Here is a 57671-nt window from a genome sequence, read left to right on the forward strand (position 1 = left end):
GAACGATCCAGCCTCAGTCGCGGCCCGCTGCCGCCGCTTCCGCGGTCCCATCTGGCCGACCAGGGTGGCGCCGAAGGCGATCGCCATGCCGGCCAGCTGCACCGGACCGAGCGCCTGGCCGAGGGCGGCCCAGCCGATGACGGCGGCGCTGATCGGCGAGAGCGGACCGAGGAGGGTGACGGAGGAGGCGCTCAGCCGCTCGATGCCGCGGAACCAGAGGAAGTAGGAGACCGCGGTGTTGCCGAAGGCGAGGTAGGCGTACCCGGCCAGCGAGGTGCCGTCGAGCGCGGGCGGGGCGCCCTCGACCAGGAAGGCGATAGGCAGGATGACCAGGCCGCCCGCGGTGAGCTGCCAGCCGGTCAGGGCCAGCGCGCCGACCCCCTCGGGACGGCCCCAGCGCTTGGTGAGCACGGTGCCGGCGGACATCGACAGGGCGGACAGCAGTCCGGCGCCCACGCCGACCGCGTCCAGGGCCGCGCCCGCCTTGAGGACCACCAGACTGACGCCGAAGGCCGCCGCGACGGCGGCGAGCAGGGACTTCACCGTGGGCCGGTCGCCGAGGAAGAGGGCGGCGAGGCCGACGACGAAGAGCGGGCCGACCGAGCCGACGACCGCGGCCACCCCGCCGGGCAGCCGGTACGCGGCGAGGAACAGCAGCGGGAAGAAGGCGCCGATGTTCAGCGAGCCGAGCACCGCGGCCTTGCCCCACCAGGCCCCGGTGGGCAGCTTCCGGGTGAGGGCGAGCAGCATCAGCCCGGCGGGCAGGGCCCGCATCAGACCGGTGAACAGCGGCCGGTCGGGCGGCAGGAACTCGGTGGTGACGTAGTAGGTGGAGCCCCAGGAGACCGGGGCGAGGGCGGTCAGGGCGACGACTGCGGCCTTGCGGGACATGACGGATCCCCCCTGCGGAACTACGGAAGTGGCTTGGCAGTAATTAACTTAGCACTAAGCTACTTTTTCGCAAGCAGCTTTCTTGTCAGTGATTCGCCGGGGAAGGAACACTGGGCCCATGAACGAGAAGAACCCCGAGCGCAGCCCCGGACCGGGCCCCGCCCACGACGCCGTCGACGCCATCGCCGACCAGTGGGCGGCTGTACGCCCCGATCTGGAGACGCTCCCGATGGCGGTCTTCGGGCGGATCTACCGGCTCTCGCTCGCCATGCGCGGCCGCGTCGACCAGGCGTACGCGCCCTACGGGATGGGGCTCGGGGAGTTCGACGTGCTCGCCACGCTGCGCCGCTCCGGAGCGCCGTACACGCTCTCGCCGCGGGAGCTCTCGGCCACGCTCATGATCACCACGGGCGGGATGACCGGCCGGCTCGACCGCCTGGAGAAGGCCGGGCTGCTCAGCCGCAGTCCCGACCCGAACGACCGGCGCGCGCTGCGGGTGACGCTCAGCGAACGCGGCCGGGAGCTGGTGGACCAGGCCGTGGGGGCCGGTCTCGAACGGCAGCGGGAAGCCCTGGAGTCGGCACTCACCGAGGGGGAGGCGGAGCAGCTGGCCGGGCTGCTGCGCAAGCTGCTCGCGACGACGGCGTGAACGCACGCACGGCGTGAACGACCGCGTGAACGCACGCGAGGGCGCCGTACGGTCCGTCATGGACCGTACGGCGCCCTCGGAGGACTCAGCGGGCCGTCAGGCCTTCTTGGACTTGTCGAGCACCATCACGAGACCGCAGATCACCAGGAACAGCACGATCGGCGCGGCCACGAACAGGCCGAGGGTCTCCGCGACACTCATCTTGGGAGCCGGGTCGTCGCCGTCGTCGCTCGCGTTGGCGAGCGCGGGGGACGACATGAGCAGCATCATCAGCGTCGTACCGGCCGTCACGGCGCCGGCGCGCAGGGCGTTCTTCTTGTCCACGGTGCAAAAGTAGCGAACGCCCGGACGGGGCGCGCGCCCGGGGGTGCCGTACGGGCAACGCGCCCTGCTCGGGGCCGCCGCTACCCCTCCCGGTCCCCGCCCCCGGCCCCCTCCCGGAAGAGCGCGAACAGCCGGTGCAGCCGCGGCGAGGCGGCCAGCTCCTCCAGCGTCAGCGGGCGGCCCGACGGGTCCGCCACCGGCAGCCGCCAGTTCGGGTACTGGTCCCAGGTGCCCGGCAGGTTCTGCGGCCGCCGGTCCCCCACCGCGTCCGGCAGCCACACCCCGACCATCCGGGCCGGGGTGCGCAGCAGGAACCGGTGCACCGCCCGCACCTCCGCCTCCTCCTCGCCGACGCCCTCCGGCAGCAGCCCGAGCCCGTCCAGGCGCCCCAGCCACTCGGCGACCTCCGCGCGGTCGGCGGCCCGCGCCCGCTCCAGGTCCCCGGTGAGCAGCCCGAGCCGGTGCCGCAGCAGCACGTGCTGGCCCGTCAGCCGGGCGGCGGTGGACGGCAGGTCGTGGGTGGTGGCGGTGGCCACGCAGCCGGCGCGCCAGCGTTCCGGGGCCAGTGGGCGGCCGTCGCCGTCCCAGTCCCGCTCGAACCAGAGCACGGAGGTGCCGAGCACCCCGCGCCGCTCCAGGGCCTCGCGCACCCCCGGCTCGACCGTGCCGAGGTCCTCGCCGACGACCACCGCGCCCGCCCGGTGCGCCTCCAGGACGAGGACGGCGAGCATCGCCTCGGCGTCGTACCGGACGTACGCGCCCTCCGTGGGCTCCCCGCCCTCCGGCACCCACCAGAGCCGGAACAGGCCCATCACGTGGTCGATCCGCAGCGCCCCGGCATGGCGCAGCATGTCCCGCAGCAGCCCGCGGTACGGGGCGTGGCCGGAGGCCGCCAGGGCGTCCGGCCGCCACGGCGGCAGGCCCCAGTCCTGGCCGCGGGCGTTGAACGCGTCCGGCGGCGCGCCCACCGACATGCCGGCCGCGAACACGTCCTGCTGCGCCCATGCGTCCGCGCCGTCCGGGTGCACGCCGACCGCGAGGTCGTGCACCAGGCCCACCGCCATCCCGGCCTCCCGCGCGGCCCGGGAGGCGGCGGCGAGCTGCCGGTCCGTCAGCCAGGCCAGCCGGCAGTGGAAGTCGACCAGGGCGGGCAGCTCGTCGTCGTCCCGGACCGCCGCCGCTGCGGCGGCCGGGTCGCGCAGCTCCGCGGGCCAGTCGCGCCAGTGGTGGCCGTGGCGTTCGGCGAGCGCGCAGTACGTGGCGTGGTCCTCCAGGGCGCGGCCGTGCTCGGCGAGGAAGTCGCAGTAGTCGGCGCGCCTGCCCGGCCCGAGCGGCACGGTCGCCACCAGTTCCAGGGCCCGCCGCTTCGCCGCCCACACCGCGTCCCGGTCGATCAACGCCCCCTTGTTCAGGACCCGTTCGCGCAGCTCGGCGGCCTCGTGGAGGACCGCGTCGAGCTCGGCGCGGTACTCGGACCCGACGTACCCGAACTCGGGGATCTCCTCGATCCGCAGATGGACCGGATCGGGGAAGCGGCGCGAGGACGGCCGGTACGGGGAGGGGTCGACGGGCGCTCCGGGGACCGCCGCGTGCAGCGGGTTGACCTGGACGAAGCCCGCCCCGTGGGTACGGCCCGCCCAGGCGGCGAGTTCCCGCAGGTCCCCGAGGTCGCCCATGCCCCAGGAGCGCGTGGAGAGCACCGAGTAGAGCTGGACGAGCAGCCCGTGGACCCGCTCCGGGGGCTGCGGCAGCCGCTCGGGCGCGACGACCAGGGCGGCGCGGGAGCGGCGGCCGTCGGGGGCGTGCGCCTCGATCCGGTGCACGCCCAGGGGAAGGCCCGCCCCGGCGTCCCACTCCGGGGCGTCCCCTTCCAGGGCGGCCCACTTCACGGCGTCCCACTCCAGGGCGTCACCGCCCTCGGTGGTGACCAGCAGCCGGGTGTCCGGCGGGAGTTCGGCGAGGGCCGGGGGCGGCGGACCGCCCCGCCAGAGCACCACCGTGGCGGGGAGCAGCCGCTCCCGGGCGTCCCGTTCGGCCCGGGCGAGGGCCTCGGCGACGGCCTGCGGCGTCGAGGCGTCGACGCCGAGGGCGCGCAGGACGGCCACCACGGTGGCGTCCGGGACGTGGACCGTGACGCCCGCGGAGGGCGCGTACGCGGTGGCGACACCGTGGAGTTCGGCGAGGCGGGCCAGGGTCACTTCGGCACTCCCGGGGGCTCGGGTCGGACACGTGGACACAGCGGCTGCGGCGGCGTGTGACGCCGGTCACCCTCCGTTGTACCCGCGGAACGCGGCGTACGGTCGCCACCCCGCCGGGCAAAAACGACAGATCGGTTGGCTGCATTGACACCTTCGGCCGGGGGGTGGTGGGCTCGTGATCTGCTCGTGATGTACGGGCGGGGTACAGGAGAGGGGAGAGGGGCGTGCACCTGCGGCGCGGCAGGCGGACGGCGACGGCGGTCGCGGCCGCCGTGATCGGTGGGCTCCTCGGCGGCGGCGGCGCCGTCCCGGCGTACGCGGCCCCGGTCTCGCCGGTGGCCACCACCGACGTTCCCGACGGGCAGAGCCCCGGCGTTCCCGCCGTCTGGCCCCGCCCCCAGTCCGTGACCGCCTCCGGCGCTCCGGTGCCCCTCGGCGCGGAGGCCACGCTGCTCGCGGACGCCGACGCCGACCCGTACGCGGTGGCGGCGCTGCGGGAGGTGCTGCGGGTGGCCGGGGTGAACACCGTGTACACGACCGCCCCGGGCCGCGGTCCGGTGTTCCGCCTGGGCGGAACTGCCGGTGGCGGAACTGCCGGTGGCGGACCTGCCGGTGGCGGGGCCTCGGGAGCGGCCGAGGCACTGCGCGCGCTGCGCGCCCCCGAGCGCGCCGATCTGCCCCGCGGCGGCTACCGCCTGGCGGTCGGCCGCGTCGGGGGCCGGGACACCGTGGCCCTCGACGGCGTCGGCCCGGACGGCCTGTTCCACGCCGTGCAGACGGTCCGCCAGCTCGTGACGGAGCGGACCGGCGGCGGGCGGGAGCTCGCCGGCGTCCAGGTGCGGGACTGGCCGGGCTCGGCCGTCCGCGGCATGACCGAGGGCTTCTACGGCCGACCCTGGACCCGTGAACAGCGCCTCGCCCAGGTCGACTTCCTCGGCCGCACCAAGCAGAACCGCTATCTGTACGCCCCCGGCGACGACCCCTACCGGCAGGTCCTGTGGCGCGAGCCGTACCCGGCCGCCGAGCGCACCGCGTTCCGCGAACTGGCCGAGCGGGCCCGCGCCAACCACGTCACCCTCGCCTGGGCGGTCGCGCCCGCGCAGTCGATGTGCCTCGCCTCCGACGACGACGTACGGGCGCTGAACCGCAAGATCGACGCCATGTGGGCGCTCGGGGTGCGCGCCTTCCAGCTGCAGTTCCAGGACGTCAGCTACAGCGAGTGGCACTGCGACCGGGACTCCGACGCCTTCGGCCGGGGCCCCGAGGCCGCCGCGGCCGCGCACGCCCGGGTCGCCGGCAAGGTCGCCCGGCACCTCGCCGAACGGCACCCGGACGCCGAGCCGTTGACGCTGATGCCGACCGAGTACTACCAGGACGGCGCCACCGCGTACCGCAAGGCGCTCGCCGCCCGGCTCGACCCGCGGGTGCAGGTGGCCTGGACGGGCGTCGGGGTGGTGCCCCGCACCATCACCGGCCGCGAACTGGCAGGCGCCCGCGACACGTTCCGGCATCCGCTGGTCACCATGGACAACTACCCGGTCAACGACTACGCGCAGGACCGGCTCTTCCTCGGCCCGCACACCGGCCGCGAGCCGGCCGTCGCCGCCGGTTCCGCCGCCTTCCTGGCCAACGCCATGGAACAGCCGGCCGCCTCCCGGATCCCGCTGTTCACCGCCGCCGACTACGCGTGGAACCCCAAGGGCTACCGCGCCGAGGAGTCCTGGCGGGCCGCCGTCGACGACCTCGCGGGCGCCGACCCGAAGGCCCGCGAGGCGCTGCGCGCGCTGGCCGGCAACGGAGCCTCCTCGCTGCTCGACCCGGGCGCCGAGTCCGCGTACCTCAAGCCGCTGATGGCGGCGTTCTGGCGGGACCGCGCCGCCGCCGACCCGGCCGTACGGGATCGGGCCGCGCGCGAACTGCGGGCCGCGTTCACCGTGATGCGCGAGGCGCCCGAACGGCTGAGCGGCACGGCGGGCGGACTGCTCGACGACGAGGTGCGGCCGTGGCTGGAGCAGCTGTCGCGGTACGGGCGCGCCGGGGAGACCGCGGTGGACATGCTGCAGGCGCAGGCCCTCGGCGACGGCGCGGGCGCCTGGCAGGCGCAGCTGCGTCTGGAGCCGCTGCGGTCGGCGGTGACGAAGACCCGGGCCACGGTCGGCCGGGGCGTCCTCGACCCGTTCCTGGCCCGGTCGGTGAAGGAGGCCGCGGCCTGGACCGGCGCGGACCGGGCGCGCACGGCCGCGCCGCCGGAGACCGACGCGTACACGGTGAAGCTGGACCGGCCCCGGCCGCTTCAGTCGCTGACCCTGATGACCGCGCCGGGCACCGGCGACACCGCCCGCCTGGAGGCGTTGGTGCCGGGGCAGGGCTGGCGGGTGCTCGGCCCGGTGTCGCCGAGCGGCTACACGCAGACCGACGGGAAGGGCCTGCGCGCCGAGGCGGTGCGCGTGGCGTGGACGGGGGGACGCGCCCCCGACGTGCGCTCGCTGGTGCCGTGGTTCGCGGACGAGCCCAAGGCCGAACTGGAACTGGCCCGCACGGAGACCGACGCCGAGATCGGCGGCCCGGCGCAGCGGCTGCAGGTGCGGCTGGTGGCGCAGCGCCCGGACGAGGTGCGCGGCGCGCTGACGGCGCGGCCGCCCAAGGGCGTGACGGTGCGGCTGCCGCAGCAGATCCGGGTGCCGCGCGGTGCGGGGACCACGGTGCCGCTGGAGGTCTCGGTGGCCCCTGACGCGCCCTCGGGCACGTACCTGGTGCCGGTGTCCTTCGCGGGCGAGGAACGGGTGCTGACCGTACGGGCGTACCCGCGCACCGCGGGCCCGGACCTGGCGCTGCTGGGCACAGCGTCGTCGTCGGGCGACGAGACGGCCGACTTCCCCGCCGGGTACGCCCTGGACGGCGACCCGGCGACCCGCTGGTCCTCCCCCGCGGAGGACGGCGCGTGGTGGCAGGTGGAGCTGGCGCAGCCGGCCCGCATAGGCAGGGTCGTACTGCACTGGCAGGACGCCCACGCGAGCCGCTACCGCGTCCAGGTCTCCGCGGACGGCCGCACGTGGCGCACCGCGGCGACGGTCCGCGACGGCCGGGGCGGCCGCGAGTCGGTCCGGATGGACGCGGCGGACACACGGTTCCTGCGGGTGCAGGGGGACGCGCGGGCGACCGAGTACGGGTACTCGCTGTGGTCGGTGGAGACGTACGCCGTGGCGGACGACCCGACGCAGGAGCCGACGCCCCCGGAGGCACCGGCCACGGGCACGGAAGAGGACGACCCCGCCGCCAGGGGCACCGCGGAAGGCAGTCGCCGCCCCTGACGTGGGGTCCGGGCCCTGCCGCGGCATCGGCCGCGGCTACGTCAATGGCCCGGAGCCGAGACCGTGGCCGCCCCCTCACGGGGTGGGGACACGGAGTCGATCCGGGCCATTGCGTCGTCCGCGCCGTACGGCTTGAGGTACGGCAACCAGCGCGGGTCCCTGTGGCCCGTGCCGATGATGCGCCAGGCCAGTCCGGACGGCGGAGCGGGTTGGTGGCGCAGCCGCCAGCCCAGCTCCCGCAGATGCCGGTCGGCCTTGACGTGGTTGCAGCGGCGGCAGGCGGCCACCACGTTGTCCCAGGCGTGCGTCCCGCCGCGGCTGCGCGGAATGACGTGGTCGACGCTGGTTGCGACGCCGCCGCAGTACATGCAACGCCCGCCGTCGCGGGCGAAGAGGGCTCTGCGGGTCAAGGGAACGGGCCCCCGGTAGGGGACCCGCACGAACCGCTTCAGTCTGACCACACTCGGTGCGGGGATGACGCGGGTCTCGCTGTGCAGGAAGGCGCCGGTCTCCTCAAGGCACAGTGCCTTGTTCTCGAGGACGAGGACGAGCGCGCGGCGGAGCGGTACGACGCCGAGCGGCTCGTACGACGCGTTGAGGACCAGGACATGTGGCACGGACGGCCTCCTCGTACGCCGGCGGCGCGTGGCTCGCGCCGGGACGATCTGCTCCCAGTCTCTCCTCATGGCTGGTCGGAGCGCCACCACGTGGTGGTAACGGGCTGAGGGTGTTCTCGACCACACGGCGGCCGCCGCGGAGTGAGGTCGCTCTCTCCCATGCCGAGAAGGGCGGGTTCGGCGTGACCGTTTCGTTAGTGTGGATGGTCTGAACACGATGCATGGAGGTCTTCACGTGTCAGACGCGACGCCCGGCACGGCCACCCTCGACGAGGCGGCCCAGAAGGCGAGCAACGCGGCCGGCTGGGTCGAGGAGAACTGGGCCGAGTGGCTGAACACGGGCCTGCGGATCCTGCTGATCCTGGTCGTGGCGATGCTGCTGCGGATGGCGGTGCGCAGAGCCCTCACCAAGCTGATAGAGCGGATGAACCGCTCGGCGCAGGCGGTGCAGGGCACCGCCCTCGGCGGACTGCTCGTGAACGCGGAACGGCGGCGGCAGCGGTCCGAGGCGATCGGCTCGGTCCTGAAGTCGGTGGCGTCGTTCCTGATCCTGGGCACGGCCGGACTGATGATCCTGGGCGCCTTCGACATCGACCTGGCGCCGCTGCTCGCGTCGGCCGGTGTGGCGGGCGTGGCGATCGGTTTCGGCGCGCGGAACCTGGTGACGGACTTCCTGTCCGGCGTGTTCATGATCCTGGAGGACCAGTACGGCGTCGGCGACTCGATCGACGCGGGCGTGGCGTCCGGCGAGGTCGTCGAGGTGGGCCTGCGGGTCACGAAGCTGCGCGGCGACGACGGCGAGATCTGGTACGTCCGCAACGGCGAGATCAAGCGGATCGGCAACCTGAGCCAGGGCTGGGCCACGGCCGCCGTGGACGTGACGGTCCGCCCGACGGAGGACCTGGACCGGATCAACGGCATCGTGACCGAGGTCGGCGCCGGCATGGCGAAGGACGAGCCGTGGAACGAGCGCCTGTGGGGCCCGGTCGAGACCCTGGGCCTGACGGAGGTCCTCCTCGACTCCATGACGGTCCGGGTCTCGGCGAAGACGATGCCCGGCAAGAAGCTCGGCGTCGAACGCGAACTCCGCTGGCGCATCAAGCGCGCCCTGGACGACGCCGGCATCCGCATCGTCGGCGGCATCCCGCCGCAGGCCGAGGAGTCCACCCCGGACCCCAGCGCCGGCATGGCCGCCCCCTCGGCCTTCGCCAACACCACGTCCCCCCAGTCGGCCGCGGCCACCCCCCTCCCGGGCACCTCACAGCCGAACCTGACGAAGTAACCCCTGCACCTACGCGGAAGCGCCCCGCCCGGACGATCCGGGCGGGGCGCTTTCGCGTGCAGCGGACGTTCCGAATGCACACGCCGAGCGAACCATCCCCGGGTGATCCCCGGTAAACCCCTTGCCTGAGCGCAACATGACGCCATAACCTTGCGTTCGCTTTAGCGAATCAAGTGACGCTGTGGAGCATCGGGGGCAGGGGTGGCGTTGATGATGGCGGCTGCGGCCGTCTGGGGTGTCCTTCAGTTGTTCGCACTGTCGTGGCCGACGCGCACGGTGCGGTTGTCGACGGTGCTGCTGGCGGTCGTCGTCGGGGTGTACGGGTGCGGCGCGGCGACGGCGTTGATCCAGCTCGCCTACACGCGCCTCTACGCGAACGCCTCCGGGCAGTCGCTGATGCAGGTGGCGGAGACGACCAGCTACACCGTGGGGCCCTGGGTCGAGGAACTCGTCAAAGCCTCTCCCCTGCTGCTGGCAGGGTTGGCCCTCAAGGTCCGACGACAGTGGGCGCTGTCCGACTTCGTGGTGCTGGGCGGCGCACTGGGCGCAGGGTTCGGGTTGCTGGAGTCCCTGCTGCGGTACGGCCTGGACGCCGACCGGGCCCTCGTACACGACGCGGGGGGCTGGGTCGTCCCGGACAGCCTGTTCCCGCCGTACGTACCCGGCCCGAGCCAGGTGCTCACGGCATGGTTCCCCGCGCCGTCCGAACAGATCGATTTCATCGGCGAGACGGCGGCCGGGACTTTCTCCCACCTGGTGTGGACGGCCGTCGCCGGCCTGGGCGTCGGGCTGCTGTGGCGGGCTCGGGGCTGGGTGCGCCTGCTGGGGACGCTGCCGATCGCGGCCGCCTCCGTGCACCATGCGGTGGGCAACTACGCCGCGCAGAACCCGGGCGAGCCGGCGTCGAGCTGGAGGGAGACGCTGGACGCCCACGCCTGGGCCGCGCCGCTCGCATGCCTGGCCATCGCCATGGTCGTCGACCTTCGCCGGCTGCACCGAGGCAAGCGTGCCGTGCCGGACGCACTGCTCGCTTCGGAGCGAACGGACGGGGACACCTTGGCCGCCCTCGTGCGCTATGCAGCATGGTGCTTACCGTGGAGCCTGCTCATCGCCCTGCGCTACGTCCGGCTGCGTCGCTCGCTGCTGTATGCGGTCGCCGCGGGGAAGCCCGGCGAGAACGAGCAACTGCACCGAGCCGTCGAGGACATCACGGCTCTGATCGAAGCCTCCGACCACGAACACGCGTGGCAGCGGGGACAGATACGAGCACGGCTGAAGGCGGCCCGAGCCGGGGCGACCCGGCGGAAGTGGCTGCCGATCGTTCCCTGCCTCCTCATGCTCCCTTCTCTGCTGTTCCTCGGGGTGGGCTCGTTCACCTCCACCGCCGCCCTCCAGGAGTACTTCCGCACCGGCGCGGGCCCGAAGATCCTGATGGGCTTCGGCATCGCGGCCCTCGCGTGGATCGCATGGCAACTGACGGCCCTGCTCCGCACCTGGCGAACGACCGCGGCCCAGCCCCTGGCCGAGCCGCTGGCCGTACACCGCTTCCGTCTCGGCACAGCCCTGGGGGCAGCGGCGACCGGCGCGTTCCTCCTCCACCGCGGCCTGGGTGAAGCCGGCCCGGGCGGCGCGGCACTCTCCACGAACCACCTGCTCGACGCCCTCGACACCTTCCTCGTGTACCTCGGCTTCGCCCTTCTCCTGTTATCCCTCGTCGCCCTGTTCCCGCCAGGACTGGCCCTGGCCGGCGTCGGCACGGTCGGCGCGGCGATCACCGCCGAAGCGGCCCTCAACGCCGCCCTGCTCGGCACTGCCGGGATCGTCCTCATGGCCGCCGGGGGAAGCGGAAAAGGCGAATTGCCGCCCGAAGTACTCGCCAACTTCATCAGAGGCAACAATTTCAACAAGCAGAACCGGCCCCGCTATCCCCACAACGAGATCTATCTGGAGAACGGGAAGTACCTGGACTCATACCGTCCAGGACTGGAGATCGTGTCACGCAAGCACACGCAGATAGCGGAGGTCCAGGAAGCCAGCTTCAAGAAGGTGCTGAGTGAAATACACCTGAAGTACAAGAGGGGGACGATCATCCCGGACACGGCGAAATCGCGCAGGGAGTATCCGAAGCTCATCGGCGAGCCTTTGGAAGGGAAGTACATTCTGGAAGTCCCCGTCCAGACCAATCCCGTCCCAGAGTGGGCGCTCAAGGCGGCGGCGGAGCGCGGAGTGACCATCAGAGACGTGACCGGCTTCGTCCACCGCCTCCCGAAGGGATAGCCTGATCTGTCATGACCTGGACCTACTGCGAAGAGTGGAACGAACTCCTCGAAAGCCCCATGGACCCGCTGACGGTCGAGGAGACCCGCTCCCGTCACGACCGCGGGAAGCTGTACACCGCCCTCCTGCAGCCCGACGAGAAGCAGTCGCCGGAACTCCGCGTGGAGATCCGCTGGGAGACCGAATATGCGTCGGTCGTCTTCATGGACGACCACGGCCGCGACGAATTGCGCTACACGTTCACCGTCGTCGACGACAAAATGTTCCTCAAGACGATCATGCTTCTCGAGTACGGAGACACTGAAGAGCGCGGCGGGTACGCGAACCCCGAGCGTACGGAGAGGTTCTCCTACACCCCTGACGGCATCTGCGACCGAACGGTCGACGCGGACGGCGACGTCACCGAGGAGAGCCGGTGGGGCGTCGACGTCTCCCGCCACTGGGAGCCGATCCCCGAGTTCGGGACGTACGCGTCTCTGATCCGGCGGGAGCGCTGGCGGCCATGAGGGGTTCTGGGGGTTGACTCGGTTCGGGGGTGGCCCTAAGTTCCCCGCAGGCTGATAGGAAGGTTTCCTAACAGAGCGGGGAGGGCGCATGAGTGGGAGCGGTGCGGGGGTGCCGGGGACTCCTCGGGTGTTGCGGGCGATGAACGATCGGGCGGCGCTCGATCTGTTGCTGGAGCACGGGACGCTGTCGCGGACGCGGATCGGGAAGCTGACCGGGCTGTCCAAGCCGACTGCTTCGCAGCTCCTTGCTCGCCTTGAGGCTGCTGGGCTCGTTGTCGTGACCGGGACCACCGAGGGGCGGCCGGGGCCCGGTGCGCAGTTGTACTCGCTCAACGCGCGTGCGGCCTACGCCGCCGGGCTCGACGTCAACCCGGAGCGGATCCTCGCCGCGGTCGCCGACATCACCGGAGCCGTCGTCGGGGAGTACGAGCTGCCGACCCCGGGGCGCGACCGGCAGGATGTCGCCGGGCAGGTGCGGGCCGCGCTCGACGGGGCCGTCAAGGATGCCCATGTCGATATGAGCGACGTGCGGCGGCTGGTCATCGGGACGCCCGGGGCCTTCGATCCCGCCACCGGGCGGCTGCGGTACGCCTCCCATCTGCCGGGGTGGCATTCGCCTTCCCTGCTGGACGAGTTGGCCGCCGCGCTGCCGATGCCGGTCGAGTACGAGAACGACGTCAACCTCGTCGCCGTCGCCGAGCAGCGGCTCGGCGTGGCGCGGGGGCACGGCGACTTCGTGCTGCTGTGGAACCAGGAGGGACTCGGCGCCGCCCTCGTCCTCGGCAACCGCCTGCACCGCGGCTTCACCGGGGGCGCCGGGGAGGTCGGGTTCCTGCCCGTGCCCGGCACCCCGCTCGTCCGCGGGGTCACCAAGGCCAACAGCGGCGGCTTCCAGGAGCTCGCCGGCGCCCAGGCCGTACCCGGGATCGCCCGCGACGCCGGGATCGACACCCCCGACCGGCCGTACGTCACCACCGCCGCCGCGCTGCTCGCCACCGCCGCCGAACGGCACGGCTCCGACGCCCGGTACGCCGAGCTGCTCGACCGGTACGCCGTGCGGCTCGCCACCGGACTCGCCTCCCTCGTCGCCGTCCTCGACCCCGAGCTCGTCGTCCTGTCCGGCGAGGCCGTCGTCCCCGGCGGCGAGCCGCTGCGCGCCCGCGTCCAGGCCGAGCTGACCGAGCTGGCCGCCGCGCGGCCCACCCTCGTCCTGGCCGCAGTACCCCGGCGGCCCGTCCTGCGCGGCGCCCTGGAGAGCGCTCTGGCCACCACCCGCGACGAGGTCTTCGACACCTCCCGATGAGTACGCGGGGCCCGCCCCGCCTCCTGTCCCCTCACCCCCGTCCAGGGAGTCTTCGTCATGCCCGAATTCCCGTACCGCGCACGACGCACCGCCCTCCTCCTCGCCGCGGCCACCGCCACCGCCCTGCTCTCCTCGGCCTGCACCGGGCAGTCCTCCGGCGGGGCCGGCGACGACCCGAAGGCGAAGACCACGATCACCTTCTGGCACGGCTGGTCGGCGCAGTCCGAGGTGAAGGCCGTCCGCGACAACGTCGCGCGGTTCGAGAAGGACCACCCGAACATCACCGTCAAGGTCGTCCCCAACATCACCGACGACAAGATCCAGCAGGCGCTGCGCGCCGGCGGCTCCAACTCCCCCGACGTCGTCTCCTCGTTCACCACCGACAACGTCGGCAAGTTCTGTTCCTCCGGGGCGTTCGCCGACCTCGAGCCGTTCCTCGAGAAGTCCCGCGTCGATCTCGACAGGACCTTCGCCGCGTCCCGGCTCGACTACACGCAGTTCGAGGGGAAGCGGTGCAGCCTGCCCCTCCTTGGGGATGCCTACGGGCTCTACTACAACAAGGACGCCTTCGCCGCCGCCGGGATCGGCCGGCCGCCGCGTACCTGGAGCGAGTTCGACGCCGCCGCCGTCAAGCTGACCAAGACGAAGGGCGACTCGTACGAGCGGCTCGGCTTCATGCCCGTCTTCCACGGCTACGAGTCCACCCCCGGCCATCTCGTCGCCCAGTGGAGCCCCACGTACTTCGACGCGGACGGCAAGTCGAACATTGCCAAGGACCCCGCCTTCGCGAACATGTTCACCTGGCAGAAGAACCTCGTCGCCAAGCTCGGCGGCTTCGCCAAGCTGGAGAGGTACCGCAACACGTTCGGCGACGAGTGGGGCGCCACGCACCCCTTCCACACCGGCCAGGTCGCCATGCAGCTCGACGGCGAGTGGCGGCTCGGCATGGCGACGGACTCCAAGCTGCCGTTCGAGATCGGCGTCGCCCCGCTGCCCGTCCCCGACGAGCAGGCCGCCGACTACGGCAAGGGCTACCTCTCCGGCACGATCGTCGGCATCGCCGCCACCAGCAAGAAGCAGAACGCCGCCTGGGAGCTGGTGAAGTACATGACCACCGACACCGATGCGGTGGTGAACTTCGCCAACGAGCTGCGCAATGTGCCCTCCACCCACGAGGCCCTCGTGTCGCCGAAGCTGAAGCTGGACCCGCGGTTCAAGACCTTCCTCGACATCGCGCGGCACCCGAAGTCCAACACGACCCCGGCGTCCGTCAACGGCGGCGTGTACCAGGTGACGCTGCAGGAGTTCGGCTATCTGTACGAGGCCGGCAAGGAAACCGATCTGCGGGGTGGTTTGGAACGCACGGCCAAGCAGATCGACACGGACATCGAGAAGGCCAAGTAGGCCCGGTATGAGTGCCGTTCACACCTTGCGTACGAAGCGCCGGCGTTCGGCGCTCCGTACTGCGGCCTTTCTCTCGCCCTGGCTGGTGGGGTTCGGCGTCTTCTTCGCCTATCCGCTGATCTCCACGCTGTACTTCTCGTTCATGGCGTACGACGGCTTCCAGGAGCCCGTCTTCAACGGGCTGGAGAACTGGACCTACGTCCTCGCCGACTATCCGGCGTTCTGGCCGACGATGCGCAACACGCTCTGGCTGGTCGTCGTCATGGTCGCCTGCCGGGTCGTCTTCGGGCTCGGCGTCGGGCTGCTCGTCACGAAGATCAAGACGGGCACGAATCTCTTCCGGACGCTGTTCTACCTGCCGTACCTCGCGCCGCCCGTCGCCGCCACCCTCGCGTTCGTCTTCCTGCTCAACCCCGGCACCGGGCCCGTCAACGCCCTCCTCGCCGACGCCGGCATCCCGGCCCCCGGCTGGTTCATGGACCCCGACTGGTCCAAGCCCGCGCTGACCGCGCTCGCGGTCTGGGGCGTCGGCGACCTGATGGTGATCTTCATGGCGGCGCTGCTCGACGTGCCGAAGGAGCAGTACGAGGCGGCGGAGCTGGACGGGGCCTCGGCCTGGCAGCGGTTCCGGTACGTGACGCTGCCGAACATCTCCCCGATCGTGCTGTTCGCCGTGGTCACCGGGGTCATCCAGACCATGCAGTACTACACGCAGCCCCTGGTGGCCGGAAAGGTCGCCTCCGGGATCATCGGCAACAGCGGCCAGCAGTTCGAGCCGGGCTATCCGGAGAAGTCCACCCTGACCCTGCCCCAGCTCGTCTACAACCTGGGCTTCCAGCGCTTCGACTACGGGGCGGCGTGCGTGCTCGCCCTCGTCCTCTTCGCCCTCGCGATGGCCTTCACCGCGCTGCTGATGCGCCGCCGCGGCGGGCTGCTCCAGGAACCAGGCAGGTGAGTCCCTCCCCATGACCGTCGCCATCGAAAGGCCGGCCGCGCCCGGCGAAAGGCCGGCCGCGCCCGCCGCCCGCACCGCCCGCCGCGGCGCGCTGCTGCACTGGATCGCCGTGCACGCGCTCGGCGTCGCGGCCGCGCTGTTCTTCGTGCTGCCGTTCGTGTTCGTGCTGCTGACCTCGCTGATGAGCGACCAGCAGGCGCTCACCCGCGACCTGGTCCCCGACACCTGGGTGTGGAGCAACTACACGCGGGTCATCGAGACGCCGGGGTTCCTCACCTGGTGGCGGAACACCCTGCTGTACGCGGGTCTCGGCACCGTACTGACCCTGCTGTCGTCCGTGCCCGTCGCGTACGCGCTCGCCAAGTTCCGCTTCCGCGGGCGGCGCCTTGCGCTGATGCTGGTCATCGCGACGATGATGCTGCCGCCGCAGGTCGTCATCATCCCGATGTACCTGTTCTGGGCGAAGCAGATGGACCTGGCCGGGACCCTGTGGCCGCTGATCGTCCCGCTGGCGTTCGGCGACGCGTTCTCCATCTTCCTGCTGCGGCAGTTCCTGCTGACGATCCCCGACGAGTACATCGAGGCGGCGCGGATCGACGGCTGCGGCGAACTGCGCACGCTGCTGCGGGTCGTGCTGCCCATGGCGAAACCGGGCATCGCCGCCGTCGCGCTGTTCCAGTTCTTCTTCTGCTGGAACGACTACTTCGGACCGCAGATCTACGCATCCGAGAACCCGGCGGCCTGGACCCTGAGCTACGGCCTGGAGTCCTTCAAGGGCGCGCACCACACCGACTGGAACCTGACCATGGCCGCGACCGTGCTGGTCATGGCCCCTGTGATCCTCGTGTTCTTCTTCGCCCAGAAGGCGTTCGTCGAGGGAGTCACACTGACCGGAGTGAAGGGCTGACAACGACTCATGAAGCTGGCTGTCGTGGGGGGCGGCTCCACCTACACCCCCGAACTGATCGACGGATTCGCGCGGTTGCGCGACACCCTGCCCGTCACCGAACTCGTGCTGATCGACCCGGCCGCCGAGCGGCTCGACCTCGTCGGCGGGCTCGCCCGGCGGATCTTCGCCCGGCAGAGCCACCCGGGGCGCATCGTCACCACCGCCGACCTCGACGCCGGCGTCGACGGCGCGGACGCGGTGCTGCTGCAGCTGCGCGTGGGCGGGCAGGCGGCCCGCGAGCAGGACGAGACCTGGCCGCTGGAGTGCGGCTGCGTCGGGCAGGAGACCACCGGGGCGGGCGGGCTCGCCAAGGCGCTGCGCACCGTGCCCGTCGTCCTGGACATCGCCGAGCGGGTCCGGCGCGCCAACCCGGACGCCTGGATCATCGACTTCACCAACCCGGTCGGGATCGTCACCCGCGCGCTGCTGCAGGCCGGGCACAAGGCGGTCGGGCTGTGCAACGTGGCGATCGGCTTCCAGCGGAAGTTCGCCGGGCTGCTAGGCGTCGCGCCGGCCGAGGTCCACCTCGACCACGTCGGGCTCAACCACCTGACCTGGGAAACCGGGGTACGGCTCGGCGGGCCCGAGGGCGAGGACGTACTGCCCCGGCTGCTCGCCGAGCACGGCGAGGCCGTCGCCGCGGACCTGCGGATGCCGCGGGAGCTGGTGGACCGGCTCGGCGTCGTCCCCTCGTACTACCTGCGGTACTTCTACCTGCACGACGAGGTCGTACAGGAGCTGGGGCGCAAGCCGTCCCGGGCCGCCGAGGTCGCGGCGATGGAGCGCGAACTGCTGGAGATGTACGGGGACCCGGCGCTCGACGAGAAGCCGGCGCTGCTCGCGAAGCGCGGCGGCGCGTACTACTCGGAGGCGGCCGTGGACCTGGCGGCGGCACTGCTGGGCGGAGGGGGGTCGCCGTACCAGGTGGTGAACACGTCCAACAACGGCACGCTGCCGTTCCTGCCGGACGACGCGGTGATCGAGGTGCAGGCAGCGGTCGGCGCCGGGGGCGCCACGCCGCTGCCGGCGCCGCGGCTCGACCCGCTGTACGCGGGGCTGGTCGCCAACGTGACCGGGTACGAGGACCTGGCGCTGGACGCGGCGCTGCGCGGCGGCCGGGAGCGGGTCTTCCGGGCGCTGCTCGCGCACCCGCTGGTCGGGCAGTACGCGTACGCCGAGCAGCTCACCGACCGGCTGCTCGCGCACAACCGGCAGCATCTGGCGTGGGCGTGAGGGCGACGGAAGCCGCCGTCCTGGCGATCGACGCGGGCAACAGCAAGACGGACGTGGCGCTGGTCGGCGCGGACGGGGCGGTGCTGGGCACCGGGCGCGGCGGCGGGTTCCAGCCGCCGGTGGTGGGGGTCGAGGCGGCCGTGGACGTGCTGGGCGCAGCGGTCGGCGCTGCGGCCGAGGCCGCAGGGTTGACCTCTCCGCCGTACGCCGCTCATGTCGCGGCCTGCCTGGCCAACGCCGATCTGCCGGTCGAGGAGGCCGAGTTGACGGCCGCGCTGGAGCGGCGTGGCTGGGCCGCGACGACGGAGGTCCGCAACGACACGTTCGCGATCCTGCGGGCCGGGGTGGACGAGCCGCGGGGCGTGGCCGTGGTGTGCGGGGCCGGCATCAACTGCGTCGGCATGCTGCCGGACGGCCGCACCGCCCGCTTCCCGGCGATCGGCCGGATCTCGGGCGACTGGGGCGGCGGGGGCGGCCTGGCCGAGGAGGCGCTGTGGTTCGCCGCGCGGGCCGAGGACGGGCGCGGGGAGCCGACGGAGCTGGCGCGGGCGCTGCCCGCGCACTTCGGGCTGCCGACGATGTACGCGCTGATCGAGGCGCTGCACCTGGGCCGCGTCCCGGCGGTCCGCCGCCACGAGCTGGCCCCGGTGCTCTTCGCGGTGGCGCGCACGGGCGACCCGGTCGCCCTCGGTCTCGTCCGCCGGCTCGCGGACGAGGTGGTGGCCCTGTCGACGGTCGCCCTGCGCCGCCTGGACCTGCTGGACGAGGAGGTTCCGGTGGTTTTGGGCGGCAGCGTGCTGGCCGCCCGCCACCCCGACCTGGATGCCAGGATCGCCGAACTCCTGGCCCACAAGGCCCCCAAGGCCGAACTCCGCGTGGTCACCGCGCCCCCGGTCCTCGGCGCGGCCCTCCTGGGCCTGGACCGCACAGGCGCCGACCCGGAGGCGACGGCCCGGCTGCGGGAGCGGTACGGGAGGGGGTAGGGGCGGTAGGGGGCGGGGCGGGGGCGGACCGCCCGGGGAGGGACCGCCCGCGAGCGGACCGCCCTCGAACTTCCGCCCGGGTGGCGCGTGTACGCCAGTGTGGGGCGTTCGGGGAACCGGTTCCGGTCGTCCTTCGTGTTCTCCTTAGGGGGCACGATAGGAACAAGATCGCGTCATTACCGGTGTGCGTATCGGCCGCTACGGCCATACTGCTGGCCGGGTGGCCGAGATCGGCGACTGAGGGGGAGGTCACGTGACACACCCGCCGAACGCGCACACCGCGCCGGCGCCGGGGCTCGAGCAGTCCCGGCCGCCCGCCGTGCCCGCGCAGGCGGCGCCGGCCGGGCTGCCGCCCGAGGGGCCGGAGCGGCCCGGGGTCTGGGCCGAGGGGCGCGCGATCCTGCGGCGCGCGGCGACCACGGAGCCGGGCCGGCTGCAGATCATCGGCGCCGTGCTGGCCGTGCTCGTCGTCGCGTTCGGCGCGGTCACCGCGTACGAGATCTCCGCCCGCGCCACCTCCGCCGACGACGTCGTCAGCCGCAGCCAGCCGCTGAGCGCCGACGCGGCGAGCATCTACCGCTCCCTCGCCGACGCCGACACCGCCGCTGCCAGCGGCTTCCTCGCCGGCGCGACGGAGCCCGCCGACGTCCGCCGGCGGTACGCCGACGACATCGCCACCGCCTCCCGCCTCCTGGTGAAGGCCGCGGCGAACACCGAGGGCTCCGTGGAGTCGACCCGCGAGATCACCACCCTCGGCGAGCACCTCCCCCGCTACACCGGCCTGATAGAGCGCGCCCGCGCCGCGAACCGCCAGGGCCTGCCGCTGGGCGGCGCGTATCTGCGCTACGCGAACCAGACGATGGCCACCCAACTGCTGCCGGCCGCCGAGCGGCTGTACGCGGCGGAGACCGCCCGGCTGCACGCCGACGACGAGGAGGCGCGGGCGCTTCCGTACCTCTCCCTCGTCCTCGGCCTGCTCGCGCTGGCCGCGCTGGCCGCCGTGCAGCGCCGCAACTACCTGCGCACCAACCGGGTCCTGAACCACGGCCTGCTCGCGGCGACGGCCGCGTCCCTGGTGGTCCTGCTGTGGCTGACCGTCGGGCACACGGTGGCCCGCGCCGAGCTGAACAACGCCCGTGAGCACGGCCAGAACTCGCTGCAGGTGCTCACCGCCGCCCGCATCAACTCCCTGAAGGCGCGCGCCAACGAGAACCTGACGCTGGTCGCGCGGGGCGCGGTGCTCACCGACGACGGCAAGAACGACAAGTACGAGACCGAGCACAACGCCGGCATGAAGGCGCTGACCACCGCGCTCGCCGAGGCCCGCGAGCTCGCCGACGACGACGCCGGCCGCGCGCTGGTGGACCGGACGGCGGACCGCGTGGCCCACTGGAAGCAGCGTCACTCCGTGGCCCGCGCCACCGACGACGCCGGCGACTACGAGGGCGCGCTGAACCTGGTCATCGGCCGGGACGACTCCACCGGCCGGTCCTTCGACCAGGTCGACGCCCTGCTGAAGCAGGCACTCGAGCGCGAGCAGGCCGAGTTCACCCGCTCCGCCTCCGACGGCAGGGGCGCGCTCACCGCGCTCCCCCTCGGCGCGGGCGTGCTGGCCGTGCTCGGCGCGGTGGGGGCCATCATGGGCATCAACCGCAGACTGTCGGAGTACCGGTGAGAGGGGGAGAGTTGACGGACCTCACAGGGCGCGGGCGGCGGGCGGCGGCCCGTATCGCCGGCCGGTTCAGGGGCTGGGGCGGGGTCGGCGCGATGGCCGTCGCCTGCGGCGTCACCGCCGCGCTCACCCTCGGCCCGCTGACCCACTCCGGCGCCGCGGACCGCACCACGCCCCAGGTCACCGGACCGGGAGTGGGCACCGGCGTGCAGGTGCGGGCCGAGGCCGCCTGCCGGGACCCGGAGGCCTCACTCACCCCGTCGGCCGCCGACGGCCCGGCCGTCGCCGCGATCAAGGCGCGCGGCCGGCTCGTGGTGGGCGTCGACCAGAGCAGCTACCGCTGGGGCTACCGGAATCCGACGAACCGCACCCTGGAGGGCTTCGACATCGATCTGGCCCGGGCCATCGCCAAGGACCTCCTGGGCAGCGAGGAGAAGATCGTCTTCCGGACGATCCCGACGAACCAGCGGATCGCCGCTCTGGAGAGCGGCAAGGTCGACCTCGTGGTCCGCACGATGACCATCAACTGCAAGCGGATCCAGCAGGTCGCCTTCTCCACCGCGTACTTCCAGGCCGGGCAGCAGGTGCTCGCGCCGAAGGCGTCCACGATCACCGGGTACGACAGCTCGCTGACCGGCATGCGGGTCTGCACGGCCGAGGGCTCCACCGCGTACGAGGCCCTGGAGCAGAAGTCGTTCGGCGCGGTCTACAAGGACGACGGCGACGGCGGCCCGGCCGACCCGGACCGGCTGACCGTGCCCAACCAGCTGGACTGCCTGGCCCGGCTCCAGATGGGCGAGGTGGACGCGGTCGTCACCGACAACGCGCTGGCGGCCGGCCAGGCCGCACAGGACCCGGCGGTCGAACTCAAGGGCAAGCCGTTCACGACCGAGTACTACGGGGTGGCCGCCAAGCTCGGCAACGACGACCTGGTGCGCCGGGTCAACCAGGTGCTCGTGCAGTACCGCCAGGGCCCCTGGAAGGCGGCGTACGAGAAGTGGCTGAAGGCGGACCTGCCCGGCATAGCCGGACCGCCGGCGCCGAAGTACAAGAGCGGCTGAGCCGGGTACGAGAGGGAGCGGGCCGCCCGACGGCGGCGGCCGGCCCCGCGTCCCCGGCGGACGCAGCCGCAGACGACAGGCGACGGCAAGAGCGGAGAGGTGATCGATGGGCATCGCGGGACCTGCTGGTCCGGTGATGGACCGGGACGAGGTGGACCGTGCGCTGGCACGCCTCGGCGCGGAGCACAAGGCGATCGAGGACTCGCTCCTCGCGCTTCAGGACCACGCCGGCCGCCGGCTCCTCGAGGGCGCCCGGCTGACCGGGACGACCCAGGAGCGGTGGAGCTCCACCGAGCGCACGATCACCCTGCTCTGGGCGTACTTCGACGCGTACACCGCAGCCCTGCACGAGAGCCGCGAGCTGCGCTCCCGGCGGCGCTGGCCCGGCCAGGAGGACCTGGTGGAGCTGACCGACCGGCTGCGCGGCGAGAGCGTGGTCCTCGGCGGCGGCGCGGCGCTGAGCGAACGGTTCTCCCTGGAGGGCCTGGTGGACCGGATGAACGAGCTGTACGCCGGCTCGCTGGACACCGTGGTGACCGCCGACGCGGTCTGGTCGGCGCTGCCCGCGCGGATAGACCTGCTCGCCGCCGAGCTGGGCCGCACCCGTTCGCTGGCGCACTCCGTCGGGGTGCGCCCCGGGGAGCATCCGGCCGGCGACGAGCTGGAGGCGATCACGGACGAGCTGACCGGGCTGCGCGAGCAGGTCGTGTCCGATCCGCTGGCCTTCTGGCAACCCGCGGCGGGCAGTTCGGCGCCCGGCGGCGGCCGTCCGGACACGGAGCGGTACGACCGGGCGGCCCGTGCTCTGGAGGACGTGCGCCGGGAGATCGAGGCGGTCCTCGCCGTGCGGCAGGACTCCGAGGAGCGGCTGCTGCGGCTGCGGGACGTGCTGTCCCGGGCGGACCGGACGCTGGCGGAGGCGCGGGCGGCGCGCGGCGAGGTGCTCGCGAAGATCGCCGCCTCGGAGGTGCCGGCGGTCAGCGGTCCGCCGACGGTGCTGCAGGAGCGGCTCGTCGCGGCGGCCGAGTACCGCAGGCACGCGCAGTGGCACCGGCTCTCGCCGCTCCTGGAGGCCCTGGAGCGGGAGGCCGAGGACGAACTGCAGCGGGCCCGGGCGTCGTTGACGGCGGTCACCGCGCCGCTCGCGGTCCGCGCGGAACTGCGCGGCCGCCTCGACGCGTACAAGGCGAAGGTGGCCCGGCTCGGCTGGGCGGAGGACCCGGTCCTGGTGGAGCGGTACGACGCGGCCCGCCGGATGCTGTGGAGCGCGCCGTGCGATCTGCGGGTCGCCGAGGAGGCGGTGCTCCGCTACCAGCGGGCGGCGGCCGAGGTCCTGGCGGGGCCCGGCGACGCGAGGGGGACACGATGAGCGAGACGGAGACGAACGGGGGCGGGGTGCCGACGGGCGGAGTGCCGACGGGTGGCGTGAGCGGTCAGCACAGCCAGGTGACCAACCAGTCGGCGCGACGCGGCGGTTCCGCGCCGCCGCAGCCGGCGGGCGCGTCCTGCCAGCGGCCGGGCTGCGGGGGCACGTACGAGGACATGGGCGGCGGCGAGCTGTACTGCGGCACCTGCGGTCTCGCGCCCGTCCTGCCGCCCGGCGGTGCGCCGCAGGCGGCGACCGGCGCGACGGGCACCGCGCGGACGTCCGCGGCCGCGGAGACGGCCGGGGCGCCCTGCCAGCGGCCCGGCTGCGCGGGCGCGTACGAGGACATGGGCGGCGGCGAGCTGTACTGCGACACCTGCGGCCTCGCGCCCGTCCTGCCGGCGACGGGGCTGCTGCAGTCCACGCCGACCGGGGTGGCGGTGGCCGGGAAGGGCTCGTCGAGCAGTTCCCGCGCCTCGTCGCGGAGTTCCGCGCCGTCCGCGCGCTCCTCGCGTTCCTCGACGTCGCGCCGCTCGGTCTCCGGCCGGCTCTCCCGCTCGCTCTCGGGCGCGAGCTCGTCCCGCTCGGTCTCGGTGCGCAGCTCCGGCTCGTCCACGAGCCAGTCGGGCCGGAACCGGCTGGGCGCGGGCCTGGTCACGATCCCCGAGATCCCGCGCCCCGATCCGCGTTCCGCGGTGATGGAGAATCCCGAGGTCCCGGAGCGGAAGCGATTCTGCTCGCGCTCCGACTGCGGCGCCCCGGTGGGCCGGGCGCGCGGCGACCGGCCGGGCCGCACCGAGGGCTTCTGCACCAAGTGCGGCCACCCGTACTCGTTCGTGCCGAAGCTGCGCACCGGCGACATCGTGCGCGGCCAGTACGAGGTGGCGGGCTGCCTGGCGCACGGCGGCCTCGGCTGGATCTACCTCGCCGTGGACCGCGCGGTCTCGGACCGCTGGGTGGTGCTCAAGGGCCTGCTCGACACCGGCGACCAGGACGCGATGGCGGCGGCGATATCGGAGCGCCGCTTCCTCGCGGAGATCGAGCACTCCAACATCGTCCGGATCTACAACTTCGTCGAGCACCTCGACCAGCGCACCGGCTCCCTCGACGGCTACATCGTCATGGAGTACGTCGGCGGCAAGTCGCTCAAGGAGATCGCCAACACCCGCCGCGGCCCGGACGGCCGGCGCGATCCGCTGCCGGTCGAGCAGGCCTGCGCGTACGGCATCGAGGCGCTGGAGGCGCTCGGGCACCTGCACAGCCGGAACCTGCTGTACTGCGACTTCAAGGTCGACAACGCGATCCAGACCGAGGACCAGCTCAAGCTGATCGACATGGGCGCGGTGCGCCGCATGGACGACGACGAGTCGGCGATCTACGGCACGGTCGGCTACCAGGCCCCGGAGGTCGCGGAGGCCGGCCCGTCGGTGGCCAGCGATCTGTACACGGTGGCGCGCACCCTCGCGGTGCTGACCTTCGACTTCCAGGGCTATACGAACATCTTCGCGGACTCGCTGCCGGACCCCGAACACATCGAGGTGTTCCGGACGTACGAGTCGTTCTACCGCTTCCTGGTGCGGGCCACCGACCCGGACCCGGCGCGCCGGTTCGCCTCCGCGCAGGAGATGGCGGAGCAGCTGACGGGTGTGCTCCGGGAGGTCGTGGCGCTGCAGTCCGGCCGTCCGCGGCCGGCGCTGTCGACGCTGTTCGGCGCGGAACTGCGGGTGACGGACACGGAGTTGTTCGCCGAGTCGGCCGGCGACGTGTCGGTGCTCGGCTCGCGGGACGTGCCGGCGGGCTGGTGGGGTCTGTTCGGCGGCGGCGCGAAGAAGACGGGCGGTACGACGGCCGGGGTCGTGGCCGGGGTCTCTGCCGGGGTCTCTGCCGGCGTCGTGGCCGGGGTCGCGGGGCCGTATCTGGCGCCGCTCGGCGTGCCGGCGACCTCGCTGGCGCTGCCGGTGCCGCGGGTGGACCCGGGCGACCCGAATGCCGGGTTCCTGGCCGGTCTGATGGCCGCCGCCCCGGCCGAGCTGCTCACGGCGCTGGCCGCCGCGCCCGCGCCGTCCCTGGAGCTGCGGCTGCGCGAGCTGCGGGCGCTGCTCGAGATGGGCGAACTCCTGCGCGCGGGACAGGCGCTGACGGCCCTGGAGGAGCGGCACCCGGACGACTGGCGGGTGGTCTGGTACCGCGGCGTGGTCGCGCTGGCGACCCGCGACGACGAGAACGCGGCGCTGTCGTTCGACGCGGTGTACGACGCCTTCCCGGGCGAGCCGGCGCCGAAGCTGGCGCTCGCCGTCTGCGCGGAGGTGCTGGGCCAGCTGGACAACGCGGCGGAGTACTACCGCCTGGTGTGGACGACCGACCCCTCGTACGTGAGTGCGGCGTTCGGGCTCGCGCGGGTGCAGCTCGCGGCCGGCGACCGGGCGGGCGCGGTGCGCACACTGGAGTCCGTGCCGGAGGCGTCCATCCACTACACGGCGGCGCGGGTCGCCGCGGTACGGGCCCGGCTGCGCCGGCGCGCCCCGCAGGACCCGCTGGCGGCCGATCTGACGGCGGCCGCGGCGCAGGTCTCGGCCCTGCAGGGCTTCGGTCTCGACGCGGTGCGGCGGGAGCGGTTGTCGACGGAGGTCCTCGGTACCGCACTGGACTGGGTACTCTCCGGTAGTCCCGGAGCATCCCCCGGCCGGACGCTGCTGCTGGGCAGCGAACTGGACGAGCGGGGACTGCGCTTCGGCCTGGAACGCTCGTACCGGGTGCTCGCCCGGCTCGCTCAGCGGGGCGAGGAGAGGATCGAACTGGTGGAGCGGGCCAACCGCCTCCGCCCCCGGACGTGGGTGTGATGATGAACGACCGGAATCCCGAGCAGCGGCTCTCCGTGTGCCCCGGCTGCGCCGAGCCCCTGGACCCGACTGATCGTTTCTGCGGAGCCTGCGGCCATGCGCTGTCGGTGGCGGCGGAGCCGGGGGCCGACCGCCCCACGGTCGCCCTGGGCACCGAGCCCGCGGCGACGTGGCCGGCGCCCGCGCCCCGCGACCTCTCCGCGCAGACGCAGCACCCCGGCGACCTGCCGTCGCCGGACCCGGCGACCGCGGCCGGCGGCTCCCGCGCGGCGCAGGCCGTCGTCGAGGGCACGGCCACGGCGGCCGGCGGTCTCGCGGCGGCCGGCATCCCCGCGCCGCACGGCCCCGCCGACCCGGCGTCCGGCGAAGCGGTCCGCCATGACGGGCCCTCCTCCGCCGAAGACGGCGAAGGCAACGGCGACACCGCCGGCGACTACGAACTAGCCGCCCCCGACCCGCGCGTGGCGGCCGTCGCCGCCCAGGTCAAGGTGTGCGTGGCCTGCCGCGCGGGCCGCGTCGACACCGACGGGTACTGCGAGAACTGCGGGCACGCCCAGCCGCGCGAGCGGGACCACATGGAGCGCGAGCTGGAGAGCGTGGCCGCGGTCAGCGACCGCGGGCTGCGGCACCACCGGAACGAGGACGCGTTCGCCGTGTCGTCGACCGCGCTGCCCGACGGCTCCCCGGCCGCCGTCGCCATCGTCTGCGACGGCGTCTCCTCCGCCACCCGCCCCGACGAGGCCTCGGCCGCCGCCGCGAGCGCCGCGAACCGCTCGCTGCTCGCCGCGCTGCCCCGCGGCACCCACCCCCAGCAGGCCATGATGGAGGCGATCGTGGCCGCCGCCGACGCGGTCAACTCCCTCGCGGAGGAGCCCGGTTCGGCCCGCGACCACGACCCGCACCGCAACGCGCCCGCCTGCACCATCGTCGGCTCCGTGGTGACCGGCGAGCTCCTGGTGGTCGGCTGGGTCGGCGACAGCCGCGCGTACTGGGTGCCGGACGACCGCTCCGCCCCGCCCGCCCGGCTCACCGAGGACGACTCCTGGGCCGCCCAGATGGTCTCCTCGGGCCTGATGAACGAGGCCGAGGCGTACGCGGACGAGCGCGCCCACGCGATCACCGGCTGGCTCGGCGCGGACGCGTACGAACTGGAGCCGCACACGGCCGCGTACAAGCCCGACCGCCCCGGCGTGGTCGTGGTCTGCACGGACGGGCTGTGGAACTACGCGGAGGGCGCGCAGGAGATGGCGCGGGTCGTGCCGCCGGACGCGTCCGGCCGCCCGCTGCACGGTGCGCAGGTGCTTGTGGGCCACGCCCTGGACGGCGGGGGCCACGACAACGTAACAGTGGCGCTGCTGCCGTTCGCCCTGCCGCACGAGGGGGCAGGATCGGCCTGCGGCGCCGCCGGCGACAGCCCCTCCGCGTAGCCCGAGTCCCGTCCCCAGGAGCCGAACCGATGGCCAACTTCTCCAAGTCGAACGTGCCGCACTTCTCGCTGGACGTGTACCAGAACGAGTACCTGCCGGAGGGCGGGCGCGAGGTCAACGCGATCGTCACGGTCACCGCCACCGGCGGCGGCACGCTCGGCACCGGCGTACCGCAGCCCCGGACCGCCCCGCCGGGGGACCCGGCCGCGCCCTCCGCCGCCGTGGTGGTCATGGTCGACTGCTCGGGCTCCATGGACTACCCGCCGACCAAGATGCGCAACGCCCGCGAGGCGACGGCCGCCGCCGTGGACACCCTGCGCGACGGCGTCGCGTTCGCCGTGGTCGCCGGGACGCATGTGGCCAAGGAGGTCTACCCGGGCGGCGGCCGGCTGGCCGTCGCCGACGACCGGACCCGCGCCGAGGCGAAGGAGGCGCTGCGCCGGCTCTCGGCCGGCGGCGGCACCGCCATCGGCACCTGGCTGCGCCTCGCGGACCAGCTGTTCTCCGGGGCCGGGGCGGCGATCCGGCACGGCATCCTGCTGACCGACGGCCGCAACGAGCACGAGTCCCCGGCCGACCTGAAGGCCGCCCTCGACGCCTGCGCGGGCCGCTTCACCTGCGACGCCCGCGGCGTGGGCACGGACTGGGAGGTCAAGGAGGTCACCCAGATCTCCTCGGCCCTCCTCGGCACCGCCGACATCGTCGCCGACCCGTCCGGACTCGCCGCCGACTTCACGCGGATGATGGAGACCGCGATGGGCAAGGAGGTCGCGGACGTGGCGCTGCGCCTGTGGACCCCGGTCGGCACGGAGATCCGGTACGTGAAGCAGGTCGCCCCGACCGTCGAGGACCTGACGGCCCGGCGCACCGAGGCGGGCCCCCGCGCGGGCGACTACCCGACCGGCTCCTGGGGCGACGAGTCCCGCGACTACCACGTCTGCGTCCGGGTGCCCGAGGCCGCCGTCGGTCAGGAGATGCTGGCCGCCCGGGTCTCGCTGATCCGTCCCGACCCGGCGGGCGGCGCGCCGGAGGCCCTCTCCCACGGGCTGGTCCGGGCGGTGTGGACGGACGACATGGCGGCCTCGACCGCGATCAACCCGCAGGTCGCCCACTACACGGGGCAGGCCGAGCTGGCGCAGGCGATCCAGCAGGGACTCGACGCCCGCAAAGCGGGAGATTTCGACGGAGCGACCGCGAAACTGGGCCGCGCGGTGCAGCTCGCGGTCGCCTCGGGGAACACGGACACCGCGAAACTGCTTTCGAAGGTGGTGGACGTCGTCGATGCGACGACCGGTACTGTGCGTTTGAAGGCGAAGGTCACGGAAGCGGACGAGATGACACTCGAAACCCGCTCCACCAAGACGGTTCGCGTCAAGAAGTAGCCCGGCCACAGGGGCCGGACGACGAAGGGGGAAGCACCGACATGCCGACCTGCCCGAACGGACACCAGTCGGTCTCCGACGACTGGTGCGAGGTCTGCGGCCATCGCATGGCCGGGGCGGGCGGGCCTGCGGGTGCCGTGCCGCCCCCACCGCCGCCGGCGCCCGGGTACGGGTACCCCGGTCCCGGCGGCGACCCGAACGCGACCGCCCAGGCGGAGCTCTGCCCGCAGTGCCGCACCCCGCGCGAGGCCATGGCCCCGTTCTGCGAGGAGTGCCGCTGGAACTTCCTGACGAACACGGCGACTTCGTACACGCCGGTCGCCCCGCCCGGCATGCCCGGCCCGCCGCCGGGGATGCCCGGTCCGCCGCCCGGGATGCCCAGCCCGCCGCCCGGTCTGAACCTGCCGCCCGGCTTCCAGGCCGGCCCCGGCCCGAGCCACCCGGCTCCGGGCCCCGGTCCGCAGATGCCGCCGCCGGCGCCGCACGGCTCGCGGCCGCCGGACCCGTTCGAGTACCAGGGCTCGCGCCCCTCGCAGATGAACCGGCCGGCCGAGCCGCTCGCCGGCGACCCCGCGCAGCACCAGGGTCCGCCGCCGCCCCCGCCGGCGTTCAACCAGCCGGGCCCGCCGCCGCCCCCGTCCGCGTTCAGCCGGCCCGTTCCGCCGCCGCCCGGCCCCGGTCCGCAGGGGTTCGACCCGCAGGGTCCGGGCCCGCAGGGGTTCGACCCGCAGGGTCCCGGTCCCCAGGGCTTCGACCCGCAGGGTCCCGGTCCGCAGGCCGGGCCGCCGATGCCGCCCGGTCCGCAGCCGGGTCCGCCGGCCCCGCCGGCGTTCCTGCAGCAGGGTCCGCCGCCGCCCCCGCCCGCTCCGCAGCAGCCGCAGGCGCCGGCGCCGGGCGCGGACGACTGGATGCTGCCGCCGCCCTCGCACGCCCAGTCCGCCGCGCCCCAGGCGCCGCAGGCACCCCAGGCCCAGCACGCGCCGCCGGCCCCGCCGCAGCCGCACGCCCCGCAGTTCCAGGGCCAGCCGCCGCTGCCGCAGCAGGGCGGTCCGCTCGGCGCGCCGCCGCTCGGCGGCCAGCAGCAGCCGCCGTTCCCGGGGCCGGGCATGCAGGGTGCCGGCTGGACCGCGGTGATCGGTCCGGACCGTGAGTACTTCCTGGCGATGATGCAGCGCAGCGGCCCGGAGGCGTCGGGCCTGAACCTGCCCGCGTACTCCCCCGAGCAGCACCTGCCGCTGGACGGCAACCAGGTGTCGATCGGCCGCCGCCGGCACTCGACGGGCGAGTCCCCGGACATCGACCTGTCGGTGCCGCCGGAGGACCCGGGCGTCTCGCACCAGCACGCGGTGCTGGTGGCGCAGCCGGACGGTACGTGGGCGGTGGTGGACCAGAACTCCACCAACGGCACCACGATCAACGGTGCGGAGGAGCCGATCCAGCCGTACGTGCCGATCCCGCTGCAGGACGGCGACCGGGTGCACGTCGGCGCCTGGACGACGATCACGATCCGCCGCGGCTGACGGGCCGCGGAACGACGCGCAGACGCCCCGGGGCCGCACCGCCGGCCCCGGGGCGCCGTGCGTCCGGGCCGAGGCATCCAGGCCTGGCGCCGGGCCCGGGGTCCTAGGCCCCCGGTCCTCGGCCGGGCGGTCTGAGACCATGGAACGGTGATGGAGATTCCGCGCGGCACAGTCCAGGAGCAGACCTTCTACGAGCAGGTCGGGGGCGAGGAGACCTTCCGGCGCCTCGTCCGCCGCTTCTACGAGGGCGTGGCGGAGGACCCGCTGCTGCGTCCCATGTACCCGGAGGAGGACCTGGGCCCGGCCGAGGAGCGGCTCGCGCTCTTCCTGATGCAGTACTGGGGCGGCCCCCGCACGTACAGCGACCACCGTGGCCATCCGCGGCTGCGGATGCGGCACGCGCCGTTCCCGGTCGACCAGGCGGCGCACGACGCCTGGCTGCGGCACATGCGCGCGGCCGTCGACGAGCTGGGGCTCGCCGAGGAGCACGAGCGGCAGCTGTGGAACTACCTCACCTACGCCGCCGCCTCCATGGTCAACACGGTGGACTGAGAGGTCACGTTCCGCGAGGAGTTGGCTACGATCCGGTCATCCATGGTCGTGTTCCGGTCAACCGCCCGCAACTTCTGACACGTCGCACACGCTCGCCACTACCTTCACGGTCGCAACACATCGAACGGACATCCGCACCCGGCGGATGTCCTTCTTCTTGTGGAGGTTCATCGTGCGACGGAGAACCATGCGTGTGGCGGCCGCCGCGGCCGCGGGAACGGTCACCGCTCTGCTCGCGGGGAGCACCGCCGTGGGAAACGTGTTCCACGTCTACCACGGCAGCGACTTCGCCTTCATCAGCACCGATCACTCGTACGTGAGGGTGTGCGATCGCGAAATCGACGGATTCAACGTCTACAGCGAGTTCTCCCGGCTGTCCGGCGCCACCGGCCGGGTGGAGGAGAGCGGCGGCTACTGCCGGTCCGGCTCCTCGGGCAGCTCGAAGGTCTACCGGCTGAAGGTGTGCGAGAACTACCCCTTCGCCCCTGACTCGTGCTCCGGCTGGAAAGAGCACTACTGACCATGACCGCCCCCCTCACCCTGGACGTCACCGGCCTGAGCTGCGAGCTCGGCGGGCGCCCGCTGCTGCGCGACGTCGCGCTGACCGCCCGCGCGGGCGAGTCCCTCGCCGTCACCGGCCCGAGCGGCAGCGGCAAGTCCACGCTGCTGGCCCTGCTCGCCGGTCTGCGCCGCCCGCGGGCCGGGACGGTCCGGGTGTGCGGGACGGACACCGCCGCGCTGAAGCCGGCGAAGGCCGCGGCGTGGCGGCTGCGGACGATCGGCTTCGTGTACCAGGCGGGCGAGCTGCTGCCCGAGCTGAGCGCCGTCGAGAACGCGGCCCTGCCGCTGCTGATCGGCGGCACGGGCCGGACGGAGGCGTACGGGACGGCCGGCCGGCTGCTCGACGAGCTCGGGGTCGGCGCGGTGGCCGACTCCCCGGCGGGGGTGCTCTCCGGCGGCGAGCGGCAGCGGGTCGCGGTGGCCCGCGCCCTGTCGACCCGCCCGCCGCTGATCCTCGCCGACGAGCCGACCGGCGCACTGGACGAGCGGGCCACCGACGACGTCTGCGCGCTGCTGTTCTCGCTCCCCGCGCGCTACGGCACGACGGTGCTCGCCGTCACCCACAACCCGCTGGTCGCCCACCACGCCGACCGCAGACTGCGCCTGCACACGGGACGGCTGACGGAGACCGAGGGCGAGGCCGAGGGTGAGACCGAGACGGAGGGCGAACCCGAGCCCGAGGCCGCCGTCCGCCCGGGGGCCGACGCGTGACGGGGCCGCGCCGCGTCCGCCGGGGCGCGACCGCGCAGTTGCTCGCGGTCGGGCGGCGGGCCGCGGGCGAGCGGCGCGACCCCCGGCACCTCGTCCAGGCGCTCTGCCTGCTGCTCGCGGGCGCCGCCGCAGCGCTGCTCGCCTGGGGAGTACTGGTCAACACCGCCGTGTACGGGGCGCGCGAGGCCCGCACCGAGGCCCGGCTCCCGGTCCGCGGCGCCCCGGGGACCCCGCCGCAGCTCCGGTGGGCGGACGGCTCGGACACCGTGGGCGACCGGGCGTTCTCGGTCGTCACCCTCGAACCCGTCGCCGGCCGGGCCCCGTTGCCGCCCGGACTCCCCCGGTGGCCCGCGCCCGGCGAGGCGTTCGTGTCGCCCGCGCTGCTGGACGCCCTGCCGCAGTCCGCGACCCGGTACGGCCGGCTCGGCGGCGTCATCGCGCCGAGCGGGCTCAAGGACCCCGGCGAACTCTTCGTCTACCGCCGCCCGGCCGCCGGTTCGGGGCTCGCGGAGCGGCCGACCGCCTTCCCCGTCACCGGCTTCGGCGCACCGGCGGACGACCCGTACTTCCTCACCGGCGACGGCTTCGACCGTCCCGCGGCGGACCTGTACTGGCTGATGGCACCGCTGCTCGGGCTCCCCGTGGGCGTCCTGCTCGTCGTCGCCGCCCGGCTCGGGGCCCGCAACCGCGACCGGACACTGGCCGTGCTGCACGCGATCGGCGCGAGCCGCTCCGTACGGGCGAGGATCGCGGCGGGCGCGTGCCTGCGCCCGCTGGCCGCGGGCGTGCTCACCGGCGGTGTGCCGCTGACCGTCCTCGCGTACACCGGACTCACCCTCCCGCTGACCGGGTACGAGATCGCCGCCCGCGATCTCGCCGCGCTCCGCTGGGCGTTCCCGCTCGCGCTGCTCCCGCTCTGGGCCCTGCTCTGCGGCGCCTTCGCGGCCCTGCACCTGCGGATCGGCGAGGCGGAGGGCGCGCGGCCGCGCCCCGAGTCCGGCCGCCGCGCGGTGTGGCCGGGCCGGCTCTGCGGGCTCGGGACGCTCGCCGCACTGTGGGGCGCGATGCTCGGCGGGGCGTACGGGGCGCGGCTGTTCGGCGTGGGCGTGATCCTGGCGCTGGCCGGGTCGCCGCCCCTGGCCGGCCGGGCCGCCGCCCGGATCGCGGCCGCGGTGACCCGGCGGCCGGAGGGCGATCCGGCCCGGCTCGTCGGCGGCCGCTGGGCCGCCGCCCATCCGCGGGTGCTGGCCCGCGGCAGCGCGGCGATCGCGGTGCTGCTCGGGCTGCTGGCCCAGACGTACGTCACGGTCGGCGAGCTGACGACGGACGCCCGGCACGCGACCGCGCTCGCCGAACGGCTCGACGGCCGGCTGGTGGAGGTGAACGGCGTGCGCACCCCGGAGCAGGCGTCCCGCTTCCTGGGCGCGCTCGCCCCCGGTGCCCGGGTGCTGCGGGTGGTCCACCCGTCCGAGCAGGCCCCGCCCGTCGTGCTCGCCGACTGCGGCACGCTGGCCGCCCTCGCGCCGCTGCGCGCCGGCTGTCCCCGCACCCCGCTCCCGCCGGAGGAGGTCTTCGCCGCCCGAACGGCGCGCACGGAGGCCCTGCGCTGGACGACGTTCGGCGCGGCGACGGTCCGGGGCGCCGCCGACCGGGCCGAACTGCTCGCGGGAGAGGGCGCGTTCGTCGTGCTGTCGGCGGACGAGGGCGGGGTGTCCGCGGTGGAGCGGGCCGCGTACGCGACGCTGCCGCTGACCGATGTGCACGTACCGGGAGCCGAGTACGTGGTCGGGGCGGCGGCCCGTGCCCGGATCGCGGACTGGGTGCTGCTCACGGCGGGCCTGGGCCTGGGCTTCCTGGTGCTGACCGGGGCGGCGGGCCTGCTGCACGCCTTCCTGGAACGGGCCGAGGAGCTGCGGCCGTTGGCCGGGTACACCTCGGGAGCCGGCTTCCATCTGCGGGTGGCCTGGTGGGGCATGGGCCTGCCGACGGTCTGCGCGCTGCTCCTGGCCACGCTGTTCGGTGCCCTGCTCGCCGCGTTCAACCTGGCCTTCCTCGCGCCCTCCGGCAACTCCCCCGTCCCGGTGCTCGCCGCCGGCCTCGCCCTCGCCGTCCTCGTCTGCGCCGCGGCCACCCTCGCCGGGGGTCTCCTCGGCGCCCGCTACACGCACGCCTGGGACCCGCGCGGCGACCGGAGTTGACTGAATGTACGGCTCCGCACACGGACGGGCGGAATCCGGTGACCTCGCGCCGGATAACGGTCACGATCGAGTCAAGGTCGGTCCGTAGCACGGTGCAAGCGGTTTCCACACTCCATGCCCTCTGAAAGCATCCGGTGAACGTTTCGGGTCATCGGGGGACGCCTTCGGGGGGATGGGTGACGGGGTGACGGGGTTCGTACTGCTGCGGGTCAGGGCGCACCGACTGCTGCTCTCGGCCGCGTTGCTCGCCGTCCTGCTGACCACCTCCGTCCTCGCCGCCCTGGCCGGATTCTCGGGTTCCGTCGGCGACGCCGCGCTGCGCTCCACGCTCCAGGGCCGGGACGCGGGCGCCGCGGCCCTGGCCGTCTCGGCGCAGCCGCCCCCCGACAAGCGGGCCTCGGCGGACGCGGCCGTCCGCGCCGGGGCGCGGCGGACCTTCGCCGGTCTGCCGGTGACCGTGCGCAGGCTGGAGCGCTCCGGCCCGTACGCGCTGCCGCGCGCCCTCCAGGACCCGGCGGCCCGGCGCGGCGAGCCGTATCTGACCCGGCTCGCCGCGCTCGACCGCTCCCGGGTCACGCTGGTCCGCGGGGCCTTCCCGCGCGCGTCCGGGACGGCCGGGCCCGTCGAGGTCGCGCTGCCCGAGGCCGCGGCGAAGCGGCTGCGGATCGCGCCCGGGGCCGTCCTCGACCTCACCGACCGGCTGGACGAGAAGCGCACCCTGAAGGCCCGGGTGACCGGCGTCTACCGGCCCGCCGATCTCTCCGACACCTACTGGCTCCTCGACGAGGCCGCCGGGCGTGGCGTGCGGACCGTGGTGTTCACGACGTACGGCCCGCTGCTCGCCGACGAGGCGCTGTTCGGCTCCGGCCGGCTCAGCCGGGGCGACACGGCCTGGCAGGCGACCGCGGACTTCGACGCCATGACCACCGACCGGATCGAGCCGCTGCACGCCGCGGCCGCCGCCGGGGCCGCGGCGCTCGCGGCCGACACCGGACCGTTCGGCGGCGGGCAGGTGACGGTGCAGACCTCGCTGCCGACCGTGCTCCAGCAGGTCGAACGCCCGCTGCTCGTGGCCCGGTCCACGCTGCTGATCGTGGCCGTGCAGCTGGTGCTGCTCGCCGCGTACACGCTGCTGCTCGTCGCCCGGCTCCTCGGCGCCGAGCGGTCCGGCGAGACGGAACTGCTGCGGGCGCGCGGCGGTTCGCGCGGCCGGCTGGTGGGGCTGGCCGCCGTGGAGGCCGGGCTGCTCGCGCTGCCCGCGGCCGTGGTCGCCCCGCTGCTCGCCGGTCCGCTGACCCGGCTGCTCGGCTCGCAGGGGGCGCTCGCCGACGCCGGGCTGCGGCTCGACACGGCACCCTCCGCGCAGGTGTGGCTGGTGGCGGCCGGCGTCGCGGTGTGCTGCGCGGCCGCCGTGGTCGCGCCCGCGCTGGCCGCCGGCGGCGGAACGATCCGGCTGCGCAAGGGCCGTGCGGCGGCGCTGCCCGCATCGGTGCGGGCCGGGGCCGACGTCGGCCTGCTGGTCGTCGCGGCCGTCGCGTACTGGCAGCTCGACCGGCAGACCACCGCGTCCGGCGGCGGCGCGAACGGCGGCGACGGCGAGGGCCGGCTCGGCATCGATCCTTCCCCTGGCCTTTCGAGCTGGGCAGACCCCATGCTCGTCGCCGCGCCCGCGCTCGCACTGCTCGCCGGCACCGTCCTGACGCTGCGTCTGCTGCCGCCCGCGGCCCGGCTCGCGGAGCGGCGCGCGGCGGGCGGCCGGGGGCTGCCGGCGGCGCTCGCGGGCTGGCAGTTCAGCCGCCGGCCGCTGCGCGGCGCGGGGCCGGTGCTGCTGCTGGTGCTCGCGGTGGCGATGGGCATGCTGGCGATCGGGCAGAGCGCGTCGTGGGGCCGCTCCCAGAACGACCAGGCCGACTTCCGCACCGGCGCCGCCGTACGCGTCCTGACCACCCGCGGCTCGGACCCGGGCGAGGCCGGCCTGTACGCCGGGCTGCCCGGCGTACGGGCCGCCGCCCCGGCACTGCGCGACACCATGGGCCTGAGCGGCAACCGCACCGCGGACGTGCTCGCCCTGGACATCACGAACGCCGCGGCCGGCGACGGGCTGCTGCTGCGCGGGGACCTGGCCGGCGACCGGCCGGTCCGCGAGGTCCTCGGCACGCTCGCCCCCACCGGACGCGACGCCGCCCCGCCCGGTGTGCGGCTCCCGGACGGCGCCGAGGGGCTGACCCTGGACCTGCGGCTGACGTCCACCGCCTCGACGCACCCCGCGCCGCCGCGGGTGACGGTGACCGTGGAGGACCGGTACGGCATCCCGTACGGCCGGGTCCTCGGCTCGCTCCCCGCGGACGGGAAGGTCCACCGGCTCACCGCCGACCTGCGCGGGGAGACCCGCCCGGAGGGCGGCGCGCAGACCGGCGCGCAGACCGGCGCCGAGACCGGCGCTGAGACCGGCGCGCCTGCCGGCCCGCTGACCCTGACCGGCCTGGAGCTCGACGGTCAGATCGGGTACGGCGAGGGCGGCACCGAGCGGCTGGTCGTCGAGGCGCTGTCGGCCGCCCGCGCCGACGGAGCGCCGCAGCCCGTGACCGCCCGCTTGGGCGGCTGGGCCGCGGAGCTGGAGGAGTCGCCCGACGGCGGGGAGCCGTCGGTGGTGCGCCCGCGGCCGTCGGCCGACGCCGCGGCGCCGCTGGACATCACGTACCGGTTCAGCTCCGTCCGGTCCCCGGACGCGTACGCCACGGCCGCGGGTTACGGCCTGCGCCTCGTCCCGGTCCGGGACGGCAAGACGGGCCCGCTGCCCGCGGTGGCCTCGGACGCGTTCCTGTCCGCGGCCGGGGCGCGGCGCGGCGACACCGTGGACGTGACGGTGGCGGGGCGGAAGGTGACGGTACGGATCGTGGAGACGGTGCGGGAGCTGCCGACGACGGGTACGAGCGCCGCGAAGCCGGGCGCGGCGGCGGGCGCCGGCGACGGCGGCGGGATCCTGATCGACCTGCGGTCCGCGAACCGGCTCCTCGCGCTCGCCCCGGGCTCGCCGCTGCAGCCCAACGAGTGGTGGCTGGCGACCGACCGGGGCCGGGCCGCCGAGGTCGCGGCGGCGCTGCGCGCACAGCCGGACATGGACGCGGCGCAGGTCCTCGTCCGCGACGAGGCCGCGGCCGAACTCGTCGGCGACCCGCTCGGCGCCGGTCCGCGCTCCGCGCTGATGGCGGTCGCGGCCGCCGCGGCGGCCCTCGCGGCGGTCGGCTTCGCGGTGAGCGCGGCGGGCTCGGTACGGGAGCGGGCGGGCGAGTTCGGCCTGCTCCGCGCGCTCGGCGCGCCGCGCCGGCAGCTCGCCCGGCTGATCTCCGCGGAGCAGGGCCTGCTGGTCGGGATCGGGCTGCTGATGGGCCTGGCGCTGGGCACGGTCCTGACCCGGGCGGTGGTCCCGCTGGTCCTCCTCACGCCCCAGGCCACACGGCCGGTGCCCCCGGTCCTCGTCGAACTCCCCGCGGCCCGGGTGGCCGTCCTGCTGGCGGCCGTCGCGGCCGTCCCCGTCCTGATCGTCACCGCGATCGCGCTGCGCCGCGAGGACCCGGCGAAGACCCTGCGGACCCAGGGGGCGGAATGACGACTGCGGCCCACCCCGGAGGTGACTGACATGGCCCGTACGCCTGTTGCCGTGGCGCCCTGGGTGCGGACGCGGATGCGGGTGGCGCCCTGGGCGGCGTGTGCGGTGACGGTGCTGGTGTTCGTCACCGCGCTGCTGGCCGCCGCGCTGCCCCGCGCCGTGGACGTCTACGAGACCGAGGGGCTGCGGCACGCGGTCGCGGACGCCCCGGCGGCCAAGCGGGTCGTCGAGGTGCTCAACGAGGACCGCACGGACGCCGGGGAGGTGACGCCGAAGCGGCTCGCCGAGGACCACGCCGCGCTGCTGCGCGCACTGCCTGCGCCGCTGCGGACGCTGCCCGCCGACTCCGCGTACGGCGTGCGCACGTCCAAGCGCGTCGGGGCCCTCGACGCCTGGCTGCCCAAGCCGAACAAGCTGCTCCCGCAGCTGACCCTGTCCACCCAGTCGGGCGTGCCCCGGCACAGCACCCTGCGCGCGGGCCGGTTCGCGGCCGGCGGCGACGAGCCCGAGGCCGTCGTGACCGTCGCCACCGCCGAGGCGCTGCGCATCAAGCCCGGAGCGGTGATCCACGTACCGGGCGACGACGCCCGCCCCCTCGGCATCCGGATCACCGGCATCGTCGAGCCGCGCGACCGGCAGAGCGCGTACTGGGCCTACGAGCCCACCCTGCACACCCCCGTGTACGCGTCCGTGCCGCGCGCCGACTCGCCCGAGTTCTACTGGGACGCCGCCCTGCTCCTCGCCCCCGAGGCGGCCGGCGCGGTGCAGCGGACCACCGCGGGCTCCGAGGTGTACTGGCGGCTCGCCCCGGCGAGCGCCCATCTGACCGGGCGGGACGTGCCCGCGCTCACCGCCGTGCTCGCCTCGCTCGGCACCGGCCCCGACCTCGTCCGGCTGCGCGAACTGCTCGGTGAGGTCACCAGCGTGCGCACCGGACTCGACGAACTCGTCGGCGGCCACGTGTGGATGCGCGACGCGATCTCCCCGGTCGTCGCGGTGGCCGCGTTCGGCATGGGCGCGGTGGCACTGGTCGTGCTCGCGATGACCGGCGGCCTGTTCACCGCCCGCCGCCACGCCGAACTCGCCCTGCTCCGCGCGCGCGGCGGCTCGCTGGCCGGCATCGGCGTCCGGCTGCTCGGCGAGACCGCGGTGCTCGCCGTGCCGGCGGCGGGCCTCGGCCTGCTGGCCGCGGTGCTGCTCGTCGGCGACGCCCCGTGGGCCGGCGGCGGATCCGCCCGCCTGCTGCCCGCCGCGCTCGCCGCGGCGGCGGTCGCGCTCGTCGCGATGCTCGCGCTGCCGCTGCGCGCCGTGTACGTGCACCGCACCCCGCGGCTGCACGGCGCGCGCGAGGACCTGGTCGACGCCCGGCCCTCGCGCCGCCACGTCGTCGCCGAGCTGACGCTGCTGGTCCTCGCCGCCGGGGCCGTCGCCGCGCTACGCCGGCGCGGCACCTCCGACGCCGGCGACCACCTGGTGAGCGCTGCCCCGGTGCTCGTCGCGCTGATCGCCGCGCTGCTGCTGGTACGGCTGTACCCGCTGCCGCTGCGCTGGGCCGCCCGCCCGGCGGCGCGGCTGCGCGGCGCGGTCGGGTACCTGTCCCTCGCACGGGCGGGACGCTCGTCCGCGAACGGCGCGCTGCCGCTGCTCGCGCTGCTCGTGGCGCTGACGACGGCGGCGTTCGGCGGCTCGGTGCTCGCCGGCGTCGCCGACGCCCGGGACCGGGCCGCACTGCTCACGACCGGCGCGGACGCCCGGATCTCCTCCCCCACCGGTACGGCGCCGCTGCCGGCCGGGCTCGACCGGGCGGTGCGCGGTTCGGCGGGGGTGCGGGACGCGCTGCCGGTGCACCTCGCGTACGGGGTGCCGCTGACGCCGGACGTGCGGACGGCGCAGAACGCCTCGGACACCCGCCTGGACGACGCGGCGGGGCCGAAGTACGCCACGGTGCTGGGCGTCGACCCCGGCCCGTACGCGCGGCTGGCGCGGGAGACGGGGACCGGCGCGTTCCCGGCCGGGCTGCTCGGGGGGCCCGGCGCCGACCGGGTGGTGCCGGTGATCGCCTCACCCGCGGTCGCCCGCCGGCTCGGCCGCGAACCGTACGAGATCCCCTCGTACGCCGGGCAGTTCACGGTGCGGGTGGTGGCGGTGCTCGACCGGACCCCCGCCGTCACCGAGACGGACTTCCTGCTGATCGACCGGGCCGCCATGCCCCGCGTCACGCCGACCGCGCTGCTGGTCACGGCCCGCCCCGGCGGCCTCGACGGACCGGCGCTGCGGACGCTGGTACGGGAGCGGGCGAAGGGCTTCACCGTGCGGCTGCGGCAGGAGCAGCGGGACGCGTACGTGGACTCGCCGATGCAGACCGGCGCGGAACGGGTCTACGCGACGGCGATCGGCGCGGGCGCGGGATACGCGGGCCTGGCGGTGCTGCTGTCGCTGGTGCGCACCGCGCCGGAACGGGTCACGCTGCTGGCCCGGCTGCGGACGATGGGCCTGACACGGCGGCAGGGCCGGCGGCTGCTCGGCCTGGAGGCGCTGCCGCAGGCGCTGCTCGCGGCGGTCGGCGGGACGCTCGTCGGCTGGGCGACGATCCTGCTGCTCGCGCCGGGCGTGGACCTGGTCCGGCTGGCGCTCGCGGCCGCGCCGGAGCTGACGACGATGGAGCGGGTGACCGTGGAGCACGCGGCGCTGCGCGCCGACGGCTGGTCGCTGACGCTGCCCGCGCTGGGCGTGGTGCTGCTGACGGCCGGGACGGCGGGGCTGCAGGCCTGGTGGTCGTCGCGGCGCGGATCGATCAAGGAACTGAGGGCGGGAGACACGCGATGAGCGACACGACCCTGGCGGACCTGGAACAGCGGGCGACGGCGCGGCGCGACCGGCCCTCGTACGGGCACGACGCGCTGATCGCCTGCGACCGGCTGGTCCGCATCTTCACGACGGACGGCGTGGAGGTGCAGGCCCTGCAGGGCCTGGACCTGCTGGTGCAGCCGGGCGAGTTGATGGCGCTGGTGGGGGCGTCCGGCTCGGGCAAGTCGACCTTGATGAACATCCTGGCGGGCCTGGACGTCCCGACGGCCGGCGCGGCGAAGGTGGCGGGCTGCGACCTGCTGTCGATGGACGCGAAGGCGCGGCTGCGGTACCGGCGGGAGGTGGTCGGCTTCGTCTGGCAGCAGACCGGGCGGAACCTGCTGCCGTATCTGACGGCGGCCCAGAACGTCGCCCTGCCCATGCAGTTGAAGGGCGGCCGCATGTCGCGGCGGGCGAAGGCGCAGCGGGCGGAGGAGCTGCTGGGCATGCTGGGCGTCGCGGACTGCCGCGACCGCCGCCCGCACCAGCTGTCCGGCGGTCAGCAGCAGCGCGTCGCGATCGCCGTGGCGCTGGCGAACGACCCGGCGGTGCTGCTGGCGGACGAGCCGACCGGCGAACTGGACTCGGCGACCGGCGAGCAGGTCTTCGCCGCGTTCCGCCGCGCCAACGAGGAGCTCGGCACGACGATCGTCATCGTGACGCACGACCAGGCGGTGGCCACGGAGGTCCGCCGCACGGTCGCGATCCGCGACGGCCGCACGTCCTCGGAGGTGCTCCGGCGCACCGAGATCGACGCGGAGGGCCAGGAGTCCCTGGTCTCGAAGGAGTACGCCATGCTCGACCGCGCCGGCCGCCTCCAGCTCCCCGCGGACTACACCCAGGCCCTGGGCATGCAACACCGCGTCCTGCTGGAACTGGAACCCGACCACATCGGCGTCTGGCCGGACGGCCAGGAGAACTGACGGCCGGAGGACTGACGGCCGGAGGACTGACGGCCGGCTGAACTGCCGGCCGCCGCCGCTCAGGCGTGTGCCGTCGGCGCCACCGACAGGGAGAGCCCCGGTACGGCGCGTACCGCCACCGAGCCGTACGGCGTGCGCAGCCGCAGCCACGGGCCGGCCGCCAGGACGGTCACCGGCACGTCGCCAGGCAGGAAGCCGAGGGACTGGGCGGCGTGGACCGCGCGCAGCGGCAGCCCGGTGCCCGCGACCGTCCGCGACCAGATCTCACGCCCGATCCGGTCCCGCTCCGCCCGCGTCCGCCGTTCCTCCGGCAGCGCCTCGTCCCGCGTGCGGAACTCGGCGACCGCCGCGGCCACGGCGGCGCGCAGCTCGGCGCCCGGAGGCACGCCCTCGACGGACCGCCAGCCGCCCCGCGGCGGCAGGACGCCCGCCCACGGCGGCCCGGTGACGGCTTCGGGCACGACCGCCTTGCCCGCCGACTCCTCGATGCCTTCGAGGAGTTCGCCCGCGGACACGGTCACGTCCAGCGCGAGCGCCTCGTCGACGAGCCGCGCCGTGCGGATCGCGAGCACCTCGAACGACGGTGGCCGCCCGAACACGGCCAGCGCCCCGCCGCCCGCCTGGAGGCGGACGGCGGCGGCCCGGTCGTACCGCAGCAGCCGCTGCAGGAAGCCGGCGAGATCCGCCGCCTCCCGGGCGTCGGCGAAGTGCAACGGAGCGAGCACGGTCATGCGGCGGACGTCATCCCGTCGTCCACGTACTCCTGCAGGAACGACCGCTCCTCCGCGGAGATCCGGCGCGGACGCTGGGCCTCCAGGTCGAAGGGGACGACGACCGTCGACGCGCGGACGTACGTGACGTGCGGGTCCTTGATCTCGTACGCGATGGTGAGCGACGCCGCGCCAATCTTCGTCACCCACGACTCGATGGTGACCGGCTCGTGCCGGTGCACCAGCGGCCGCACGTAGTCGATCTCGTGGCGGGCCACGACGGACCCGCCGGAGAACGACGGCGAGCCGTCCCCCGGCGCGAGCCGGAACATGAAGTCGATCCGCGCCTCTTCCAGGTACCGCAGGAAGACGACGTTGTTGACGTGCCCGAAGGCGTCCATGTCCGACCAGCGCAGCGGGCAGGAGTAGATGTGCCGTGCCATGAAGCGATCAGCCCCGCGTCAGCTTCTTGTACGTGGCGCGGTGCGGACGGGTGGCGTCCGGGCCGAGCCGCTCGACCTTGTTCTTCTCGTAGGACTCGAAGTTGCCCTCGAACCAGAACCACTTGGACTCGCCCTCGTACGCCAGGATGTGCGTGGCGACTCGGTCCAGGAACCAGCGGTCGTGGGAGACGACCACGGCGCAGCCGGGGAAGTCGAGGAGCGCGTTCTCGAGCGAGGACAGGGTCTCGACGTCGAGGTCGTTGGTCGGCTCGTCGAGGAGCAGCAGGTTGCCGCCCTGCTTGAGGGTGAGCGCGAGGTTGAGGCGGTTGCGCTCACCGCCGGAGAGAACGCCCGCCGGCTTCTGCTGGTCCGGGCCCTTGAAGCCGAACGCGGAGACGTACGCCCGCGACGGCATCTCGACCTGGCCGACGTTGATGTAGTCCAGCTCGTCGGAGACGACGGCCCACAGCGTCTTCTTGGGGTCGATGTTGGCGCGGGACTGGTCGACGTACGAGATCTTGACGGTCTCGCCGACCTTGATCTCGCCGGCGTCGGGGGTCTCCAGGCCCTGGAGCATCTTGAAGAGCGTGGTCTTGCCGGCGCCGTTCGGGCCGATCACGCCGACGATGCCGTTACGCGGCAGGGTGAAGCTGAGATCGTCGATGAGGACCTTCTCGCCGAAGGCCTTGGAGAGGTTGTTGACCTCGACGACGATCGAGCCCAGACGCGGGCCCGGCGGGATCTGGATCTCCTCGAAGTCCAGCTTCCGCATCTTGTCGGCCTCGGCGGCCATCTCCTCGTAGCGCGCCAGACGCGCCTTGGACTTGGCCTGGCGCCCCTTGGCGTTGGACCGCACCCACTCGAGCTCTTCCTTGAGGCGCTTCTGGCGCTTCTCGTCCTTGCGGCCCTCGACCTTGAGGCGCTCGGCCTTCTTCTGCAGGTAGGTCGAGTAGTTGCCCTCGTACGGGTGGGCGCGGCCGCGGTCGAGCTCGAGGATCCACTCGGCGACGTTGTCGAGGAAGTACCGGTCGTGGGTGATGGCCACGACGGTGCCCTTGTACTGCGCGAGGTGCTGCTCCAGCCAGTTCACCGACTCGGCGTCGAGGTGGTTGGTGGGCTCGTCGAGCAGCAGCAGGTCGGGGGCCTCGAGCAGCAGCTTGCAGAGCGCCACACGGCGCTTCTCGCCACCGGAGAGGTTGTTGACCGGCCAGTCGCCGGGCGGGCAGCCCAGCGCGTCCATGGCCTGCTCCAGCTGGGCGTCGAGGTCCCACGCGTTGGCGTGGTCCAGGTCGTCCTGGAGCTTGCCCATCTCCTCCATGAGCTCGTCCGTGTAGTTCGTGGCCATCTCCTCGGCGATGGCGTTGAACCGGTTGAGCTTGCCCTTGATCTCGGCGACGCCGTCCTCGACGTTCTCCAGGACGGTCTTGGACTCGTCCAGCTTCGGCTCCTGCATGAGGATGCCGACGGAGTAACCGGGCGCGAGGAACGCGTCACCGTTGGACGGCTGCTCCAGACCGGCCATGATCTTCAGCACGGTGGACTTACCGGCGCCGTTCGGGCCGACCACACCGATCTTCGCACCCGGCAGGAAGCTCAGCGTCACGTCATCGAGGATGACCTTGTCGCCGTGCGCCTTGCGCGTCTTGCGCATCGTGTAGATGTACTCAGCCAAGAGAAACCGTCCGGCAAAGAGTGAGTGGGCAGATACACCCCATCTTGCCTGACGTCCACCCCGCGATGGAAATGGGAACGGCCCCGGTGCGCGGGGCGCAGCGGGGCCGTTGTCACTCGGGGTGACTAGGTGTTGCTCGGTGTCACTCGCCGGCCGGCTTCTTCCTGCGGAGGAAGAAGACCGCGCCGCCGCCGACCAGGACGAGCGCCGCGGCGATGCCGGCGATCATCGGGGTGGCGTTGGAGCTGCCGGTCTCGGCCAGGTCGCCGTCACCGCCGCCGGTGCCGCCGCCCGCGGTGGCCGCGGAGGGCTGCGGGGTGGGCTGCTCGGTCGGGGTGCCCGGGGTGGCCGTCTTGCAGTCGAGGACGCCCTTGAAGGTCTTCTCGAAGCCGTTCGGGCCGGTGATGGTGAAGTCGTACGCCTGGTCCTCGGCGACCGGGATGGTCACGGTCTTGGACTCGCCGGGCTTGATCGTGACCTTCTGGCCCTTGAGCTCGAAGGTGAAGTCCTCGTCGCCCTCGTTGGCCGCCGTGATGTCCACGCCGCCCTTGGCGCAGTTCTTCTCGGCCGAGAGGGCCGGGATCGCGCCCTTCTTCGCCCAGGTCGCGGTCGCCTTGGCGGTGACCGTGGAGGTGCTGGTGCCGGCCAGGATCAGGGTTTGGCTCTTGGTCTCGCTGACGAACGCGCGGCCGATCGGGACCGTGGTGTCCGCCTGGACGTTCAGCGTGGTGGAGCCGTCGGCGGAGCCCGCCGGGACGTCGAAGAAGATCTTCGTGCCGTCGGCGGCGGAGTCGAGGACCTTGCCGTCCTTGTCGACGATCTTCACGCCGGCCGGGGCGCCGGGCGCGAGGCTGAGCGCGGCCTTGGCGGCGTTGGTCTTGACCGTGATCGGGCCGAGCTTCTCGCCCGGGTGACCGGCGACGGACGGCGGGTCGAGGGTCAGGGACGCGCCCGGCTCCTCGAGGTTCTTCGCCTCCTTCTCCAGGTACTCGGTGAGCTTCTGGGCGTCGGCGTCCTCGGGCGTGGCCTCGACCTTGTCCGAGAAGTGCCAGATCGCGGCCTGGGTGCCGGCGGCGGCGGTGTCCTCGGTGAGCTTCGCGGCACCGACCTTCTTCGCCAGCGCGGTCAGGTCGTTGACCTGCGGGAAGGAGTTCTGCAGGATCCAGCGGATCTTGCCGGCGTCCGGGTTGTTGTGCAGGGACGACTGGTCCCAGCCGACCTCCTTGTACTCCGTGCCCTTACGGGCCGGGGTACGCAGGTCGATGCAGTAGGTCTGGATGGCGCCGCCGGGCGTGACGGCCATCTCGAAGAGGCCCGCCTCGGCGTTCCACTTCTTGCCGTCCTTCTCCTCGATGGAGACGGTGTCGTGGATCGCGAGCCTGCCCAGCGTGGCGCTCGCGCCGCCGGAGTTCTGCGCACCCTCGTCGGCCGCCGCCGGTCCCGCAACGGCTATCGCACCCGCAGCGACGAGGCCGGAGACCACGGTCGCGGCGGCAAGGCGGGCTACGCCACGCCTCCGAACAGAAAACATTGGATTCCCCTTCAGGCGATGCTGCTCCGCGTCGTTAGGTCGGTACGCGTGGGGCGAGCGCTTCGCCGGCAGACTCAAGTTCCGCATGAGTACGCGGGAATCCTAGGGACGGGACCGGCCCTGATCCCCCGTCATGCCATCAGATAACCATTTCGAATCGTAATCGTTATCAGCGCTGTCCGCAGAGTCGACAAATCCGCACAACTGCAGCTCAGAACACGGGGGTCGGCTGCTCTACGGAGGGTGGCGCCAGCGTCACGGACCCCTCCGTTCCGCTTTGCGACTGCGCATCACGCGGAGCCGGTTCCGCCGCCCCCACGGGCCGCACCGCGCGTCTGAACGCCGCGGTGCCGCGCGTCAGATCGTGGCCCGCCGCCACCGCGTCCACGTCCACGAACGTCTTCCGCCGCCCGTCCCGCTCCTCCTCACGGACCCTCAGCCGTCCGTGCACCACCAGCGGATCGCCCACCGTCACCGACGCCGCCAGGTTCGCCCCCAGCGAGCGCCACGCGGACACCGTGTAGAAGCTGGTGCTCCCGTCCGCCCAGGCCGACTGCTCGCGCACCCACCGCCGCGCCGTCACCGCGAAGCGGAACCGCGCCACCCCGCCCGTCGGCGTCTCGCGGTACTCCACCCCCGTCGCCACGTTCCCGACCAGTGTCACCGTCGTCTCGTTCACGGCCCTGCCCCCGTCCGTCCGTCCCCGCACACAGCCACCCACGAGTCCCTTGCCCGTGGGGAGACTTCATGATGGAGCGCACGGCGGATCCGCGCTCGCGCCTGTGGACAGGGACGGCGCTGTGGACAAGTCCGTCACCGGTGCGAGTGAGGCGACGTCGTCGACACCCGTACGTACTGCTCCCGGACCTCCCGGTACCGCATCAGCTCCGCCGCCACCGGGTCGAGCACCCGGGCCCGCCCGCAGGCCGCCGCGGCCTCCCGCAGGCCCCGCTCGGCCTCGTCCCCGTACCGCCGCGCCGGGCCCTTCGCCGCCGCCGCGCAGGCCCATTCCACCAGCGGGCCGCCGACGATACCGCCGAGCATCACCAACACCGGCGGCAGCAGCCCCGGTTCGAGGACCCCGATGATCTGGCCCAGCAGCCACAGCGCGCCGAAGATCTGCAGCAGCGTCATCGACGCCTGCACGAGGACTGCCGCCGGCCACCACGCGGGCCGCGGCGGCCGCCCGGCCGGTTCGCCCGCCTCGACGGCCAGCCCGTCGAGGGCCTCCGGCAGTCCCTCCGCCCCGCGTTCCGCCGCCTCGCGCACCGCCTGCGCCCAGGGCGCGGGCAGGCCGCGGGACGCCTCGTCGGAGACGATCCGCACCGCCTGCTCGACGCGCTGCCGAGCGGTCGGCTCCTCCTCCGCCGGCGACTCCAGGCGCGGGTCCGTGCTGCTCCCGTGGTCGCGGGTCCGCTCGTACCAGCGCCACAGCCGCAGCCAGGGCGTGCCGCAGGCCCGGTTGGCGTTGCGCCGCCAGGCGCGTTCGGCGGCCTCGCCGGCCGCGGTGGCACCGACCGCCACGGCGAGCCGGGCGGCGAAGTCCTCCCGGGAGCGCTCGCCGAGGCCGGGCCGGCCGTCGGCCACGTACACCGGGCGCAGCCGGCGCGCGGCGGCGTCGACGTCCGCGGCGAGCCGGCGGGCGGGCGCGGAGCGATCCTGCACGAACCGGCCGAGGAGGTCGCGCAGTTCGCCGACGCCCTCGCCGGTCAGCGCGGACAGGGCGAGCACGGTCGCGCCGGGCTCGCCGTGCTCGCCCAGGGCCATGCCGTCGTCGTCGAGCAGCCGGCGCAGGTCGTCCAGGACGAGGTCGGCGGCCTCGGTGGAGAGCCGGTCGATCTGGTTGAGGACGACGAAGGTGATCTCGGCGTGGCCCGCGAGCGGCCGCAGATAGCGCTCGTGCAGGGCGGCGTCGGCGTACTTCTCCGGGTCGACGACCCAGATCACCGCGTCGACCAGGGCGAGCACCCGGTCGACCTGGTCGCGGTGCGCGGTGACGGCGGAGTCGTGGTCGGGCAGGTCGATCAGGACCAGGCCCTGCAGGTCGGCGTCGGCCGCCCCGCCGGCGAGCGGACGGCGGCGCAGCCGGCCCGGCACGGCGAGCCGGTCGAGCAGCCCGGCGGCGCCCTCGGACCAGCTGAGCGCGATCGGGGCGGAGGTGGTCGGGCGGCGCAGCCCGGTCTCGGAGACCGGCACCCCGGCGAGGGTGTTGAACAGCGTCGACTTGCCGCTGCCGGTGGCCCCGGCGATGGCGACGACGGTGTGCCGGTTCGACAGCCGGCTCCGGGCGGTGGCCTCGTCGATCACCCGCCCGGCCTCGGCGAGCGTCTCCGTCTCCAGGCGGGCCCGGGAGAGCCCGACCAGCTCGTGCAGGGCGTCGAGACGGACCCGCAGGCTGCCGCCGTACGCGCCGCCGACGGGCAGGCCCGGATCGCGGCGCTCGCCGTCCTCGGGGGCGTCGACGGCGGGGTCGGGGTCCCGGCCGGGGTCGTGGTCGTGGTCGTCCGGAGTCGGCGTGGACGGCCGCCCGGCCACCCGGCGCGCGATCAGTCCGTCGTCCCAGCGGTCGTCCACCGTGCTCACCGGCTCACCTTCTCCTTCTTCAGTACGGACAGGGCGGCGATCAGCGCGGCCTGCGGCTCCGGCGTCACGTCGAGGGCGTCGAGCGGGGCGAGGCGGCGGTCGCGTTCGGTGTGCAGGACCCGGTCGAGGTACGCGGCGACCAGCTCGCCGCCCCGGTCGCGCAGCCGCAGCGCGCCCTGGGCGCCGAGGAGTTCGGCGAGCCGGTCGCCGGCGGCGCGGGTGCGGCGGCCGCCGAGGAGCGTGGCGGCGAGCAGCGCGGCGACGGTCTCGGCGTCGGGGGCGGCGGCGCGGTCGACGCCGCCGAGCTCCTCCTCGGCGAGTTCCTCCAGTTCGCGCCGCCAGCGCCGTACGGCGATGCCGATGCGCTCGCCGGACTCCCGGTCGGGCACGCCGTGGACGCCGATCGCCTGCGCCGCCGGCTCACGCCGCCAGGCGTCCCGTACGCGCTCGTCGGCGGCGGCGACGGCGCACTGGAGCAGCGAGCCGAGGGACTCGGCGAGGGCGTCGAGGAGTTCCGTCGCCGAACTGTCCCGGGGGTAGCCACGCCAGCGGGTGCGGGCGTCTCCGGCGAGGACGGCGCCGCGGGCGAGCCGGTCGCGGACCCGCTCGGACTGGTCCTCGTACGCGGCCTCCACGGCGCCGCCGAGGCGGACGGCGGCGGCGTACTGGGCGGCGACGGCGCCGGCGAGCTCGGGCATCCGGGTGTCGAGGGAGTCGATGACGCCGGCGGCAGTGCGGCCGGCGGCCTGCTGGCGGGCGGCGGGGTCCTGGGCGCGGTGGGCGAGCCAGGCGCGCAGCGCGGCCACGGCGGTGTCGGGCAGCAGCCCGCTGCCGCCGCCGGCGGACTCGGGCAGTTCGGGGACGGTGAACCGGGGCACGTCGCCGAGCCCGGCCTTGATCAGCAGCGCCTCGTACTGGCGGGAGACCTCGCCGATGACCTGGTGCGGGACGCGGTCGAGGACGGCGACGAGAGTGGCGTCGTACTCCTTGGCGGTGCGCAGCAGATGCCAGGGCACGGCGTCGGCGTAACGGGAGGCGGTGGTGACCATGACCCAGATGTCGGCGGCGCAGATCAACTCGGCGGCCAGGACGCGGTTCTCGACGACGAGGGAGTCGATGTCGGGGGCGTCGAGCAGGGCGAGGCCGCGGGGCAGCGAGGAGGCGGTCTCGACGCGGAGGACGCTGCCGTCGGGGGCGGCAGGGTGGGGCCGCTCGTCGTCGTGCTGGGGCAGCCAGACGCGGGTGAGCTGGGGCAGCACGCGCATGCCGGCGAACCAGTGGTGGTCGTCGGGGTGGCAGACGAGGACCGGGGTGCGGGTGGTGGGCCGCAGGACTCCGGCCTCGCTGACGGGGCGTCCCACAAGGGAGTTGACGAGCGTGGACTTGCCGGCCCCGGTGGATCCGCCGACGACCGCGAGCAGGGGGGCGTCGGGATCTTTGAGGCGGGGCACCAGATAGTCGTCGAGCTGTGCGAGAAGCTCGGCCCGGGTCTGCCGGGCCCGTGGCGCACCGGGAAGGGGGAGGGGCAGACGCAGCGCGGCGACTCGGTCGCGCAGGGCGGAGAGTGCGTCGAGGAGCTGAGGCCGTTCTTCCATGGTCACCACATGCGAAGAATGCCCAATTTTGGAGCCTTTTTGAAGCGTATAACGTCCCTGCGCGCCGATATCGCGGGTGTGCCAGCGGGGCGTACGGACAGAAGGAACGGAAGGGGCGAGCGGACCTCAGGCATAACGAGTGCACAACACCCGAGCCGAGAGGCGCAAAAAGCGCTGCGTGAATCGCACCTGCCTGCGATTATCGTTCCGCTTCACCGAACCTCCACATCGTGCCACGCAGGTGAAGCACGCGGGCCAAGGCGATCCGAGCCCTATCCTTGACCCGGCACGGCCACGGGCGTCCCCACGGGACACCCCAGCCACCCGGCCACCACCGGCCCCCGTAGCTCAGCGGATAGAGCAGGTGCCTTCTAAGCACTTGGCCGCAGGTTCGAGTCCTGCCGGGGGCGCAAGATCAGGACCCTCCTTCGGGAGGGTCCTTTTTGCCGGTGCCGGTCTGTTCGGCGTCCGGGTGGGACGGGTTCCAGAGTCGGTCGGCTTCGCCGCGGGCCAGGTGCTCTTCGTAGATGCGCACCTTGTAGCGCATCACGTCCAGGGTGTCCTGGAGCTCGCGGATCTGCGTCTCCACGTGGGTCTCGTGTCGGCGCAGCAATTCGAGACGCTCGCGTTCGTTGCCCGGGCCCTGGCGGGCCAGTTCGATGTACTGGCGGATCATCGCCAGGGGCATGCCGGAGGAGCGCAGTTTCGTGCAGACGGCCAGCCACTCCACGTCTTCCTCGTGGTAGATCCGGCGGCCGTTGGACAGGCGGCGCACCGGGTTGGCGAACAGGCCCTCCCGCTCGTAGAACCGCAGCGCGTGCACGCTCAGCCCGCTGCGCCGTGCCACCTCACCGATGCTCAGGTCCATGAGCGCCCCTCCCCCACACGGCTGTTGATCTAGACCCGACTCTAGGTTCTAGCGTCGGGTCGACGGGTCGACAGGTCATCGGGCCATCCGGCCAATGGAACAGGGGGAATCATGAGCGTTTGGTTTGTCACCGGGGCGTCGCGTGGGCTCGGCGCGGAGATCACGCGGGAGGCGCTGGGCCGCGGACACCGCGTCATCGCCACGGCGCGGGATGCGGAGGCGGTGCTCCGGGCGTACCCGCACCAGCCGGACGGACTGCTCGCGGCGAGCGTGGACGTGACCGAGCCGGAGCAGCTGGCGGCCGCGGTGGAGGCCGGTCTGGCGAGGTTCGGCCGGATCGACGTCGTGGCCAACAACGCCGGTTACGGCCTTGTCGGCGCGATCGAGGAGACGTCCGACAAGGCCGCCCGGGCGCTGTTCGACGTCAATGTCTTCGGCGCGCTCAACACCTTGCGGGCGACGCTCCCGACGTTGCGCGCCCAGCGCTCCGGACACGTCCTGAACATCGGCTCCGTGGGCGGCTTCGCCACCGCGCCGGCGGTGGGCCTGTACGGCGCGTCGAAGTTCGCCCTGGAGGGCATCTCCGAGGCGCTGCACGCCGAGCTGGCCCCGCTCGGCGTCCGCGTCACGGTCGTGGAGCCGGGCGGGTTCCGCACCGACTTCCTCAGCAGCCTGAGCATGCAGGTCGAACCGGCCTCCATCGCCGACTACGCCGCCGCCACCGGGCCGGTGCGCGAGGCCCTGGCCGGCTTCGACGGCCGCCAGCCGGGCGATCCCGCGAAGGCGGCGAAGGCCGTCGTCGACGTCACGGAGGCCCCCGAGCCGCCGCTGCGCCTTCAACTGGGAGCGGACGCGGTCGAGCGTGTCGAGGCGAAGCTGGATCTCGTGCGGCGTGAGCTGGACCGGTGGCGCCATGTGGCGCTGTCCACCGGGGCCTGAGAAGCAGGCTGCCTGTCCGGCTGCGGGCTCCAGCGCCTCTGCCCCGAGAGACCGGCATGAGCGTGCCGCACTGCAACCGCCTTGCCGCGGCGACCCGCCCCTCCACCTCGTGAGACGGCGCGTCCGCCCCTCGGGCGGGCGCACCCATTGCCTCCGGCCGGGATGGCACTTATCTTCGAGCGGACACCTACGGACCGGGATGCTCGTCAGTCCCGGGGCGGCTCCGCTTCTGCCGGGGCCGGACGGCGGGGAGCGGCCCTCCATCGTGAGGGCGGCTGGACGCCGGGCGTACGGGATCTTCGTATCCGCGTACCCGCAGGAGCAGGCACATGAGCAAGCACGTCCTCGCGCAGAACCAGTACGGCAAGGCCGAGAACCGCATCGTCAAGATCACCCGCAAGGGGTCCGAGGGTTCGTGGCACGAGATCCGCGATCTGAACGTGTCGGTGGCGCTGCGCGGCGAGTTCCGCGACGTCCATCTGACCGGCGACAACGGCAACTGTCTGCCGACCGACACCACCAAGAACACGGTGTACGCCTTCGCCAAGGAGCACGACGTCACCTCGCCGGAGGCCTTCGGCATCCAGCTGGCGAAGCACTTCGTGAACTCCCAGGCGGTGATCCACGAGGCCCAGATCCGTGTCGAGGAGTACGCCTGGGAGCGGATCCCGGTGCCGACCCGCAAGGAGCAGCACTCCTTCGTGCGCAGCGGCCAGGAGGTCCGCACCGCGCAGATCACCTACGGCGGCAGCACGGGCCTGCAGGTCATCTCGGGTCTGAAGGACCTGACGGTGATGAACTCGACCAACTCCGAGTTCCACGGCTACATCAAGGACAGGTACACGACGCTCAAGGAGGCGTACGACCGCATCCTGGCGACCAAGGTCACGGCCCGCTGGGCGCACTCGGTCTCGGCCTCGGACGACGCCGGGCACGACTGGGACCGCTCGTACAAGAAGGTCCGCACGCACATGCTGGAGGCGTTCGCCGAGACCTACAGCTACTCGCTGCAGCAGACGCTGCACGCGATGGCGGACCGGGTCCTGGACAACGTGGCGAGCGTCAACGAGGTGCGGCTGAACCTGCCGAACAAGCACCACTTCCTCGTCGACCTGGAGCCCTTCGGGCTGAAGAACGACAACGAGGTGTACTTCGCCGCCGACCGGCCGTACGGCCTGATCGAGGGCACCATCCACCGTGACGGCGTGCGTCCGGTCATCTCGACCAGCGACTGGATCGTCGCCTGACGCCTGCCCGCCGAGGGCTCACCGCCCGGCCGCCGTGACGCCGAGCCATACGGCGACGAGTCCGGCGGCCAGGCTGCCCAGCACGTTCAGCGCCGCCCGGAGCCCGGCCCCGCTCTCGTACAGCTTCAGCGACTCGTACGAGAACGTGGAGTACGTGGTGAGGGCGCCGCACAGCCCGGCGCCGAGCAGCAGCTGGGCGTGCGCCGAGGAGACGCCCGTCAGCAGGCCGAGCACGAACGAGCCGGCGACGTTGACGGTGAACGTCCCCCACGGGAAGGCCGTGCCGTGCCTGGCCTGCACGGCCCGGTCGACGAGATAGCGCAGCGGCGCGCCGACCGCGCCGCCCGCCAGGACGAGCAGCCAGTTCACGCGGCCCGCCCCTTTCCGGCCAGGGCGCGCCGGGCCGCGGCCGTCCCCGCCGCCACCGCGGCGAGCGCGGCGACCGGCGTCGCCGCCAGGTACGCGAGGCCGCGCAGGGTCTCCCCGGCCGCCAGGAGCCGCTGCGTGTCGAGAGCGAACGTCGAGAACGTCGTGAAGCCGCCCAGGACGCCGGTGCCGAGGAACGGCCGGACGAGCGGGTGCGGCACGGCCGCGGTCTCCGTGACCAGCACCATCAGCACGCCGATGGCCGCACAGCCGAGGACGTTCACGCCGAAGGTGGTCCAGGGGAACGCCCCGGCCGGGGTGGGCCAGGCGAGGCCGGCGCCGTAGCGGGCCGCCGCGCCGAGCGCTCCGCCGACGGCGACGGCGACGACGACGCCGGCCACCGGGAGCGGGGCGCGCGGGTGCATGCGCCCAGGCTAGTCGGCGAGGGAATCGAGCGAATCCAGCAGCGCCGTGGCCCAGCCGGCGTCGTAGGCGTCGAGGCGGGGGAGCCCTCCGTCGTACAGGTCGCCGGTGAAGACGTACGTCGGCCCCGGGTTGTGGGCGGAGTAGCCGCCGGCCGCGAAGAAGTGCGGGCTGCCCTGGATGTCCGGGCCCTGCGCCTCGTGCCACTGCTCGTACACCTCGCGCCGGCCCGCGCCCCGGGCGAGCGCGGCCTCCAGGGCGGCGGCGTCGACGTCGGGGCAGTCGGCGGCGAGGTCGAGGATCACGGAGTGCACGGCTATGCAGCGGTGCTCGGTGTAGAACGCGCGGCGCAGCGCCGCGTCGAGCTGGTCGGAGCCGCGCAGCCCGCCGACCTCGGGGGCCTTGGCGGCCTGGACCGCCTCGATCGCGGGCAGCACGGTGGACGGGTACTCCCAGGCGGGCGCGTTCCACAGCCGCCAGCCGAGTTCGGGGAAGTGCGCGCCGAGCATGACCACTTCGGCGTCGACGATGTGCTTGGGCGTGGGCTGCCGGTTGAACAGCTCCAGCGGGAAGGCGCGGTGGTCGATCAGGAGATCCCGGCCGCTTTCGGCTGCGGTGGTGCGCAGCGTGTGCAGGGCGAGGGAGGCCCAGGGACAGCCGGGGTCGGACCAGGCGACGACGACGTCGGGGTGTCCCCCGGTCGCGCGGAGCCGAGAGCTCGGGGAGGGGTTCGGGTCTCGTTCGGGTGTCATGGGGGCGAGGGTGAGCGCCGTCCGGCGGTCCGTCCAGGGGCGGCGGCACAGTTCGTCACCATGGCGCCAGCTTTCCGGATAAGTTTCCGTTTAGCGCTCCGGTCGTGCACCATGGAAGGGCGCGCACAGTCGTGCGGGCCATCCTGGGGCGGGACGGAGTCAGCAGTGCAGTTCGGGATCTTCACCGTCGGGGACAGGACCACCGACCCGACGAACGGCAGCACGCCGGACGAGTACCGGCGCATCAAGGCGATGGTCGAGATCGCGGTCAAGGCGGAGGAGGCGGGCTTCGACGTCTTCGCGACCGGGGAGCACCACAATCCGCCGTTCGTGCCGTCCTCCCCGACCACGCTGCTCGGGCACATCGCGGCGCGGACCGAGCGGCTGATCCTCTCCACGTCCACGACGCTGATCACCACCAACGACCCGGTGAAGATCGCCGAGGACTACGCCTTCCTGCAACACCTCGCGGACGGCCGGGTCGACCTGATGATGGGCCGCGGCAACACCGGCCCGGTCTACCCGTGGTTCGGGCAGGACATCCGGCAGGGCATCCCGCTCGCCGTGGAGAACTACGCGCTGCTGCACCGGCTGTGGCGGGAGGACGTGGTCGACTGGCAGGGCCGTTTCCGTACGGCGCTCCAGGGCTTCACGGCCACCCCGCGCCCGCTCGACGGAGTGCCCCCGTTCGTCTGGCACGGTTCCATCCGCTCGCCCGAGATCGCCGAGCAGGCCGCGTACTACGGCGACGGCTTCTTCGCCAACCACATCTTCTGGCCCAAGCAGCACACGGCCCGGATGGTGGACCTCTACCGCCGCCGCTTCGCGCACTACGGCCACGGCACGCCCGAGCAGGCGATCGTGGGCCTCGGCGGGCACGTGTTCGTACGGCGCAACTCCCAGGACGCGGTACGGGAGTTCCGCCCGTACTTCGACCACGCGCCGGTCTACGGCGGCGGGCCGTCGCTGGAGGAGTACATGCGCGAGACGCCGATGACGGTCGGCTCGCCGCAGCAGATCATCGACCGGACGCTGTCCTTCCGCGAGTACGTCGGCGACTACCAGCGGCAGTTGTTCCTGGTGGACTCGGGCGGGCTGCCGCAGAAGACGGTCCTGGAGCAGCTGGACCTGCTGGGCGAGGAGGTACTGCCGGTGCTGCGCAAGGAGTTCGCGGCGCTGCGGCCGGCGGGCGTCCCCGAGGGGCCGACCCACGCGGCGCGGGTGGCCCGGCGGGACGCGGACGCGGAGCGCGCGGCGGAGGACGCGCGAGGGGCCTGACGCGGCCTGCGCCTGAGGCGCGTGGGGCTGCTGAGGCACGAGGAGACAGCAGGGGCGGCACCCGGCCTGGGGCATTAACCGGGGCCGTCCCCTTGCTGCCTCGTGAAGCGATCGTGCGGCCGGCGCGGGAAACGGTCAAAGTCGGCCGACGGAATCTGTCAGATGCCGTCGGCCACTGTCACACCACAGGGGCGCAGGTGTGGCCCGACCACACCCACCGGTGCTCCGAGCACCCGCGCGAGCACCATCGGCGAGAAACGGAACCGCTTTGTCCACGCCGGGCCGGGACCCCCGGTGGTCCGGCCACCATCGGCTCGCGAAGACGGGTGCCGGGTCCACCTCGTCCCACGGGCCCGGAGACGGGACCGTGGAAGGGCAGCTTGAGGGAGCTGCCCAACCCTGGCAGGAGAGTCGTGAGTGTCGTGAGCACCCCCGTCGCAATCTCGAGGACGACCGTTCCGCACCCGTCGGGACTGCCGCCGCTGGGACCCCGTCCCGGCGGGACCGCCGCCCCCCGGCGCGCCGCCCGTCCCGCCTCCGCCCGCACCGCGCCGGCCCGCAACACGCCGGACACCGCCGCCGGGCCGAGCTTCGGCGACGCGGTGACCGACGAGGTCTTCGGCGAACTGAGCACCGCGCTCTTCTCCGCGTTCCCGCGCCGGGACCAGCGTCTGAAGGCCGAGCAGTACTTACAGGGTCTGCTGACCGCGCAGGGCCGCAAGTCGATCCGGAACATCGCGGCCCAGTTCGGCGGTCCGGCCGCGGAGCAGAGCCTGCACCACTTCATCTCCAGCTCGACCTGGGACTGGCGGCCCATGCGGGCCTCGCTCGCCGGGTTCCTGGAGCGCAGCAGCTGCCCGCAGGCGTGGGTGGTGCGCTCGATGCCGATCCCGAAGGCCGGCGAGCACTCGGTGGGCGTGGACCGCAGCTTCGACCCGGAGCGCGGCCAGGTCTTCCGGGGCCAGCAGGCCTTCGGCGTGTGGTTCGCCGCGGAGGACCTGAGCGTCCCGGTCAACTGGCGGCTGTTCCTGCCGGATCCGTGGGTCAAGGACCGCACCCGGCGGGACCGGGCGGAGGTCCCGGCGGGCGCCGGCGAGGAGACCCTGGAGGAGTGCGGGGTCGCGGCCGCCCTGGAGGTCGCCCGCTGGAAGGACGTCACCCGCAAGCCGGTGCTGCTCGACATCCGCGGGGGCGCGGGGCGCGGGGCGCTGACCCGGCTCTCGACGGCCGGGCTGCCGGTGATCGCCCGGATCGGCGCGACGTGCCGGCTGATGGTCGCGGACCGGGCGCTGCCCGGCTTCGGCGCGGGCCCGCTGCCCGCGCAGCAGATACTGGAATCGCTCAAGGCGCTGCGCCGGCCGGTGAGCTGGCTGGACGTCTCCTGCGGCAGCCGCACCTCGCGTACCTCGCTGGCCACCGCGGTACGGGTGGCGATGCCGGGCGCGGTGGGCGAACGGCCGCGGGCGATGCTGCTGGTGGGCGAGTGGGACGATCCGCGCCGGGCGCTGACCCGGATCTGGCTGACCGATCTGACCGGGCTCCCGGTCGGGCAGGTGCTGCGGCTGACCAAGCTGACCCGGCGCGTCGAGCGGGACTTCTCGCACGTCGGCGAGGGCGCGGGGCTGCGGGACTTCGTCGGCCGCTCCTTCCGCGGCTGGAACCGGCACATCACGCTGGCCTCCGCGGCGCACGCGGTGACCGTGCTCGCCGGC

The 57671-nt window shown here is 73.9% G+C and carries 44 protein-coding genes and 1 tRNA gene (2 of these 45 running past the window's edge); 30 read left to right on the forward strand and 15 right to left on the reverse strand.

Features of this window, described 5'->3' with window-relative positions; translation table 11 throughout:
• A protein-coding gene (locus ACGFMM_RS03515) for an EamA family transporter (protein WP_393642681.1) crosses the window boundary here: on the reverse strand, positions 1-891 show its 5' portion. Its footprint begins 66 nt before the window's first position; only the first 891 of its 957 coding nucleotides appear in the window; the start codon lies at positions 889-891; its stop codon lies beyond the left edge, outside the window.
• A 118-nt stretch (positions 892-1009) separates the two neighbouring features.
• Between ACGFMM_RS03515 and ACGFMM_RS03520 the strand changes: the two genes are divergently transcribed.
• Positions 1010-1540: a MarR family winged helix-turn-helix transcriptional regulator gene (locus tag ACGFMM_RS03520; protein WP_393642683.1), complete on the forward strand. Its 531-nt coding sequence runs from the start codon at positions 1010-1012 to the stop codon at positions 1538-1540.
• Between the two features lie 96 nt (positions 1541-1636).
• On the opposite strand, the gene ACGFMM_RS03525 is transcribed toward ACGFMM_RS03520, so the two are convergent.
• On the reverse strand, positions 1637-1864 hold the full coding sequence (locus ACGFMM_RS03525; RefSeq protein ID WP_393642685.1) for a hypothetical protein: 228 nt from the start codon (positions 1862-1864) through the stop codon (positions 1637-1639).
• An 80-nt stretch (positions 1865-1944) separates the two neighbouring features.
• Positions 1945-4062 (reverse strand): 4-alpha-glucanotransferase, encoded by a 2118-nt coding sequence (gene malQ, locus ACGFMM_RS03530; protein ID WP_393642687.1) that lies wholly within the window; start codon positions 4060-4062, stop codon positions 1945-1947.
• Between the two features lie 230 nt (positions 4063-4292).
• Here malQ and ACGFMM_RS03535 point away from each other — a divergent pair, with 230 nt between their 5' ends.
• On the forward strand, positions 4293-7373 hold the full coding sequence (locus ACGFMM_RS03535; RefSeq protein ID WP_393642809.1) for a beta-N-acetylglucosaminidase domain-containing protein: 3081 nt from the start codon (positions 4293-4295) through the stop codon (positions 7371-7373).
• 41 nt (positions 7374-7414) lie between these two features.
• Here ACGFMM_RS03535 and ACGFMM_RS03540 read toward each other — a convergent pair whose 3' ends face one another.
• Positions 7415-7990 (reverse strand): HNH endonuclease, encoded by a 576-nt coding sequence (locus tag ACGFMM_RS03540; protein WP_393642689.1) that lies wholly within the window; start codon positions 7988-7990, stop codon positions 7415-7417.
• Positions 7991-8207: 217 nt separating this feature from the next.
• Between ACGFMM_RS03540 and ACGFMM_RS03545 the strand changes: the two genes are divergently transcribed.
• From ACGFMM_RS03545 to ACGFMM_RS03655, 23 genes are all read left to right on the forward strand, one after another.
• On the forward strand, positions 8208-9272 hold the full coding sequence (locus ACGFMM_RS03545; RefSeq protein WP_393642691.1) for a mechanosensitive ion channel family protein: 1065 nt from the start codon (positions 8208-8210) through the stop codon (positions 9270-9272).
• A 246-nt stretch (positions 9273-9518) separates the two neighbouring features.
• Positions 9519-11549 carry a PrsW family glutamic-type intramembrane protease gene (locus tag ACGFMM_RS03550; protein ID WP_393642693.1) on the forward strand — a complete coding sequence of 677 codons (2031 nt, stop codon included), beginning with the start codon at positions 9519-9521 and terminating at the stop codon, positions 11547-11549.
• 11 nt (positions 11550-11560) lie between these two features.
• Complete coding sequence (locus ACGFMM_RS03555; RefSeq protein ID WP_393642694.1) at positions 11561-12055, forward strand: hypothetical protein; 495 nt, start codon at positions 11561-11563, stop codon at positions 12053-12055.
• A gap of 88 nt (positions 12056-12143) precedes the next feature.
• Complete coding sequence (locus ACGFMM_RS03560) at positions 12144-13358, forward strand: ROK family transcriptional regulator (protein ID WP_393642696.1); 1215 nt, start codon at positions 12144-12146, stop codon at positions 13356-13358.
• A gap of 57 nt (positions 13359-13415) precedes the next feature.
• Positions 13416-14762 (forward strand): ABC transporter substrate-binding protein, encoded by a 1347-nt coding sequence (locus ACGFMM_RS03565; protein ID WP_393642697.1) that lies wholly within the window; start codon positions 13416-13418, stop codon positions 14760-14762.
• Between the two features lie 7 nt (positions 14763-14769).
• A complete protein-coding gene (locus ACGFMM_RS03570; protein WP_393642699.1) occupies positions 14770-15717 on the forward strand; it encodes a carbohydrate ABC transporter permease in 948 nt (315 codons plus the stop codon).
• 10 nt (positions 15718-15727) lie between these two features.
• Complete coding sequence (locus tag ACGFMM_RS03575; RefSeq protein WP_393642701.1) at positions 15728-16624, forward strand: carbohydrate ABC transporter permease; 897 nt, start codon at positions 15728-15730, stop codon at positions 16622-16624.
• A gap of 9 nt (positions 16625-16633) precedes the next feature.
• The gene (locus tag ACGFMM_RS03580) at positions 16634-17899 is read left to right on the forward strand and encodes a 6-phospho-beta-glucosidase (RefSeq protein WP_393642702.1); all 1266 of its coding nucleotides are present in this window, start codon (positions 16634-16636) and stop codon (positions 17897-17899) included.
• Positions 17896-18882 (forward strand): N-acetylglucosamine kinase, encoded by a 987-nt coding sequence (locus tag ACGFMM_RS03585; protein WP_393642704.1) that lies wholly within the window; start codon positions 17896-17898, stop codon positions 18880-18882. The genes ACGFMM_RS03580 and ACGFMM_RS03585 overlap by 4 nt, the downstream gene beginning before the upstream one ends.
• A gap of 253 nt (positions 18883-19135) precedes the next feature.
• On the forward strand, positions 19136-20557 hold the full coding sequence (locus ACGFMM_RS03590) for a hypothetical protein (RefSeq protein WP_393642706.1): 1422 nt from the start codon (positions 19136-19138) through the stop codon (positions 20555-20557).
• A 92-nt stretch (positions 20558-20649) separates the two neighbouring features.
• Positions 20650-21615 carry a glutamate ABC transporter substrate-binding protein gene (locus ACGFMM_RS03595; RefSeq protein WP_393642810.1) on the forward strand — a complete coding sequence of 322 codons (966 nt, stop codon included), beginning with the start codon at positions 20650-20652 and terminating at the stop codon, positions 21613-21615.
• Between the two features lie 106 nt (positions 21616-21721).
• Entirely contained in the window at positions 21722-22984 is a 1263-nt protein-coding gene (locus ACGFMM_RS03600; RefSeq protein ID WP_393642707.1) for a hypothetical protein, read from the forward strand.
• A gap of 173 nt (positions 22985-23157) precedes the next feature.
• Complete coding sequence (locus ACGFMM_RS03605; RefSeq protein ID WP_393642812.1) at positions 23158-25821, forward strand: tetratricopeptide repeat protein; 2664 nt, start codon at positions 23158-23160, stop codon at positions 25819-25821.
• Positions 25822-25823: 2 nt separating this feature from the next.
• Complete coding sequence (locus ACGFMM_RS03610) at positions 25824-27248, forward strand: protein phosphatase 2C domain-containing protein (protein ID WP_393642709.1); 1425 nt, start codon at positions 25824-25826, stop codon at positions 27246-27248.
• A 29-nt stretch (positions 27249-27277) separates the two neighbouring features.
• On the forward strand, positions 27278-28630 hold the full coding sequence (locus ACGFMM_RS03615) for a VWA domain-containing protein (protein WP_393642710.1): 1353 nt from the start codon (positions 27278-27280) through the stop codon (positions 28628-28630).
• A gap of 41 nt (positions 28631-28671) precedes the next feature.
• Positions 28672-30150 (forward strand): FHA domain-containing protein, encoded by a 1479-nt coding sequence (locus ACGFMM_RS03620; RefSeq protein ID WP_393642712.1) that lies wholly within the window; start codon positions 28672-28674, stop codon positions 30148-30150.
• A gap of 147 nt (positions 30151-30297) precedes the next feature.
• A complete protein-coding gene (locus ACGFMM_RS03625) occupies positions 30298-30702 on the forward strand; it encodes a globin (RefSeq protein ID WP_393642713.1) in 405 nt (134 codons plus the stop codon).
• A 172-nt stretch (positions 30703-30874) separates the two neighbouring features.
• Positions 30875-31222 (forward strand): hypothetical protein, encoded by a 348-nt coding sequence (locus ACGFMM_RS03630; RefSeq protein ID WP_393642715.1) that lies wholly within the window; start codon positions 30875-30877, stop codon positions 31220-31222.
• 2 nt (positions 31223-31224) lie between these two features.
• Complete coding sequence (locus ACGFMM_RS03635) at positions 31225-31974, forward strand: ABC transporter ATP-binding protein (RefSeq protein WP_393642716.1); 750 nt, start codon at positions 31225-31227, stop codon at positions 31972-31974.
• Positions 31971-34172, forward strand: coding sequence for a hypothetical protein (locus tag ACGFMM_RS03640; RefSeq protein ID WP_393642718.1), 2202 nt, complete (start codon positions 31971-31973; stop codon positions 34170-34172). The genes ACGFMM_RS03635 and ACGFMM_RS03640 overlap by 4 nt, the downstream gene beginning before the upstream one ends.
• Before the next feature lie 184 nt (positions 34173-34356).
• Positions 34357-37782, forward strand: a complete 3426-nt coding sequence (locus ACGFMM_RS03645; RefSeq protein ID WP_393642719.1) for an FtsX-like permease family protein — start codon at positions 34357-34359, stop codon at positions 37780-37782.
• A 30-nt stretch (positions 37783-37812) separates the two neighbouring features.
• On the forward strand, positions 37813-40608 hold the full coding sequence (locus ACGFMM_RS03650; RefSeq protein ID WP_393642721.1) for an ABC transporter permease: 2796 nt from the start codon (positions 37813-37815) through the stop codon (positions 40606-40608).
• The gene (locus tag ACGFMM_RS03655; protein WP_393642722.1) at positions 40605-41552 is read left to right on the forward strand and encodes an ABC transporter ATP-binding protein; all 948 of its coding nucleotides are present in this window, start codon (positions 40605-40607) and stop codon (positions 41550-41552) included. The genes ACGFMM_RS03650 and ACGFMM_RS03655 overlap by 4 nt, the downstream gene beginning before the upstream one ends.
• 59 nt (positions 41553-41611) lie before the next feature.
• Here the strand turns inward: ACGFMM_RS03655 and ACGFMM_RS03660 are convergent, their stop codons facing one another.
• The 7 genes from ACGFMM_RS03660 to ACGFMM_RS03690 all read right to left on the reverse strand — a co-directional run bounded on the left by ACGFMM_RS03660 (position 41612) and on the right by ACGFMM_RS03690 (position 50086).
• The gene (locus ACGFMM_RS03660) at positions 41612-42283 is read right to left on the reverse strand and encodes a hypothetical protein (protein WP_393642724.1); all 672 of its coding nucleotides are present in this window, start codon (positions 42281-42283) and stop codon (positions 41612-41614) included.
• Positions 42280-42705 (reverse strand): acyl-CoA thioesterase, encoded by a 426-nt coding sequence (locus ACGFMM_RS03665; protein ID WP_393642725.1) that lies wholly within the window; start codon positions 42703-42705, stop codon positions 42280-42282. The genes ACGFMM_RS03660 and ACGFMM_RS03665 overlap by 4 nt, the downstream gene beginning before the upstream one ends.
• A gap of 7 nt (positions 42706-42712) precedes the next feature.
• Positions 42713-44377: an energy-dependent translational throttle protein EttA gene (gene ettA, locus ACGFMM_RS03670; RefSeq protein WP_393642726.1), complete on the reverse strand. Its 1665-nt coding sequence runs from the start codon at positions 44375-44377 to the stop codon at positions 42713-42715.
• Positions 44378-44519: 142 nt separating this feature from the next.
• The gene (locus ACGFMM_RS03675; RefSeq protein WP_393642728.1) at positions 44520-45908 is read right to left on the reverse strand and encodes a Cys-Gln thioester bond-forming surface protein; all 1389 of its coding nucleotides are present in this window, start codon (positions 45906-45908) and stop codon (positions 44520-44522) included.
• A gap of 211 nt (positions 45909-46119) precedes the next feature.
• Positions 46120-46587 (reverse strand): single-stranded DNA-binding protein, encoded by a 468-nt coding sequence (locus ACGFMM_RS03680; RefSeq protein WP_393642730.1) that lies wholly within the window; start codon positions 46585-46587, stop codon positions 46120-46122.
• 134 nt (positions 46588-46721) lie between these two features.
• Positions 46722-48491, reverse strand: coding sequence for a GTPase (locus ACGFMM_RS03685; RefSeq protein WP_393642731.1), 1770 nt, complete (start codon positions 48489-48491; stop codon positions 46722-46724).
• A complete protein-coding gene (locus ACGFMM_RS03690) occupies positions 48488-50086 on the reverse strand; it encodes a dynamin family protein (RefSeq protein ID WP_393642733.1) in 1599 nt (532 codons plus the stop codon). Before ACGFMM_RS03690 ends, ACGFMM_RS03685 begins: the two co-directional genes overlap by 4 nt.
• A gap of 337 nt (positions 50087-50423) precedes the next feature.
• Here ACGFMM_RS03690 and ACGFMM_RS03695 point away from each other — a divergent pair.
• Positions 50424-50496, forward strand: a tRNA-Arg gene (locus tag ACGFMM_RS03695).
• Between the two features lie 5 nt (positions 50497-50501).
• Here ACGFMM_RS03695 and ACGFMM_RS03700 read toward each other — a convergent pair.
• Positions 50502-50954 (reverse strand): MerR family transcriptional regulator, encoded by a 453-nt coding sequence (locus ACGFMM_RS03700; protein WP_393642735.1) that lies wholly within the window; start codon positions 50952-50954, stop codon positions 50502-50504.
• A gap of 111 nt (positions 50955-51065) precedes the next feature.
• On the opposite strand from ACGFMM_RS03700, the gene ACGFMM_RS03705 reads away from it, so the two are divergent.
• Positions 51066-51893: an oxidoreductase gene (locus tag ACGFMM_RS03705; protein ID WP_393642737.1), complete on the forward strand. Its 828-nt coding sequence runs from the start codon at positions 51066-51068 to the stop codon at positions 51891-51893.
• A 329-nt stretch (positions 51894-52222) separates the two neighbouring features.
• The gene (pucL, locus tag ACGFMM_RS03710; protein WP_393642738.1) at positions 52223-53140 is read left to right on the forward strand and encodes a factor-independent urate hydroxylase; all 918 of its coding nucleotides are present in this window, start codon (positions 52223-52225) and stop codon (positions 53138-53140) included.
• Positions 53141-53158: 18 nt separating this feature from the next.
• Here pucL and crcB (ACGFMM_RS03715) read toward each other — a convergent pair whose 3' ends face one another.
• From crcB (ACGFMM_RS03715) to ACGFMM_RS03725, 3 genes are read right to left on the reverse strand one after another with little or no spacing between them, the layout of a single operon-like run.
• A complete protein-coding gene (crcB, locus tag ACGFMM_RS03715; protein ID WP_393642740.1) occupies positions 53159-53509 on the reverse strand; it encodes a fluoride efflux transporter CrcB in 351 nt (116 codons plus the stop codon).
• On the reverse strand, positions 53506-53931 hold the full coding sequence (gene crcB / locus ACGFMM_RS03720; RefSeq protein WP_393642742.1) for a fluoride efflux transporter CrcB: 426 nt from the start codon (positions 53929-53931) through the stop codon (positions 53506-53508). The genes crcB (ACGFMM_RS03715) and crcB (ACGFMM_RS03720) overlap by 4 nt, the downstream gene beginning before the upstream one ends.
• 9 nt (positions 53932-53940) lie before the next feature.
• Positions 53941-54681, reverse strand: coding sequence for a DsbA family protein (locus ACGFMM_RS03725; RefSeq protein ID WP_393642743.1), 741 nt, complete (start codon positions 54679-54681; stop codon positions 53941-53943).
• Positions 54682-54846: 165 nt separating this feature from the next.
• On the opposite strand from ACGFMM_RS03725, the gene ACGFMM_RS03730 reads away from it, so the two are divergent.
• Entirely contained in the window at positions 54847-55959 is a 1113-nt protein-coding gene (locus tag ACGFMM_RS03730; RefSeq protein WP_393642744.1) for an LLM class flavin-dependent oxidoreductase, read from the forward strand.
• A gap of 422 nt (positions 55960-56381) precedes the next feature.
• Positions 56382-57671, forward strand: partial view of an IS701 family transposase gene (locus ACGFMM_RS03735; RefSeq protein ID WP_393642746.1) — the 5' portion only. Its footprint extends 45 nt past the window's final position; the window shows 1290 of its 1335 coding nt (coding positions 1-1290); its start codon is at positions 56382-56384; its stop codon lies beyond the right edge, outside the window.

Source organism: Streptomyces sp. NPDC048604, assembly GCF_043199435.1.
GTDB lineage: Bacteria > Actinomycetota > Actinomycetes > Streptomycetales > Streptomycetaceae > Streptomyces.

Coding starts and splice junctions, on each gene's coding strand:
- ACGFMM_RS03700 (WP_393642735.1), bottom strand. CDS start 50,954: ATGGACCTGAGCATCGGTGAGGTGGCACGGCGCAGCGGGCTGAGCGTG.
- ACGFMM_RS03565 (WP_393642697.1), top strand. CDS start 13,416: ATGCCCGAATTCCCGTACCGCGCACGACGCACCGCCCTCCTCCTCGCC.
- ACGFMM_RS03705 (WP_393642737.1), top strand. CDS start 51,066: ATGAGCGTTTGGTTTGTCACCGGGGCGTCGCGTGGGCTCGGCGCGGAG.
- ACGFMM_RS03520 (WP_393642683.1), top strand. CDS start 1,010: ATGAACGAGAAGAACCCCGAGCGCAGCCCCGGACCGGGCCCCGCCCAC.
- ACGFMM_RS03690 (WP_393642733.1), bottom strand. CDS start 50,086: ATGGAAGAACGGCCTCAGCTCCTCGACGCACTCTCCGCCCTGCGCGAC.
- ACGFMM_RS03635 (WP_393642716.1), top strand. CDS start 31,225: ATGACCGCCCCCCTCACCCTGGACGTCACCGGCCTGAGCTGCGAGCTC.
- ACGFMM_RS03650 (WP_393642721.1), top strand. CDS start 37,813: ATGGCCCGTACGCCTGTTGCCGTGGCGCCCTGGGTGCGGACGCGGATG.
- ACGFMM_RS03620 (WP_393642712.1), top strand. CDS start 28,672: ATGCCGACCTGCCCGAACGGACACCAGTCGGTCTCCGACGACTGGTGC.
- ACGFMM_RS03545 (WP_393642691.1), top strand. CDS start 8,208: ATGCATGGAGGTCTTCACGTGTCAGACGCGACGCCCGGCACGGCCACC.
- crcB (WP_393642742.1), bottom strand. CDS start 53,931: ATGCACCCGCGCGCCCCGCTCCCGGTGGCCGGCGTCGTCGTCGCCGTC.
- ACGFMM_RS03655 (WP_393642722.1), top strand. CDS start 40,605: ATGAGCGACACGACCCTGGCGGACCTGGAACAGCGGGCGACGGCGCGG.
- ACGFMM_RS03575 (WP_393642701.1), top strand. CDS start 15,728: ATGACCGTCGCCATCGAAAGGCCGGCCGCGCCCGGCGAAAGGCCGGCC.
- ACGFMM_RS03615 (WP_393642710.1), top strand. CDS start 27,278: ATGGCCAACTTCTCCAAGTCGAACGTGCCGCACTTCTCGCTGGACGTG.
- ACGFMM_RS03675 (WP_393642728.1), bottom strand. CDS start 45,908: ATGTTTTCTGTTCGGAGGCGTGGCGTAGCCCGCCTTGCCGCCGCGACC.
- ACGFMM_RS03600 (WP_393642707.1), top strand. CDS start 21,722: ATGGGCATCGCGGGACCTGCTGGTCCGGTGATGGACCGGGACGAGGTG.
- ACGFMM_RS03580 (WP_393642702.1), top strand. CDS start 16,634: ATGAAGCTGGCTGTCGTGGGGGGCGGCTCCACCTACACCCCCGAACTG.
- ACGFMM_RS03570 (WP_393642699.1), top strand. CDS start 14,770: ATGAGTGCCGTTCACACCTTGCGTACGAAGCGCCGGCGTTCGGCGCTC.
- ACGFMM_RS03560 (WP_393642696.1), top strand. CDS start 12,144: ATGAGTGGGAGCGGTGCGGGGGTGCCGGGGACTCCTCGGGTGTTGCGG.
- ACGFMM_RS03610 (WP_393642709.1), top strand. CDS start 25,824: ATGAACGACCGGAATCCCGAGCAGCGGCTCTCCGTGTGCCCCGGCTGC.
- ACGFMM_RS03725 (WP_393642743.1), bottom strand. CDS start 54,681: ATGACACCCGAACGAGACCCGAACCCCTCCCCGAGCTCTCGGCTCCGC.
- ACGFMM_RS03665 (WP_393642725.1), bottom strand. CDS start 42,705: ATGGCACGGCACATCTACTCCTGCCCGCTGCGCTGGTCGGACATGGAC.
- ACGFMM_RS03595 (WP_393642810.1), top strand. CDS start 20,650: ATGGCCGTCGCCTGCGGCGTCACCGCCGCGCTCACCCTCGGCCCGCTG.
- pucL (WP_393642738.1), top strand. CDS start 52,223: ATGAGCAAGCACGTCCTCGCGCAGAACCAGTACGGCAAGGCCGAGAAC.
- ACGFMM_RS03605 (WP_393642812.1), top strand. CDS start 23,158: ATGGGCGGCGGCGAGCTGTACTGCGGCACCTGCGGTCTCGCGCCCGTC.
- ACGFMM_RS03660 (WP_393642724.1), bottom strand. CDS start 42,283: ATGACCGTGCTCGCTCCGTTGCACTTCGCCGACGCCCGGGAGGCGGCG.
- ACGFMM_RS03555 (WP_393642694.1), top strand. CDS start 11,561: ATGACCTGGACCTACTGCGAAGAGTGGAACGAACTCCTCGAAAGCCCC.